This is a genomic window from Haematobacter sp. (genome assembly GCF_032102465.1).
GTDB lineage: Bacteria > Pseudomonadota > Alphaproteobacteria > Rhodobacterales > Rhodobacteraceae > Haematobacter.
The window spans coordinates 1-44187 of sequence record NZ_DAMDHB010000032.1; the positions used below are offsets into that span (position 1 = coordinate 1).

The following is a 44187-nucleotide window of genomic DNA, read 5'->3' on the forward strand; positions in this document are numbered from 1 at the left end:
GTAGAATCTCATCCAGATTGACGCGCGCGTCTCTTCCAGATTGTCGCGCTATACAGCGGTATTGCAGCCGTCCATGCGCCAAGGCGGCATCCCGGAACGCCTCTCGGGGCTCTCGGGCCATTGAGAACCGGACACGCTCAGAGCATCATTACGGGCGCGCTGCGTGGCTGTCTTATGACCTGAACAGGCTTGCTCCACACGCGCGGGAGCGAGCGCTGTTGGCGATCCTTGAGGCGGCATCTGGGGAGGATGGGAGGCTCCGCAACATCCTCCTTGATCCTGCCTTGCTAGGTGCCGCCCCGTCCTCATCGCTTGGGAAGCTCTATCCTGATAGCAGGTGCCCAGATGCCTTGAACGTCGCCAAGATGGCGAATGCTTTCTGCTGGGAGAGATACGGAGTGGGCATCCGTGATGCGATCCTTGACAGAAGGAAGCCAGCAGGGCGGTCCTTCATCGGGGATGTCACCACGGCCTCCGCTCCCACAGAGCAGCCCTCCCCACGCTCACAGGCCCCTTCACAGGTCGGTTCAAGCGCGTGTTGCGATTGGCGAAGGATCGCTAAGGCGCTGGGCGATAGGGGCTGGGGGCGCTTCTACGCGCCGGAGGAGCGTGACAGGCTTCTGTGATGTGATGCGGGGGGAGGAGGAGCCGATGAGGCGAAAGTCCCTCCGCACATATATGAGGACCTGTTTTGGAGGCTTTCATGCGAGTCGTGACGCGACCTCCTACCACGGACCTCTTCCCCAGCATCCTAGATCAGCGCTTCAGTTCAGGAGCCGATGAGGCGAAAGTCCCTCCGCACATATATGAGGACCTGATGGAGACCCTGAACGGGGGTTGTAACGCGACCTCCTACCACGGACTTCTTCCCCAGCATCCTAGATCAGCATTGCTGTGACAGAGACCACGGGAGGCTTCGCCTTGGGAGACCCCAGAGAGGCGGGACAGCCTTCCGCATTGTTGATGAGGCAGCTTTCTGGCGCTCCTTGGAGACCCGGAACGAGGCCCCTACAACCGGACCTGTCGAGACCACGGGCGGCGGAATGTGGCCCGAGGAGATGCGCTAGAGGCGCTCGAAGGCGGCGGAGGGCGCTCCTCACTCACTCGCCCAGCGCCCTCTTCATCGCTTCATACGCCATCTGAAGAACAGCCCGTTCGCTCCCGTAATGCGCCACCGCAACATCGGGGGCAGCGTGGCCTATGATGGCGTCCTCATCCGTCTTGGAGACCCCGGCAAGGCGGAGCGCGTCGGTGAGATTGTGGCGGAGGGAATGGACGACATGCCGCTTGTCGGTCGTCTCCTTCCTCAGGTGCTTCATGAGCGCCCCTGACACGGCATCACCGCCGCGAGCGTGGACATACTGCGGGAACAGGTAGGCGGCTCCCTGAGCAGCGGAAAGGGCCTCTTTTGCGGCTTCAAAGGCGTCCCCGATCAGCGGCACAGCGCGGATGGAGGATGCCGTCTTGACCCTCCGCCCCTCGTGCCACGCTACCTTGATATGCGGGAACTCATCCCCAAGGCGCACATCCTCCCCCCGCAGCCCTGCAATCTCCGACACCCGGCACCCCGTCCCAGCCAGCAACCGCCAGATGAGGCGGAGGTCTCCGTTGAGCCGCGCCCTCGTGGCCCGAATGACGCTCTCCGGCAGCGGTTCGCGCTTCGCTTTGGCTGACGCTCCGGGCGCTTCCCCCGTCTCGGTTATCAGCGGGAGACGGTCGAAGGGGTTCTTCACCTCGTGCAGGTCAAACTCCCTGATACCGAAGCTCACCACCGCCTTGATCCGGTTTATGTCCCGCTGAACGCTTCCTTTCGACAGTTTCTCACCGTTGCCGCCTTTGCGGTCCATGGAGAGAAGATGGTCGCGGACCTTCCGGGCATCCTCCCTCCGCAGAGAGGCCAAGGTTATCTCGTGCAGCGGCTTCCCCAGCGCCTGAGCGACCCGTGAGAGCGCCCTGTCAATGCCCTGTCGGGCGACCTTCTGCCCCTCATCCAGCTTCTTCTCAGCGACGTAGAGGCGGCGCGCATCTTCGACCGTGGGCGGAGGAGGAGGGGCATCTGCTCCCACCGACAGAGCCTTGATGCGGAATTGATCATCCCGGCTGACGCCAAGCGGCTGTCCGTCCTCCGGGTCAACCGGATAGCGGGAGAGGATGCTGTCAACGAGAATACCGGGTTCGTCCTCTCCAGCGTCCTCTCCGAGCACTTCACGCGCCCATAGGAGGGCGTCGGCATGAATCTCCCTGTCCGTGCGAATGGCTGAGATGCCCGCCCGCTGTGCAGCGAGAAGGCGGCGAGCCTCCTTGATGGCCCGCTCAATCCTCGCATGGTGTGCAGGATAGGCGCTGAGAGCTTCTTGCTGGGTGGAGCCGAGCACCTTCTTGAACCCGGTGAAACCTCGCTCCCGAAGAAGCTCCGCCACATCTTTCGGGACCCTCCGGCGATACTGCCAACGCCCCGACTCGGTTCTTTCAATGTGCGGCAAGATAAGCCCCATGTGTCCCTCTTGTGTCCCGAAATGTGTCCCTGTCGGGACACTATAACGAGGAAATCGTTGGGAAATCGGGGCTTACGCCGACGACTTGGTGCCCAGGAGAGGACTCGAACCTCCACGCCTTGCGGCACACGGACCTGAACCGTGCGCGTCTACCAATTCCGCCACCTGGGCCGGTGTCGTGGAGGGCGATGTATCGGGGCTGCGGGGGAGTGTCAACGGCCCTCGTGCGAATTTTTCGTTTCCCGTTCAGATTGCGCGGCGGTGCAGCATCCGGGGCGCGTTTGCGGCTTGTCCGGGGTGCGGTGCGGGAGTAATCAGGGGCAAGACGATGTCGGAGGCAGTCATGCAGAAGCTGGTCACGATCTATGGCGGATCCGGGTTTGTCGGGCGCTACATCGCGCGGCGGCTCGCGGCTGACGGCTGGCGCATCCGCGTGGCGGTGCGCCGCCCGAACGAGGCGCTGTTCCTGCGCTCCTATGGCTATGTGGGCCAGGTGGAGCCGGTGTTCTGCAATATCCGTGACGCCGCTTCCGTGAAGGCAGCGATGACCGGGGCGGAGGCCGTGGTCAACTGCGTCGGCATCCTGAACCGCGATGGCGCGAATACTTTCGACGCCGTGCAGGTCGAGGGCGCGGAGCGTATCGCGCGGCTTGCCGCCAAGGGCGGCGTGGCCCGTCTCGTGCACATCTCCGCGCTCGGCGCCGGGGAGGGGGGCAGCGACTATGCCCGTACGAAGGCGGAAGGCGAGGCGCGGGTGCTCGCGGCCTTCCCGGATGCGGTGATCCTGCGCCCGTCGATCATCTTCGGCAACGAGGACGCGTTCTTCAACCGCTTCGCCGCCATGTCCCGGCTTGGGCCGATCCTGCCGCTGGTGGGGGCGGAGACACGATTCCAGCCGGTCTATGTCGATGATGTGGCGCAGGCCGCCGTCATGGGTGTGACCGGGGCGGCGAAGCCGGGGGTCTATGAACTCGGCGGGCCGGAGACGGATACGCTCCGCAACATCATGAAGAAGATGCTCGGCGTGATCCACCGGCGCCGCGCCATCCTGAACATGCCTTTCTGGCTTGCGGGAGTCGTGGGGGGAGGGCTGGATCTGGGCCAGACCGTCACAGGCGGCCTGCTTGCCAATAATACCCTGACGCGGGATCAGGTCCGCAGCCTCCGCCACGACAACGTTGTGTCGGGCGAGACGATGACCTTTGAAGATCTCGGCATAACCCCCGCGCATTTCGAGGCGGTGCTTCCCGATTACCTGTGGCGCTACCGTCCGTCCGGCCAATACGACGCTATCAAGAGCAGCGCCCGTAACCTGCGTAAGACATCCTGACCGCGGGAGGGCCACAACAGGGCCGTGAAGGCCCGGAGGGACCGTGGAGCATAATACGATCGTCGCCCTGATTCTGGGCGTTCTCGAGGGGCTGACCGAGTTCATCCCCGTATCCTCGACCGGCCATCTCCTGCTTGCCGGGCATTTCCTGAATTTCCATTCCGCAGGGCGCAGTTTCGAGGTGGTGATCCAGCTCGGCGCGATCCTGGCGCTGCTGTCGGTCTATGCCGGGCGGCTGTGGCAGGTGTTCAGGGCGGCCCCGCATGACGCGGGCGCCCGGCGTACGATCCTTTCGGTGCTCATCGCCTTTCTTCCCGCCGCGGTCATCGGCGTCATGGCGCATGGCTTCATCAAGGATGTGCTGTTCGAGACGCCGATGCTGATCGCGATCATGCTGATCCTTGGCGGTTTCGTACTTCTCTGGGTGGATCGGATGAAAGTTCCGGTGCGCTATGACGACGCCGAGCGTCTGCCGGTTCACACGTCGCTGGCGATCGGTTTCTTCCAGTGTCTCGCGATGATCCCCGGAGTATCACGCTCCGGCGCGACGATCGTGGGGGCGATGCTGCTCGGCACGTCGAAGCGCGCGGCGGCGGAGTTCTCCTTCTTCCTGTCGATGCCGACGATGATCGGCGCGGTGGCCTACGATCTCTACAAGAACCGCGATGTGCTCGATTCCTCGGCATGGAGCGAAATTGCCATCGGTTTTGTGGCGGCTTTCGTGGCGGCGCTGGTCGTGGTGCGATGGTTGCTCGGCTATGTGAGCCGGCATGGCTATTCTCTGTTCGGGTGGTGGCGAATCATCGTCGGTAGCGTGGCCCTGATCGCACTTCTGATCTGGGGATAGCTGTTAGGTATGCTTTGCTGACCTATTTTGCTGCCCGAGAACCAAAATAGTTTGGCTCGCAGGGATGAAAAACGAAAATAGGTCAGTCATACTGACTTTTATATGATCGCGAGCGGTCATATAAGGCCCGAGCCAGGATTTCGTGAGGGCCCAGCTATGGCGAAGCAGCAGATGCTCCAGTTCGTGACCGTCGGCAAGGAAATGCCGTCGAAACGTCCGCCCGAACTCCGGGCCAAGGACTTCCACGAGATTTATGGGGAGTTCTCGGACCCGAAGGCGGCGGAGCAATCCGGCCGCTGCTCGCAATGCGGCGTGCCCTATTGCCAGGCGCATTGCCCGCTCTCCAACAACATTCCCGACTGGCTCCGCATGACCGCCGAAGGGCGTCTGCAGGAGGCCTACGATCTCAGCCAGGCGACCAACACCTTCCCGGAGATCTGTGGCCGCATCTGCCCGCAGGACCGTCTGTGCGAGGGCAACTGCGTCATCGAACAGTCGGGCCACGGCACCGTCACCATCGGCTCCGTGGAGAAATACATCACCGATACCGCCTGGGAGCAGGGCTGGGTGAAGCCGATCCGTCCCGCCGTCGAGCGGGAGGAAAGCGTGGGTGTCGTCGGTGCGGGCCCTGCCGGGCTTGCCGCGGCGGACCGCCTGCGGCGCATGGGCTTCAAGGTCACGGTCTATGACAAATACGACCGTGCGGGCGGGCTGATGACCTACGGCATCCCCGGCTTCAAGCTGGAGAAGCCGGTCGTCATGCGGCGCTACGAGCAGCTCGTCGATGGCGGGGTGGAATTCGTGATGAACTGCCGCATCGGCGACGCGATGGATTTCGCGGCGCTGCGCGGCAAGCATGACGCCCTGCTGATCGCCACCGGCGTTTACAAGGCGCGCGACATCAAGGCGCCAGGCGTGGGTCTCAAGGGGATCGTGCAGGCGCTCGACTATCTCACCGCGTCCAACCGCCAGTCCTTCGGCGACATCGTGCCGGAGATCGAGTCGGGCGAGCTGAACGCCGATGGCAAGCGCGTGGTGGTGATCGGCGGCGGCGACACCGCGATGGACTGCGTGCGCACGGCGATCCGTCAGGGCGCGACCAGCGTCAAATGCCTCTATCGCCGGGACCGCGCGAACATGCCCGGTTCCCAGCGGGAGACGCAAAACGCGGAGGAGGAGGGCGTCGAGTTCGTCTGGCTCACCGCTCCGAAGGGCTTCGTGGGCGACGGCACCGTCTCCGGCGTCATGGTGCAGCGCATGCGTCTCGGGCCGCCGGATGCGACCGGGCGGCAGATGCCGGAACTCATCGAGGGCGCGGATTACGTCGAGGATGCCGATATCGTCATCACCGCGCTCGGCTTCGAGCCGGAGGAGATCCCGACGCTCTGGAACGTGCCGGACCTGGAAGTCACGCGCTGGGGAACGGTGAAGGCCGATTTCCGCACCCATGCCACCAACCTTCCCGGTGTCTATGCCGCGGGGGATATCGTGCGGGGGGCGAGCCTTGTCGTCTGGGCGATCCGGGACGGGCGCGAGGCGGCGGATTCCATCGCCGATTACCTCGGCCAGTCGGCACGGGTGGCCGCCGAATGAGCGCCGCTGCCGGAGCCGCCGCGATGGGCGGCGTGCGCACCGGGCGCTGTCTCTGCGGCGGCGTGCAGATCTCCATCCGCAACGCGCCGGTCGCGATGGGCGCCTGCCATTGCGAGAACTGCCGCCGCTGGACGGGATCGGCGCTCATCGCGCTGACGGTGGCGCCCGCGGATATCGCCATCGTGGGGTCCGACAGGGTGACGGCCTACCGGTCCTCCGACTGGGCGACGCGGTCGTTCTGTTCGGTCTGCGGCTCCACCCTCTGGTACCGGCTCACCGTGCCCACGCCGGAGGAGGGGAGCTACGAGATCCCCGTCGGACTGCTCGACAACCCGCACGGCCTGCCGCTGACCAGCGAGATCTACATCGACCGGAAGCCCGACGGCTACGTGCTCGCGGGCGCCACCAGACAACAGACCGCCGCCGAGTTCGAGGCGTTCATCCAAGCCTCCATGAAGGAGTGAGCCATGACCAAGTATGATGCCGCCTGGGTCGCCGCCGAGGAAGCCAAGCGCAAGTGGATGGCGGAGAACTCGCTCTACCGCGAGGAGGATGAACATGCCTCCTGCGGCGTGGGGCTCGTCGTCTCGGTGGAGGGCAAACCCACCCGCCGCGTCGTGCAGGCGGGGATCGACGCCCTGAAGGCCGTCTGGCACCGGGGCGCGGTGGATGCGGACGGCAAGACCGGTGACGGCGCGGGCATCCATGTGCAGATCCCCGTGCCCTTCTTCTACGACCAGATCCGCCGCACCGGCCATGAGCCGGACATGTCGAAGCTGGTCGCTGTCGGGCAGGTGTTCCTGCCGCGGACCGATTTCGGCGCGCAGGAACGCTGCCGGACCATCGTGGAGACCGAAGTGCTCCGCATGGGGCACTATATCTATGGCTGGCGGCACGTGCCGGTGAACACCGCCGTTCTGGGCGAGAAGGCCAACGCCACCCGGCCCGAGATCGAGCAGATCCTGATCCGCTGCGAGAAGGACATCGACGAGGAAACCTTCGAGCGCGAGCTCTACGTGATCCGCCGCCGGATCGAGAAGGCCGCCATCGCCGCGCAGATCTACGGCGTCTATCTCTGCTCGCTGTCCTGCCGGTCGATCATCTACAAGGGCATGATGCTGGCCGAACAGGTCGCGGAATTCTATCCCGACCTGAAGGACGAGCGGTTCGAGAGCGCCTTCGCCATCTATCACCAGCGCTATTCCACCAACACCTTCCCGCAATGGTGGCTGGCCCAGCCGTTCCGCATGCTCGCCCATAACGGCGAGATCAACACCCTCAAGGGCAACGTCAACTGGATGCGGAGCCACGAGATCCGCATGGCCTCCTCCGCCTTTGGCGAGATGGCCGAGGATATCAAGCCGATCATTCCCGCCGGCACCTCCGATTCGGGGGCGCTGGATGCGGTGTTCGAGCTCATGGTGCGCGGCGGGCGCAATGCGCCGATGGTCAAGACCATGCTGGTGCCGGAGGCCTGGTCCAAGGCCACGACCGACATGCCGCAGGCCTGGGCCGACATGTATGCCTATTCCAACGCGGTGATGGAGCCGTGGGACGGCCCGGCGGCGCTCGCCATGACGGACGGCCGCTGGGTTTGCGGCGGGCTCGACCGCAACGGTCTGCGTCCCATGCGCTATGTGGTGACGGGCGACGGCCTGCTGATCGCGGGGTCCGAAGCCGGCATGGTGCCGGTGGACGAGGCCACCGTGGTGGAGAAAGGCGCGCTCGGCCCCGGCCAGATCATCGCGGTCGATATGGGCGAGGGCAGGCTCTACCACGACCGGGAGATCAAGGACAAACTCGCCGCTTCCGCCCCGTTCGGGGAATGGGTGGATAAGGTGACCGCGCTCAACGACATCATGCGCGATCTGCCGGAGCAGGCGCTTCATTCCGGCGCGGACTTGCGCCGCCGCCAGATCGCCGCCGGCTATACGCTTGAGGAGCTGGAGCAGATCCTCGCCCCCATGGCGGAGGACGGCAAGGAGGCGCTGGCCTCCATGGGCGATGACACGCCGCCCGCGGTGCTGTCGAAGATCTACCGCCCGCTCTCGCACTTCTTCCGGCAGAACTTCAGCCAGGTGACCAACCCGCCCATCGACTCGCTCCGCGAGGAGCGGGTGATGTCGCTGAAGACCCGGTTCGGCAACCTGAAGAACGTGCTGGATCAGGACAGCTCGCAGACCGAGATCATCGTGCTGGAAAGCCCGTTCATCGCGAACGGGGAGTTCGCGGAACTGCTGCGCCAGTTCGGCCAGAACGTCGGCGTCATCGACTGCACCTTCCCGCGCGACGGCGGCACGGAGGCCCTGAAGCTCGCGCTCGACCGTATCCGTTCGGAGGCGGAGGATGCGGTGCGGTCCGGCGCGTCGCATATCGTGCTGACGGATGAGCATCAGGGCGTGGACAGGATCGGCATGCCGATGATCCTCGCCACTTCGGCGGTCCATTCCTGGTTGACCCGCAAGGGCCTGCGGACCTTCTGCTCCATCAACGTCCGCGCGGCGGAATGCATCGACCCGCATTACTTCGCGGTGCTGATCGGCGCCGGTGCGACGACAGTGAACCCCTATCTGGCGGAGGATTCCATCGCCGACCGGATCGAGCGCGGGTTGCTCGACACCACGCTGATGGAGGCGATGCGCAACTACCGCCATGCCATCGACCTCGGCCTGCTGAAGATCATGGCGAAGATGGGGATCTCCGTCATTTCCTCCTATCGCGGCGGCCTGAACTTCGAGGCGGTGGGCCTGTCCCGCGCGATGGTGGCGGAATACTTCCCCGGCATGAACAGCCGCATCTCCGGCATCGGCCTGCACGGCATCCAGATGAAGGTGGAGGAAATCCACGCCAAGGGCTTCCTCGGCGGGGCCGACGTGCTGCCCATCGGCGGCTTCTACAAGGCGCGCCGCTCGGGCGAGAAGCACGCTTGGGAAGCGCAGACCATGCACCTGCTGCAAGCCGCCTGCGACCGGGCGTCCTATGAGCTGTGGAAGCAGTATTCCGCGGCCATGCGCTCCAACCCGCCGATCCATATCCGCGATCTGCTCGACATCAAGCCGCTGGGCAAGCCGGTGGCGATCGAGGAAGTGGAGAGCATCACCTCCATCCGCAAGCGGTTCGTCACACCGGGCATGTCGCTGGGCGCCCTGGGCCCGGAGGCGCACAAGACGCTGAACATCGCCATGAACCGGATCGGCGCGAAATCCGACTCGGGCGAGGGCGGCGAGGATCCGGCGCATTTCCTGCCCGACGCGAACGGGGACAACCCGTCGGCCAAGATCAAGCAGGTGGCCTCCGGCCGGTTCGGCGTGACCGCCGAATACCTCAACAACTGCGAAGAGCTTGAGATCAAGGTCGCGCAGGGGGCGAAGCCGGGGGAGGGCGGCCAGCTTCCCGGCATGAAGGTGACGGAACTGATCGCACGGCTCCGGCACTCGACCAAGGGCGTCACGCTCATCTCGCCGCCGCCGCACCACGACATCTATTCCATCGAGGATCTGGCGCAGCTCATCTACGACCTGAAGCAGATCAACCCGCGCGCCAAGGTCACGGTGAAGCTCGTCTCCGCCAGCGGCGTCGGCACCATCGCGGCGGGCGTGGCCAAGGCCAAGGCGGATGTCATCCTGATCTCCGGCCACAATGGCGGCACCGGGGCATCCCCGGCCACCTCCATCAAGTTCGCGGGGCTTCCCTGGGAGATGGGGCTGACCGAGGCGCATCAGGTGCTCGCCATGAACAACCTGCGGGAGCGGGTGACGCTGCGCACGGATGGCGGCCTGCGCACGGGGCGCGACATCGTCATCGCCGCGATGATGGGGGCCGAGGAATACGGCATCGGTACCGCCGCTCTGATCGCCATGGGCTGCATCATGGTGCGTCAGTGCCAGTCGAACACCTGCCCGGTCGGCGTCTGCACGCAGGACGAGCGGCTGCGGGCGAAGTTCACCGGCACGGCGGACAAGGTGGTGAACCTCATCACCTTCTATGCGCAGGAGGTGCGGGAGATCCTCGCCTCTCTCGGCGCGCGGTCGCTGGACGAGGTGATCGGGCGGGCCGACCTGCTGACGCAGGTGAGCCGTGGCTCCGCCTATCTGGACGATCTGGACCTCAATCCGCTGCTGATCTCCGTCGATGACACGCACAAGTTCGTCTATGACCGGACGAAGCCGCGCAACTACGTGCCCGACACGCTGGATGCAGAGATCGTCGCCGATGGCGCGCGGTTCTTCGAGGAGGGGGAGAAGATGCAGCTCTCCTATGCCGTTCGGAACACCCACCGCACCATCGGCACCCGCGCGTCGAGCCATATCGTGCGGAAGTTCGGGATGCGGAACAACCTGCAACCCGACCATCTGACGGTGAAGCTGACCGGCTCCGCGGGCCAGTCGCTCGGCGCCTTCGCCGCGCCGGGGCTGAAGATCGAAGTGTCGGGCGATGCCAACGATTATGTCGGCAAGGGCCTGTCGGGCGGCATCGTCGTGGTGAAGCCCGCCATGGGTTCTCCGCTGGAGGCCGCAAAGAACACGATCATCGGCAACACCGTGCTTTACGGGGCGACGGATGGCTATCTCTTTGCGGCAGGGCGGGCAGGCGAGCGCTTCGCCGTCCGCAACTCCGGCGCGAAGGTGGTGATCGAGGGTTGCGGCACCAACGGCTGCGAATACATGACCGGCGGGGTTGCGGTGATCCTCGGCTCCATCGGCGCGAACTTTGCCGCGGGGATGACGGGGGGCATGGCCTATCTCTATGATCCCGAAGGCGTGGCCGGTGCCTTCATCAACGCGGAAACCGTCGTCACCGCCCCGGTGGAGGTCGCTCACTGGGAGGAGGAGCTGCGCGCCCTCGTCCAGCGCCACGTGGATGAAACCGGAAGCCGCAAGGCCGCCGATATCCTTCAGCACTGGAAGCTGGAACTGGGCAACTTCGTTCAGGTCTGCCCGAAGGAGATGCTCGTGCACCTCCCCTATCCCATCCGCCTCGCCGAAGGCGCCGCGCGCGCCTGACCGGAGGCCTGTTTCGGAAGATCAAGGGGGGCGGCGACGCCCCCTTGTCCATTTGGCTTTCACCATCCCGCCCCTACAACCCCCGTGCGGATCGCCGGTCGGAAAAGTCAGTCGGTGAAAACCGGAGGCCTCCTGCCCAGACCCTGAAGGGTAGAAACGCACAACAACCGCCTCCGATCTTCTCGGAGCGGTGTCTCGTCTTCGCGATACGGAGAAAAAGTGGCAGCCCGTAGGGGAGTCGAACCCCTCTTTTCAGGTTGAAAACCTGACGTCCTAACCGATAGACGAACGGGCCACGTTTGGCGTGGGGCGGTATCTAGGGGAGGCGGCGGGGAGGCGCAAGAGGAAAAACGCAGGGAATGGAGAGATTTCTGCCGCGCAGTCGCGGAACGTCGTGCGGCATGAACAGAAGGAGAACGTATCTCTTGGCGCGCGCGGGCGCTTGCGCTATATCGGACCGATGAGCGAATGGGATGACGAAGCCGAGGCGTTTGAGAACGCCGCCGAAGGTCGGGGGGCCAAGGTGCCGCTCTCCCGCCGGGCGATGGCCATGCGCCCGGCGCATTACCTCAACGATCTCAACCCCGCCCAGCGGGAGGCGGTGGAGACGCTGGACGGGCCTGTGCTGATGCTCGCGGGGGCGGGCACCGGCAAGACGAAGGCGCTCACCGCCCGCATCGTGCACATCCTGAACACCGGCCGCGCCCGGCCCGATGAAATCCTCGCCGTCACCTTCACCAACAAGGCCGCGCGGGAAATGCGGGAGCGGGTGGGCCGGCTGCTGGGCGGTGTGGGGGAGGGGATGCCCTGGCTTGGCACCTTCCACGCGATCTCGGTGCGGCTGCTCAGACGCCATGCGGAGCTGGTGGGGCTGAAGTCGAACTTCACCATCCTCGACACGGACGATCAGGTGCGCCTGCTCAAGCAGCTCATCCTTGCGGCAGGGATCGACGAGAAACGCTGGCCGGCGCGGCAGCTTGCGGGAGTGGTGGAGGGCTGGAAGAACCGCGCCCTGACACCGGACCGGGTTCCGGCTGCGGATGCGGGGGCCTTCAACCGCCGGGGGGTGGAGCTTTATGCCGCCTATCAGGACCGGCTGAAGGTTCTGAACGCCGTGGATTTCGGCGACCTGCTCATGCATGTCGTGACGATCTTTCAAAGCTATCCCGATGTGCTGGAGGGCTATCAGCGCCGCTTCCGCTACATTCTGGTCGATGAGTATCAGGATACCAACGTCGCGCAGTATCTGTGGCTGCGGCTGCTTGCCCAGGCGCATCGCAACATCTGCTGCGTGGGGGATGACGACCAGTCGATCTATGGCTGGCGGGGCGCCGAAGTCGGCAACATCCTGCGGTTCGAAAAGGATTTTCCCGGTGCGCGGGTGATCCGGCTGGAGCAGAACTACCGCTCCACGCCGCATATCCTCGCCGCCGCTTCCGGGCTGATCGAGGCGAACGAGAGCCGGCTCGGCAAGACGCTGTGGACGGATGCGGCGGATGGCGAGAAGGTCCGCGTGATCGGCCATTGGGACGGCGAGGAGGAGGCCCGCTGGATCGGGGAGGAGATCGAAGCCCTCCTCGGCACACATCGCGCGGTGGGGCCGAAGACGCTGGACGATATGGCAATCCTTGTCCGCGCCTCGCACCAGATGCGCGCGTTCGAGGACCGGTTCCTGACCATCGGGCTGAACTACCGGGTGATCGGCGGTCCGCGCTTCTACGAGCGGTTGGAGATCCGCGATGCGATGGCCTATTTCCGCCTCGCCGTCAGCCCGGACGACGATCTGGCCTTCGAGCGGATCGTGAACACGCCGAAGCGGGGTCTGGGGGAGAAGGCGCAGGCGTTGATCCAGTCCACCGCACGGGCACGGGGGCTGACGCTCGTCCGCGCGGCGAAATATCTGGTCGATTCGGGGGAGATGCGCGGCAAGGGCGGGGCGGAGCTGCGCACCCTCGTCGCCGCCATCGGGCGCTGGCATGCGGAGGCGCTGGCCCCGGCGGAGCTGCCCGACGATGCGGTGGTGGAGCCGCTGCGCGAAGGCGCGGGGCGCTCGCGCTCACATGTAGAACTGGCGGAGATTATTCTGGACGAATCCGGCTATACGGCGATGTGGCAGAACGAAAAGACGCCCGAAGCCCCCGGACGGCTGGAGAACCTCAAGGAACTTGTGAAGGCGCTGGAGAGCTTCGACGGGCTTCAGGGCTTCCTCGAACACGTCGCGCTCATCATGGACAACGAGCAGGAGGAGGGGACGCCCAAGGTCTCCATCATGACGCTCCATGCCGCCAAGGGGCTGGAGTTTCCGGTGGTCTTTCTGCCGGGGTGGGAGGACGGGCTGTTCCCCTCGCAGCGCGCGATGGATGAGAGCGGCCTGAAGGGCCTGGAGGAGGAGCGGCGGCTGGCCTATGTCGGGATCACCCGCGCGCGGGAGCTGTGCACGATCTCCTTCGCCTCCAACCGGCGGGTCTATGGCCAGTGGCAGTCGCAGATGCCCTCCCGCTTCATCGACGATCTGCCGGAGGAGGATGTGGAGGTGCTGACCCCCCCCGGCCTTTACGGCGGCGGCTATGGTGCTGCGGGCTTTGCGGCGATGGAGGCGAAGGCGGCCTCCGCCGATGTCTACAACTCCCCCGGCTGGCGGCGCATGCAGGAACGTTCGACGCGACGCCCCATGGCGCAGCCCCGGGAATCACGGGGGCCGGTCATCGATCTGGATGCCGTGCCGCCTTTCGCCCTGGGCGACAGGGTGTTCCACCAGAAGTTCGGCTACGGCGCCGTGACCGCGGTGGAGGGCGACAAGGCCCATGTGGAGTTCGACAAGGCGGGGGAGAAGAACGTGATGTCGGCCTATCTCGTCCGGGCCGATCAGGCCGACGACGTGCCGTTCTGACGCGTTGCCGGGCATGGTTTCTGTGCCCATATTGGTCTGATGATCAAACTTCTGCCCCTTCTGCTGATGCTGGCCTATGGCTTCGTGACCTATCGCCTGTCGGTCTGGCGGTCGCGGCGGGAGCTGGACGCGCGGTCCAGCCCGCTCCGTGACCCCGATCTCGGCCGCTTCACCGACAGGATGGCGCGGGCGCTGGACCTGAAGTCGATCCCCGTGCATCTTTATGATGTGCCGGTGGTCAACGGGCTGGCAGCGCCCGACGGGCGGATCTTCATCACCCGCGGGTTTTATGACAAGTTCCGGGCCGGAGAGGTTTCGGCGGAGGAGATGGCCAGCGTCATTGCCCATGAACTCGGCCATGTCGCACTTGGCCACGCCCGGCGGCGAATGATCGACTTCACCGGCCAAAACGCGATCCGCCTCGCGCTTGCGCCCATTCTGGGGCGGTTTCTGCCGGGGTTGGGGGTGGTGCTGGCGAACGGGCTGGCCTCGCTGGTCGCCGCGCGGCTGTCGCGGCAGGACGAGTATGAGGCGGATGCCTGGGCGGCGGCGCTGCTGACCCGTTCGGGCATCGGCACGGCGCCGCAGAAGGCACTGTTCACCAAGCTGGACAAGCTGGCAGGCGGGCGCGCGCCGGTCGCCTGGCTGTCCAGCCACCCCGCCAGCCCGGACCGGGTCAGCGCCATCGAGGCGCTGGAGAAACGCTGGGTGCCGCAGGCCTGACAGGAGCGGGGGCGGCAGGGCAGGGCCGGTAGGCTGCGCAAAAGGTTTAGCTGACCCTTAACAGGCTGCTGAGAAAAGGTTTTTGGCCTGTGTTGGATCGGAAATCGTTCGCAATCTGACAAGATCCAGCCGGAAATCTATAGACTTCCGGGCGTTTCCGGGCCGATTTCCGGCACATAGGCATGACACTTCGGACTTTTTCAGCAACCTCTTAACAGGCTGCTGAAAAAATCCTCTACCTCTGCGCTGGAGCGAAAATCGTTCGCAATCTGAGGAAGTCCAGCCTGAAATCCATGCATTTCTGGTGATTACGGGGCTGATTTCCGATTTCCAGAGCATGGACATGACCCTTCAGAGCTTTTGTAGCAGCCTGTAACCGGCTGCTGAAAAGGGCTTTCAGGACTGCGTTGAAGCGGAGATCATTCGCAATCCGAGGAATACAGCCGGAAACCGACACGGTGCTGGCGATCCGGGAGCCGATTTCCCGGTTTCTAGAACATGACACTTCAGAGTTTTTTTTGAAGCCTGTGGGCAGGGTGCTGGAAAGCATTCAGAGGGTGCTCCGGGGCGGAAGTCTTCTCGACATGGTTGAAAATGTCCCCGGAAATCGCAGGTTTTGGCTCGTGACCGGACCGTTTTTCAGGCTCAATGCAAGGTCGGGTGGACCCACGACTTTTTCAGCGGACTGTTAAAGCGGTGCTCAAAACCGCCTGCGCCGCCGGAATTTGCCGGTGGGCATATCCCTTTCGGCACCCCGCTTTCAGGTCAGCGCCTTGCCCAGCCGGGGCAGCCGGGCCCGGCGGAGAAGGGCGCGCAGCGGCTGCTCTCGCCCGGAGATCTCCTCCGTCCGCCCCTGCACTACCCGGACGACCCTTTCGACGTCCGCAGGATGGCGGAGCCACAGATCCATCAGGAAATCATCCGGCGCTTCGGCGCGAAGCAGATGTATCTCCAGCTCGCGGCGCGGAAAGTCCTTCAGGTTCTGGGTGAGGATCACCTCCGCCCTGCCCGCCTTGGCAGCGGCAAGAACGTGGATGTCGTCGGGATCGGGCAGGTAAAGTCCCCCCGTATCCCCCATCGTATCGCCCGCCGCGACCTCCGCCTCCGGCCAGCGGGCGTGGAGGAGCGCGATTTCCCCCCGCGCCACCACCTCCTGTCCGGGGCCGAGGCGGCGCGCGGCCAGAGCCCATTCCTCCAGTATCCGCGTCGACCAGAGCGGGGTGAACATCCCTTCCGCCGCCACCCCGGTCACGATTTCCCGCAACACCGTGGGGTAGAGGACATTGGCGTCGATCAGCACCCGCATCGCCGGCTCCGTTGGTTCAGGTCCGGTCAGTCGAGCCGGAAGAACAGCGCCTTCAGATAGCCCGACTCCGCCAGTTGCGGCATCAGTGGATGGTCCGGCCCGGCAAAGCCCGTGTGCAGCAGTTGCGCCCGCCGTCCGCTCCGCCCGATGCCCCGCACATTGGCCCCCCGGAAGGCGGCGAGATCGGCGGCATGCGAGCAGGAGCACAGCCCCAGATAGCCGCCGGGCGCCACCAGCGGCGCGGCGAGACGGGCCACGCGTTCATAGGCCCGCAGACCTGCCTCCAGCGCCTGCTTGGAAGGCGCGAAAGCCGGCGGATCGCAGACGACGAGGTCGAATTGCGCCCCCTCGGCCGCCAGCGCTTCCAGCGTGGCGAAGGCATCGCCCTGACGGGTGGCGAAGCGTGCCTCCGCCCCCATGGCAACGGCGCCGTCCCGGGCCAGCTTCAACGCCGGGGCGGAACTGTCCACCGCAAGCGCCCGCTCCGCCCCGCCCGCAAGGGCTGCCAGCGAAAAGCCCCCGACATGGGAAAACACGTCCAGCACCCGCGCGCCCTTCGCCAGACGCTGGGCAAAGGCGTGGTTGGGACGCTGGTCGAAGAACAGCCCGGTCTTCTGCCCGCCGAGCAGGTCGGCCATATAGGTCGCGCCGTTCATGGGCACCGGAACGGGCGCCTCCATCGCGCCCCGCAGCACCGTCAGCTCCTCCGGCAGCCCCTCCAGCGTCCGGGCCCGGCCCATGCCGTTGCGGATGATGGTGGTCACGCCCGTGACCTTTGCCAGCGTGGCGGAAAGCGGCCCGATCAGCGTCTCCGACCAGGCGGCGTTCGGCTGGATCACGGCGGCATCGCCGAAACGGTCGATCACCACGCCCGGCAGGCCATCCGCCTCTGCATGGACGAGCCGGTAGTAGGGCGCGTCGAACAGCGTCTCGCGGAGCGCGAGCGCCCGCTGGAGACGGGCCGCGAACCATGCCTCGTCGATAACCGCCGCCGGATCCCGGTCGATCATCCGGCAGACGATGCGCGAATTGGAATTGACCGTGACAAGGCCCAGCACCCGCCGTTCCCCATCCTCCAGCACGGCGAGCGCACCGGGTTCCAGCCCCTTGGTGCGGCGGTCGGTGACCAGTTCGTCGGCATAGACCCAAGGGAAGCCGTGGCGGATGGCGCGGGCTTCGGCCTTCGGTTTGAGTCTGACGGTCGGGTAGGTCATGGGTTCTCCAGGTGAGTTCTCGGCGCGTCTGGGGACGGTTCGGCACAGGCCCCTCGGCATCAGGCCCCCCGGACATGCGAAAGCCCCGGAGTCTGCCGGGGCTTTTCCGTCCTCAGACGGGTTTCGTCAATGCGCGTGGTGCGCGGAACCTTGCCGGTGCAGCGGATGGGCGAGCCATGCAAACACTTTCGGCATCAGGCGGGCGATGGTCTGGGCGCGCAATTCGGACGCTTCGCGGACGATCTCGGGGACGGATTTCGGTTCGCCACGGATCTCGGTCTCAAGCAGTTTCATCGGCCTTCTCCTGTGGGGATGGTTGCGGATTGCCCTTATATAGGTCAGCAAGTCTGACTTAGCTACCGCAGAAAACGTGGGCCGGATATGCAATCCGCGCATGATCCGGGAACGACATGCCACCGCGGGAGGGAATTTCCGCGCAACGGGCGCTCCGGCATGGAATTGTTAGCGTATGACAGCCATGTTAGTGCTGCGAAGATGACGGAAGGAGCAGCGCCATGCCACTCGATGCGACACTTGCCGACGTTACCGAACGCATCCGCAAGCGGAGCAGGGAGGCGCGTTCATCCTATCTCGACCGTATCAGGCGGGCCCGTGAGGCGGGACCGGCGCGGGGGCATCTGGCCTGCGGCAATCAGGCCCATGCCTATGCTGCCGCGACCCCGGGCGACAAGGCGGAGCTTGCCGCAGACAAGGCGCCCAACATCGGCATCATCACCGCCTATAACGACATGCTGTCGTCCCATCAGCCCTACGAGCGCTTCCCCGATGTGATCCGTGCCGCAGCGCGGCGCATCGGAGCCACGGCGCAGGTCGCGGGCGGGGTGCCTGCCATGTGCGACGGGGTGACGCAGGGCCGCGCGGGGATGGAGCTGTCGCTGTTTTCCCGCGACGTGATCGCGCTGGCTGCCGCGGTCGGGCTGTCGCATGACACGTTCGACGCGGCGCTTTATCTCGGTGTCTGCGACAAGATCGTTCCCGGGCTGGTCATCGCGGCGGCAAGCTTCGGCCACATCCCCGCGGTGTTCCTGCCCTCCGGCCCGATGACGTCCGGCCTGCCCAATTCGGAAAAGGCCAAGGTGCGGGAGCTGTTCGCCGCCGGAAAGGTCGGGCGGGAGGAACTGATGCGGGCAGAGATGGAAAGCTATCACGGCCCCGGAACCTGCACCTTCTATGGCACGGCAAATTCCAACCAGATGCTGATGGAATTCATGGGCCTGCAACTGCCCGGCTCCAGTTTCGTCAACCCGAACACACCGCTGCGGGAGGCGCTGACCGTCGCGGGGGTGGAACGCGCGGCGGCGATCACCGCGCTCGGCAATGGTTATACGCCGGTCGCGGAAATTCTGGATGAGCGGACTTTCGTGAACGGCATCGTCGGCCTGATGGCGACGGGCGGGTCCACAAACCATGTCCTGCATCTTCCCGCGATGGCGCGGGCGGCGGGGGTCATTCTGGATCTGGAGGATTTCGACAGCCTCTCCGCCATTACGCCGCTGATGGCGCGCGTCTATCCGAACGGGCTGGCCGACGTGAACCATTTCCATGCGGCGGGCGGTCTGGGTTACATGATCGGGGAGCTGCTGGAGGCGGGGCTGCTGCATCCCGATACCCGGACGGTCGCGGGGGAGGGGCTCGGCCTCTACACGCAGGAACCTGTGCTGGAAGAGGGCGGCCTCAGCTGGCGGCAGGGATCGGGCGAATCGCTGAACCCGCAGATCCTGCGGGGCGCCGCCGATCCGTTCCAGCAGCAGGGTGGCCTCCGGCAGCTGCACGGCAATCTGGGGCGCGGGGTCATCAAGGTTTCCGCCGTGGCGGAGGAGCGTCGCTTCATCGAGGCGCCGGCCCGCGTCTTCGCCAATCAGGAGGATGTGAAGGCAGCCTTCAGGGCAGGCGAATTCACGGCTGACACGATCGTCGTCGTCCGGTTTCAGGGCCCGCGCGCGAATGGCATGCCGGAGCTTCACAGCCTGACGCCGATCCTCGCCGTGCTGCAGGACAAGGGTCTGCGCGTGGCACTGGTCACGGATGGTCGGATGTCGGGCGCATCGGGCAAGGTGCCCGCCGCAATCCATGTCAGCCCGGAGGCCGCCGAGGGTGGCCCGTTGGCGCGCGTCCGGGATGGCGATGTGCTGCGGCTCGATGCGGTGGGGGGGACGCTGGAAAACCTGCACCCCGATTTTCTTCTGCGCGACCCGGTGGTCGAGGATCTCTCCGCCCATCACTCCGGCATGGGACGGGAATTGTTCGATGCTTTCCGGCGGAACGTCGGTTCCTCCGTCCACGGCGCGGCGGTGGTGATCTGAAAGCAGAGAGCCGCGCGTTGCGGCTCAGGCGGCGGCGAGAATTTCCTCCAGCGCACGATCCAGCGCATCGAGACCCGCATCGGGGCGGGAGCCGGCTTCCGACAGGCTCCGCCGCCAGGACCGCGCGCCGGGGCGCCCCGCGAACAGGCCGAGCATGTGCCGCGTAATGGCGCCGAGCCTGCCGCCGATGGCAAGGTGGCGCGCGATATAGGGCCGCATCGCCGCGACCACGGCCTCCGGGCTCCGGTCCGCGGCAGCACTTGCGAACATCAGCCGGTCGGCGGGGAGCAGGATTTCCCCCGGATCGTGATAGGCCGCGCGCCCGATCATCACCCCGTCCAGCCCCTGATCCAGCAGCTCCCGCGCCGTGGTGAGGCTGCTGATTCCGCCGTTGATGACGATGATGAGGTCGGGGAAGGCCTGCTTCATCGACAGCACCAGCGGATAGTCGAGCGGCGGGATCTCCCGGTTCTCCTTGGGGCTCAGGCCCTTCAGCCATGCCTTCCGCGCGTGGACGATGACGCGGCGGATACCCGCGCCCCGCACCGTCTCCAGAAAGGCGGGAAGCACTTCCTGTGGCACCTGGTCATCGACGCCGATGCGGCACTTCACCGTCACCTCCGCGCCCGCCGCCGCCTCGCGCATCGCGGCCAGACAGTCGCCGACCAGGGCAGGATCCCGCATCAGCACGGCCCCGAAGCAGCCCGATTGAACGCGGTCCGAGGGGCAGCCGACGTTCAGGTTGATCTCGCGGTAGCCGTGACCGGCGCAGATCCGCGTGGCTGCGGCCAGCTCCTCCGGCTCGGACCCGCCCAGCTGCACGGCGAAAGGGTGTTCCGACGGATCGTGGTCCAGAAGCCGTAGCGCCCCGCCGCGCACCAGCGCCGCCGCCACGACCATTTCCGTGTAGAGCAGCGTATAGCGGCTCATCTGCCGGTGCAGGTAGCGGCAATGCCGGTCGGTCAGGTCGATCATCGGGGCCACCGACAGGCGGTAGGCGGGGGGCACGGCGTTCATGTGTCGTCCTTTCATCCCCGGCGATGTAGGATGCCGGTGTTCATGTCGAAAGACCGCGAAGCGCAGCGATATGCCATCATTCGGCGTTTTCCGCAACAGGGCGGAGTCCTGCCCGCGCTGCGCTCCGCCCCTTGAGCCTTTGCGAGGATCGGCCCACAAGAGACGCAGGAGCACTGGAGGGGAGTATCCCATGCATCGCCTGATCATCGCCTTTGCCGCCGCCTGTCTGCTCGGCTCGCCCGCCATGGCCCGCATGTCGGGTTTTTACGAAAGCGCGGCGGTCATCCACGCCATTCTCGGGAATGGACAGGTGGCGGACGGGCTGGGCCAGCAACCGATCGAGAGCATCACCCGCACCCGGGACGGCTATTCGGTGCAGAGCCAGAATTGCTCCGTCGGCGTGGTGGTGGTGACCCGCAGGGCCGACCGTCCCGGACCCGCCGACTTCTCCCTGCGCGTTCAGCGAGGGCGCTGCCGCAGGTAAGCGCCAAGGCGCCCGTCAACAGGGGCCGTTTCTCCGTCGCGAAGGTTTCGCCTTCCGCAGGAGCGACGGCCGGGCCGCGCTTCGCCGGTGGAGTATGCGGACGGGGCCATCGCAGGCAGGGGGCGCAGGGGCGAAAGCGCCACGGCTCCGAAACGGCGTCCGGCTCTTTCGCAAGGCCAGCGGGCAGCGGAATGGCGGGGTCGAATGGCGGGGCCGGTTGTCGAAGCGGCTCCGCCAGAAAGCGCTCTCCTCAGGCAAGCTCTCCTCGGAAAGTGCCCAGCGGCGAAGGCTCCCTGTGAGGGAAAGCGAAGCTGGACGTTTCGCGCAGGAGCGGCGGCTGGGCCGCGCGTCCCGGGCAACCTCAGCCGGTGAGTATGGGGACGGGGCCATCGCTGGCAGGAGCAGAGGCGAAAACGCCATGGCTCCGAAACTGCGCCCGGCTCTTTCGCAAGGCCAAGGTGTAGCGCAATAGCGGGGTCGAATGGCGGGGCCGGTTGTCGATGCGGCTCCACCGGAAAGCTCTCCTCAGAAAAGCTCTCATCGGAAAGTGCCCTGCGCCGAAAGGCTCCCTGCGGCCAAAGGCGAAGCTGGACGTTTCGCGCAGGCCCCGGTCGGTGGCTTCAAGAGCCAGGCCGTCCGGGGCTTTCACGCTGACCGGCGGGCCGCGGAGGCGGGAAGCGCTGCTCCTCCACCGCCAGTCTGCATCGCTTCTGTGCGGTGATGTCAGGCGTTGAACAGGAAGTGGAGCACGTCGCCGTCCTGCACCTCGTAGGTCTTGCCCTCCACGCGGAACTTGCCGTTCTCGCGTGCGCCTGCCTCGCCGTTGCCTGCGACATAATCATCGTAGCCCACCGTTTCCGCGCGGATGAAGCCCTTTTCGAAATCCCCATGGATGACGCCCGCCGCCTGCGGCGCGAGCATCCCCTGAGTGATCGTCCAGGCGCGGGCTTCCTTCGGGCCGACGGTGAAATAGGTGCGCAGACCCAGCAGATCGTAGGCCGCGCGGATCAGACGGTCCAGTCCCGGCTCCTCCAGCCCCAGTTCGGAGAGGAACATCTCCGCTTCCTCCGGGTCGAGCTGGCTGATCTCCTCCTCGATCCGGGCGGAGATGACGACGGTCGCGGCCCCTTCGGCCCGCGCCTTCTCCGCCACCTTCTCCGTCAGCGCGTTGCCTGTCGCGGCTTCGGATTCCGCCACGTTGCAAACGTAGAGCACGGGTTTCGCGGTCAGAAGCTGAAGCTGATCCCAGAGCCTGCGATCCTCCTCCGACACGGTGACGGTCCGCGCCGGCTGGCCCGCGTTCAGCACGTCGAGCGCCACGCGCAGCAGGCGGTCCTGATCCTTCGCCTCCTTGTCCCCGCCCTTCAACTTGCGCTGAAGGTTGGCGAGGCGGCGCTCGATCGATTCCATGTCGGCGATCATCAGTTCCGTCTCGATCGTCTCTGCATCGGCGACCGGATCGACGCGCCCCTCTACATGGGTGATGTCGCCATCCTCGAAACAGCGGAGCACATGGGCGATGGCGTCCACTTCGCGGATGTTGGCAAGAAACTGGTTGCCCAGGCCCTCGCCCTTGGACGCGCCGCGCACGAGGCCCGCGATATCGACGAAGGTGATCCGCGTCGGGATGATCTGTTTCGACCCCGCGATGGCGGCCAGCCGGTCGAGCCGCTTGTCCGGCACGGCCACCTCGCCCACGTTCGGCTCGATGGTGCAGAAGGGGAAGTTCGCCGCCTGCGCCGCTGCGGTGCGGGTCAGCGCGTTGAACAGGGTGGACTTGCCGACATTCGGCAGCCCGACGATACCCATCCTGAAGCCCATGGCTCTGCCCTCCTGGCCCGAAATTCCGCTGTGCTGTGTCCGCGTCTCTCTAGGGGGGCGGCGCACTCTCTGCAAGTATTGTCCGCCCGGCACGGGGCGCTAGATGCGGCGGGAGAAGGTCGAAGGGCAGCAGAAGGGCGCAGGCGGCATGGGTTTCGTTCCCTACCTCTACTTTCAGGGCAACTGCGCCGAGGCGCTCGACTGGTATGCCGGCATCTTCGGCGGCACCGTTTCGCTGCTGCGCTACAAGGATGCGCCGGAGCTGCCGCCAGAGATGGCCGGGTCCGAACTCGTGGTGAACGGGGTGCTGGACGTGGGCGGCGCGGTGCTCATGGCGTCCGATTTCCCGCCGGGCATGGACGGGCGGCCGCAGACGGCCGTCTCCGTCAGCTATGCCGCCGACAGCGATGCGGAGGGAGAAGCGCTTTTCGAGCGTCTGTCGGAGGGGGGGACGCTGGTTTTCCGCTGGAACACGGCCTATTGGGCAAGGGGTGCGGTCGGCATGGTGCGGGACAGGTTCGGCACCCATTGGGTGATCTCCGGCCCGCTGCGGCCCTTCTAGCCCAGTCCCGGCCCTGCCGCCTGCGGTCTCGGCGCTTCCGCTTGCGGCCCCGTGGTCCTGTCGATGTGGCGAAGCACGCTTGCCTTCGCGGCCTGCTTCCGGCACATCGGAACCGACCAGCCGGAGGAAACGATGAGCCGCATCGACGCGAAATTCGCCGCCCTGAAAGCAGAGGGTCGCAAGGCCTTCGTCTCCTACATCATGGCGGGCGACCCGGATGTGGACACCTCTCTTGCGGTCATGAAGGGCCTCCCCGCCGCGGGGGTGGATGTGATCGAACTGGGCCATCCCTTCACCGATCCGATGGCCGACGGGCCGACGATCCAGCGCGCCGGTCAAAGGGCGCTGGAGGGCGGGCAGACGCTTGACCGGACGCTCCACATGGTGCGCGAATTCCGCAAGGGCGACGACACCACCCCGATCGTGATGATGGGCTATTACAACCCGATCTATTCCCGCGGTGTCGCGCGTTTTCTGGCGGAGGCGAAGGAGGCGGGCATCGACGGGCTGATCGTCGTGGACCTGCCGCCGGAGGAGGATGCGGAGCTTTGCCTGCCCGCGCAGGCGCAGGGCATCAACTTCATCCGTCTCGCCACCCCGACCACGGATGAGGCGCGGCTGGGCACGGTGCTGCAGAACACCTCGGGCTTCGTCTATTATGTCTCCGTCACCGGGATCACCGGCGCGCAGGCCGCGCAGGCCGCCTCCGTCGCGCCGGAAGTCGCGCGGATCAAGGCGGCGACGGATCTGCCGGTGATCGTCGGTTTCGGCATCACCACGCCAGAAGCGGCGCGGGACATCGCCTCCGTGGCCGATGGCGCGGTCGTCGGCTCCGCCATCGTCAACCTGATCGGGCAGGGTAAGCCGGTGGAGGAAGTGCTGGCCCAGGTCTCAAAACTCTCCGCGGGCGCCCACGCTGCCTGAACGGTCGCGCTGCCTTGCGGGCGCGTGGGTCATCGCCCTGACGTCGGGGGATCACGGGCGGGTCCTCGGGCGCGCGGCGCTCGATCGAGGCGCGCCCGGCTTGAGGTAGCGACGGGCGCGTGAACCTGCTGTGAAGTGCCATCGCGCCATTGTGCTGCCCACCGGGAGCTGATGATCCGGGCGGCGCGGTCAGGACCGTCGCCGCGCCCTATGAGCTTCGCTCTGCCGCCACAGGCGGTTCGGTGCCTGCTGAAAGGAGGGGCAGGTCGCTATCCTCCCGCAGGCCCGGCTCCGAATTCCCCGACCTGCTCCACCGACGCCTCCAGAGCGGGACGGCGATTTCTGGCGGGCGTCGGCGGACAGGTCGGTCCTTGCTGGAGGCAGCTTTCGCGGCGGTGCGGCTTTGCTGATCCGTTGTTTTGGAGCGTGGGTTTTGGAGCGTTGGCGGGGCTGTTCAGGTGACCCGGCGCGAAGGGGACAGGCTCCCTGTAAGAGCCGCACCACGCCCGTGACGGCTGAGCAGCCAACCCTCTCGCCGTCGATGCGTGATCTTTCGGACGGCAGCGCGCTATGGGTGGCAGCGCATCCACCCGCCGACCGCCATGAAAAAGCCCCGCCGAGGCGGGGCTTTCCGGGTCATTGGAGCGAGCGGACCGTCAACTCCCCCTGCAGGCGGGATTTCATCGCGGACACGGCGGCGATGGCGCCGGCGGCGGTGGTGAAATAGGGGATCTTGTCGTAAAGCGCGACCCGCCGGATGTCGCGGCTGTCGGCGATGGACTGTGCCCCTTCCGTCGTGTTGAACACCAGCGCGATACGGCCGTTCTTCAGGTCGTCGGCGATGTTCGGGCGGCCCTCATAGACCTTGCGGGCCAGTTCCGACACGACGCCATGCGTCTCCAGAAACGCGCGCGTGCCGCCCGTCGCCACCAGCGTGAAGCCGAGTGCGGCAAGATCGCGCGCCGCCTCCGCCATCTCCGCCGTCTTGTCGGCATCCTTGATGGAGATGAACACGCGCCCCTCGGTCGGCAGCACCGTGCCCGCGCCGAGCTGCGCCTTCAGGAAGGCGCGGGGGAAGTCGCGGTCCCAGCCCATCACCTCGCCGGTGGAGCGCATCTCCGGGCCGAGCAGGGTGTCCACGCCGGGGAAGCGGGCGAATGGCAGCACCACCTCCTTGACGGAGAACCAAGGCGTCAGCGGATCGGCCAGCGTCATGGGGTCGGCGAGCGGCAGCGGATCGTCTGGCCCCACGCCTTCGGGGTAGGCCGCGCGCATCGGGAAGGCGGTGAGCTTCTCCCCCGCCATTATCCGCGCGGCGATGGAGGCGATGGCCGAATCGGTGGCCTTGGCCACGAAGGGCACGGTCCGCGAGGCGCGCGGGTTCACCTCCAGCACGTAGATTTCGCCGTCCTTGATGGCGAACTGCACGTTCATCAGCCCGACGACGTTCAGCCCCTTCGCCATCATCACGGTCTGCTGCTTCAGCTCAGCCACCGTCTCCGCATCCAGCGAATAGGGCGGGAGCGAGCAGGCGGAATCGCCCGAATGGACGCCCGCTTCCTCGATATGCTGCATGATCCCGCAGACATGGACATCCGTCCCGTCGCAGAGCGCATCGACATCCACCTCGATCGCGCCGGAGAGATAGCTGTCCAGCAGCACCGGGTTTTTGCCCGACACCTGCACCGCTTCACGGATGTAGCGGTCGAGATGGGCGTCGTCGCGCACGATCTCCATCGCACGGCCGCCCAGCACGTAGGAGGGGCGGATCACCAGCGGGTAGCCCACGCGATGCGCGATCTCGAACGCCTGTTCCCGGCTGGACGCAATGCCGTTGACCGGCTGCCGGAGGCCGAGCTCGTTCAGGAGCTTCTGGAACCGCTCCCGGTCTTCGGCAAGGTCGATAGCATCCGGCGTGGTGCCGAGGATCGGGATGCCTTCCTCATAAAGCGCGTTGGCCAGTTTGAGCGGCGTCTGCCCGCCGAACTGCACAATCACCCCGTGCAGCGTGCCGTTCTCCTGCTCCACCCGCAGGATTTCCAGCACATGCTCCAGGGTCAGCGGCTCGAAATACAGCCGGTCGGAAGTGTCGTAGTCGGTGGAGACCGTCTCCGGGTTGCAGTTGACCATGATGGTCTCGTACCCGGCCTTCGTCAGCGCGAAACAGGCATGGCAGCAGCAGTAGTCGAACTCGATGCCCTGACCGATCCGGTTCGGGCCGCCGCCGAGGATCACCACCTTTTTCCGGTCGGAGGGACGGGCCTCATCCTCCACCTCGCCCATCACGGGCATCTCGTAGGTGGAGTACATGTAGGGGGTCTGGGCCTCGAACTCGGCGCCGCAGGTGTCGATGCGCTTGAACACCGGCATGACGCCGAGGGCGCGGCGCGCCTTGCGGATCTCGCTCTCCATCTTGCCGGTCAGCCGGGCGAGGCGCGCGTCGGTGAAGCCGAGCATCTTCGCCCGCCGCATCGCCGCCTCCGTCGCAGGCAGGCCGGAGGCGAGGATCTCGGCCTCCGCCTCGACGATCTCCCGGATGCGGGCCAGGAACCACGGGTCGAAGGCGGTGGCGTCCTGGATCTCGCCGTCCGAAAGCCCGTGGCGCATGGCCTGCGCGATGAGGCGGAGCCGGTCGGGTGTGCGGGCGGAGATCGCCTTGATGATCGCGGCCTTCTCCGGCGCGTCGGGGATCGTGATCTCGTCGAAACCGGTGAGGCCGGTTTCCATGGAGGCCAGTGCCTTCTGCAGCGATTCGTGGATCGTCCGGCCGATGGCCATGACCTCACCCACCGATTTCATCGCGGTCGTCAGTTCGGGTTTTGAGCCGGGGAATTTCTCGAAGGCGAAGCGCGGGATCTTGGTGACGACATAGTCGATGGTCGGCTCGAAGGAGGCGGGCGTGACCTTGGTGATGTCGTTGTCCAGCTCGTCCAGCGTATAGCCGACCGCCAGCTTCGCCGCGATCTTGGCGATGGGGAAGCCCGTGGCCTTCGACGCCAGCGCCGAGGACCGCGACACCCGCGGGTTCATCTCGATCACCACCATGCGCCCGTCGGCGGGGTTGATCGCCCATTGCACGTTGGAGCCGCCGGTTTCCACCCCGATCTCGCGCAGAACGGCGATCGAGCCGTTGCGCATGATCTGGTATTCCTTGTCGGTCAGCGTGAGGGCCGGGGCGACGGTGACCGAATCGCCCGTGTGGACGCCCATCGGGTCGATGTTCTCGATGGAGCAGACGATGATCGCGTTGTCCGCCTTGTCGCGGACCACCTCCATCTCATACTCTTTCCAGCCAAGCAGGCTCTCGTCCACCAGCACCTGCGCGACCGGCGAGGCTTCCAGGCCGGAGCGCACGATGGCCTCGTAATCGTCACGGTTGTAGGCCACGCCGCCGCCCGTGCCGCCCAGGGTGAAGGCGGGCCGGATGATCGCGGGCAGGCCGATGTGTTCCAGATCGTCCAGCGCCTGCCGCACGCCGGTGTTGATGTCGTATCTGCCGTTCGGAAGCTTGGGCGCCGCAACGATTGTGGCCTTGGGATTCTCCAGCCCGATCCGGTCCATCGCCTCGCGGAACAGCTTGCGATCCTCCGCCATTTCAATGGCTTCACGGTTCGCGCCGATCAGCTCGACGTTGAATTTCTCCAGCACACCCATGTCGGCAAGCGCCAGCGCGGTGTTCAGGCCGGTCTGTCCGCCCATCGTGGGCAGGAGCGCGTCGGGGCGTTCCTTCTCGATGATGCGGGCGACAACCTCGGGTGTGATCGGCTCGATATAGGTGGCGTCGGCCATCTCCGGGTCGGTCATGATCGTGGCGGGGTTGGAGTTCACCAGGATGACCCGGTAACCTTCCTCGCGCAGCGCCTTGCACGCCTGAACGCCCGAGTAATCGAACTCGCAGGCCTGACCGATGATGATGGGGCCTGCCCCGATGATCATGATCGACTGGATGTCGGTTCTTTTCGGCATGATCGGGACCCCACGGCTGCGCAAATTGTCGGCGTTATAGTCGGCGCCGGACCGGGCGCAACCCCTTGCGCGACAGGGCCGGGCGCGAAGCGGGCCAAAGCGGTCATGGAACTGAAATGCTTCGCGGGTGATGGAGAGGGGAGCAAAACAGGTCCGCGCCATGTCCGATCCCCAGTTCCACACCGCCGGAGCAAGGCCGCTCCGGGCCCTCCGGGCGGAGTTCCTGTGCTTCTATCTGGCGGTTCCGCTGGTCTTCGCGCTGGCCGTGACACCGCGGCTGCTCTTTCCCATGCTGTTCGCCCTGATGATCGGCGGTGTCGCGCTCCTGCATGTCACGCCGGGGTTCCGCTGGCGGGAACTTCTGCGGGGCCGGGTGGACCTGCGGCTGGTCGCGGTCTTTCTCCTGCTGTCGGCGCTCGTGCTGACGGCATTCGTGTTCTGGCTGACGCCGGGCAGTTTCCTGCAGCTTCCCCTCCGCCAGCCCGGCCTGATGCTGGCAATCACGATCTTCTATCCGCTGCTCTCGGCGCTGCCGCAGGAGGTGCTGTTCCGCGCGCTCTACTTCCGCCGCTACCGGCCGCTTCTGCCGCGCGGCACATGGGGGATGCTTCTCAATGCGGCGGTCTTTGCCTGGGCGCACCTGCTTTACTGGAACTGGGTCGCGGTTGCGGTGACGTTCCTGGGCGGCATCGCCTTTGCCTACGGCTACAAGCGCGGCGGGGGATTCGGCACGGCGGTGCTCATGCACGCCGCCGCCGGGCTGTTGCTGTTCGCGCTGGGGCTCGGGCGGTATTTCTATTCGGGCGCGGTGATCCGCCCGTTCTGAGATCACGGCCCGTGCTGTTCCACCGGTGGATTGCGAACGGGCAGGGCAGGGGCATTCGCCCCGTAAAGATAATCCCGCGTCAAGGGGACGGCTTCCTGACGGCGGGCGAGCTGGAACTGGAAAACGCACTGGTGATTGTAGCGGAAGGTCAGCTCGGAGCCGATCAGGTAGAAGCGCCACATCCGGCAGAACCGCTCGTCATAGATTTCCCGCACCCGGTCCATGTTGACCAGAAAGCGTTCGTGCCAATGGCGCAGCGTTTCTGCGTAATGCAGCCGCCAGACTTCCACATCGGTGGGGTAGAGGTTCTCCTTCTCCACCGCCGCCATGGTTTCCGACATGGCCGGAATGGAACCGCCCGGGAAGATGTATTTCGTCACCCAGCGGCTGGTGGTGCCGGGCGGATCGGTGCGGCCGATCGTGTGGATCAGCGCCACCCCGTCATCGGTCAGGAAGTTGTTCACATGCCGGAAATACTCGCGGTAATGCGGCAGGCCGACATGCTCGAACATGCCGACGGAGACCACCCGGTCGAACTTCTCGGCCACGTTGCGGTAATCGGTCAGCCGGAACTCCACCTGCCCCTCTAGCCCCGCCGCGCGGGCCCGCTCCGTCGCGACCTTGTGCTGCTCCTGCGAGAGCGTGACACCCACGACGCGCGCGCCATAGTCCCGCGCCAGGGTCAGCGCCATCCCGCCCCAGCCGCAGCCGATATCCAGCACCCGCATGCCGGGCCGGAGCAGCAGCTTGCGGGCGATATGGGCCTTCTTCTGGATCTGCGCCTGTTCCAGCGTATCGTCCAGCGAGCGGAAATAGGCGCAGGAATACTGGCGGTCGGCATCGAGAAACAGCGAGTAAAGCTCCTCCGACAGATCGTAGTGATGCGCCACATTCGCCTGCGCCCGCCCTATGGGGTTGAATGTCTCCACCCGGCGCAGCAGGCGGCGGAAGCGATCCAGCAGGGAAAAATGCCTGTGCGCAATTGCCGCATTGCGAATCCCCAGCGTGAGGAAGCCATATAGGTCGTCGTCATCTATGGTGAGGCGACCGTCCACATAGGCCTCGCCGATGGCGAGATCGAAGGACGACAGGATCTTGCGCGGCAGCGCAGGGTCTGCAAGGCGGATTGTGACGGGCGTTCCTGTGCCGTCGCCATAGCGGTTTACGCTGCCATCCGGCATATGGATGATCGCGGTGCCCTCCTTCATGAGGGATCGGATCATCCGGTCGAGAAGCCTGTTCCACATCGTGTCACCCTCTTCACGTATAATCAGAACTACGTTACGCCCCGTTTTTCCGTTCTGTCCAGATAAGGTGGCGCGGCGTCACTTGACTTCGAGAGCCGCTCGGGGTGTATCGACGCCACTTTCCGAACGCCTCCGAAGGGGATCGTCATGCACGTCTATCGCAGCCATACCTGCGGCCAGCTGACCCGCGCCGATGCGGGAGCCGAGGTCCGTCTCTCCGGTTGGGTGCACCGGGTGCGCGATCACGGCGGAGTTCTGTTCATCGATCTGCGGGATCACTACGGCATCACCCAGGTGATCGCCGATGGCGACAGCCCCGCCTTTGCCGCGCTGGAAAAGGTCCGTGCGGAATACGTGATCCGCATCGACGGGCGCGTGAAGGAACGGGACGCGAGTCTCGTGAACCCCAAGATCCCGACGGGCGAGATCGAGGTCTATGCCATCGACATGGAAGTGCTCGGCCCGTCGGACGAACTGCCGCTGCCGGTCTTCGGCGAGCAGGACTACCCGGAGGAGACCCGCCTCACCTACCGGTTCCTCGACCTGCGGCGCGAGGGGCTCCACGCCAACATGATGCTCCGCTCCAACGTGGTGCGCTGGATCCGGCAGAAGATGTGGGCGCAGGGCTTCAACGAATTCCAGACGCCGATCATCACCGCGTCCAGCCCTGAGGGCGCGCGCGACTTTCTGGTGCCGTCGCGGCTGCATCCGGGCAAGTTCTATGCGCTGCCTCAGGCGCCGCAGCAGTTCAAGCAGCTCATCATGGTGGCGGGCTTCGACCGCTACTTCCAGATCGCGCCCTGCTTCCGCGACGAGGATCCGCGCGCCGACCGCAGCCCGACCGACTTCTATCAGCTCGACATGGAGATGTCCTTCGTGGAGCAGGAGGACGTGTTCGCCGCCGTGCAACCTGTCATCCAGGGGCTGTTCGAGGAATTCGGCAACGGTCGTCACGTGTCCGGCGACTGGCCGCGCATCGCCTATCGCGACGCGCTGCTGTGGTATGGTTCCGACAAGCCCGACCTGCGCAACCCGATCCGCATGGAAATCGTCTCCGAGCATTTCGCCGGCTCCGGCTTTGGCATCTTCGCCAAGCTGCTGGAGAACGAGGGGACGCAGATCCGTGCGATTCCCGCCCCCACGGGCGGCAGCCGCGCCTTCTGCGACCGGATGAACGCCTTCGTGCAGAAGGAAGGTCTGCCCGGCATGGGCTACATCTTCTGGCGTGAGGAAGGCGAGGCCATCGTGGGCGCCGGTCCCATCGCCAAGAACATCGGGCCGGAGCGGACGGAAGCCATCCGCCTGCAACTCGGCCTGAAGGCGGGCGATGCGGCCTTCTTCCTCGGCGGCAAGCCGGAAGCGTTCGAGGCCGTCGCCGGCAAGGCCCGCAACGAGATCGGGCGCGAACTGGGGCTGACCCGGACCGACCGGTTCGAATTCGCCTGGATCGTCGATTTCCCGATGTACGAGAAGACGGACGAGGGCGGGATCGACTTCTCCCACAACCCGTTCTCCATGCCGCAGGGCGGGATGGAGGCGCTTCAGGGCGATCCGCTGGCCGTCCACGCCTATCAGTATGACCTTGCCTGCAACGGCTATGAACTCATCTCCGGCGGTATCCGCAACCACGAGCCGGAGATCATGTTCAAGGCCTTCGAGATTGCGGGCTATGGCCGGGACGAGGTGGAGAAGCGCTTCGGCGGCATGGTCAAGGCGTTCCACTACGGCGCGCCGCCCCACGGTGGCTGTGCCGCGGGGATCGACCGGATCGTGATGCTTCTGGCGGATGAGCAGAACATCCGCGAGGTCATCATGTTCCCGATGAACCAGCGGGCCGAAGACCTGATGATGAATGCGCCCTCCGACCCGACACCGACCCAGCTCCGGGAGCTGCGTCTCAGGGTGGTGCCCAAGGAGTGAGTATCGCCGCCCTCCGCAAGGCGGGCTTCGATGTGATGGCCCGCAACCACGCCGAAGCGATCCTCGGCGTGGATTTCCCCCGAGAGACCTCCGAACTCATCGAAGCGCTGCTGAACGTCCGGCTCGACCCCGGCGAACTGATCGCCAGCGGCGGGGGGGAGGCGCCCTCCACCCAGCGGATGCGGCGGCATCTGGACGAATGCGGCTGGCGCAAGCACAACTTCCGCATCCAGACGACGCTGGACGGCAAGCCGCTGGGCGACGGGACCAGCCATGAGATAGACCACGTGCGGCTGGCCGGAGCAGGCACGCTGGCGCTGGAGATCGAGTGGAACAACAAGGATCCCTTCTTCGACCGTGATCTTGAGAACTTTCACCGGCTGCATGCCCAATCGGTCATCTCCGTCGGCATCATCGTGACGCGGGGCCGCAGCCTGCAGGCCGCGTTGCCGGGCATCGTGCGCAGCTATCTCTCCGCCAACCGGATCGAGGATCCGGCGGCGCTGGTCGAGCACGGGATGAAGCGGCGGACGGACCGGCAGAGCGCGCTCGTCGCGCGGGCCGTTCGGGCGGGAACGCCCTTTGGCGAGGCCTTCGCGCGGATCTTCGTGGCCGACAAATACGGGCCCGCGACGACGCATTGGTCCAAGCTCTCCGACCGCGTGGCGCGCGGCGTGGGCAATCCCTGTCCGCTGCTGCTGATCGGCCTGCCCGCAAGCGTGGTGCGCCCCGTTACCACCCAGAAAGCCGACAGCCGCGAGGCGCTGCTGCAACATGGGCTGGACCTCTAGCAGGCCCCTCAAAAAGTCCTGAAGATCATAACTATGTGCCGGAAATCGGAAAATCGGCCCGGAAACGCGCGAGAGTATATGGATTTCCGGCTGGATTCCGTCAGATTGCGAACGATTTCCGCTCCAACACAGGCCAAAAAGCTGCCCTGAGGCGGAGGTCTTCCCACGTGGCCGGAGGTTGTCCCGGCAACCGCGGGTTTTGCTCCTGACCGGACCGGTTTCCGGTTTTCGACGTAGATTGGGGCCGATGCCCGGCTTTCTTGGCAGGCCGCCAGACCCCTCGCGCGATCGCGTCTGAACGGGCGCGGTTCGGCGGGCCATCATGTCGGAGGCCGGTCGGCGGACCACAGACCCGGATCGCGTGACTGTATCCTTGCGGATGACCGCGATTTCGCGTCTCCGCACCGGATGCTCTAGTGGGATTATGGTGTTTGCGTGGCGAGGGATCGATTGCCCCGGATAGCCGGGAGAGAACATATCCGGCGGGGCCATGTTTCTCACCGCGATAGGGGCTGTGACGGGGTGGGCAGTAGGAGAAGTCCGAAGAACCATGAGGCGACGCTGTCCTGCCCGGAAAGCGCGCCGCCCAGCGGCACCAACAAGCTGATGAAAAAGTTCTGAAGCGTCATGCCGATGCTTTGGAAAATCGGGGTAATCGGTGTCGAAATGACCCTGAACGGGAGATTTCCGGCTGGATCTAGCTGGAGTGCGAACGATTCCGCTCCAACGCAGACCTGAATGCCCTTTTCCAGCAGCCTTTTAAGGGGGATGAGGGGCGCGGACGACAAGGGGTCTGACCGTCCAATTCCCGCTGCGTCTCCGGCGACGATTCCGCAGTTGATCCTCGCATCACGGGCCGCAGGTCCTCGAATGTCATCAACCGGCGGTCCTGGTCCTCAAGGTTTTGCCGTTCAGGACGCAGGGCCCCGTGTCACCGCAGAAGACATCGGGAAGCCGTGGGGACGAAAATCGGGGCGGAAGCTCCAGAGGCGCTGGACCGGCTTCGGTCTGATTGCAGGGGTGTTGAGGGGAATGTGCCGAAGCGGCCTTCCACTCCGCAGGCTCCCGGCCTGACGGCCGCTGACCGGATGCCGTCAAGGAGGATGCGGAATCGCAAGGTCCAATGCGCTAGGGACCCTGCGCGCTGCCGTCCCTGTCGCTATTTCTCAGCGACACATCCCTGCAGCGCGACGAGCAGATTGGGAACATTTCCCCTGCCGCCGATTGCCCCCTGAGGGCTGCATCAGGGAAGGCAATTGCGGGGTTAAGAGGGGCGCCGGTTACTCCGCCGCGAGGGAGGAGTTGTAGGCGTAGGTTGCCCAGTCCGGCTTGTAATCCTCCGTGGCCTGATTGCCCCAGACCGTCCAGCCAGGCCGCACACCCCGCCCGAAAAGCTCCAGATAAGGGCCCCAGGAGCAGTTCTCGATCAGCTCGTATTGCTCATCGGGCTTGCGCGAGTGCTCGCGCTTGCGCGTGGAAAGAAAATTGACCTGCCGCCGCCCTGCGGCAAGCGTCCGGGCATTCTTGCCGCGCGTCCCGAACAGGATCACTTCCGTGACGTTGCGGAAATAGAAGCCCACACCCCGTCCGTCGGAACCGCCGTCCTTGCGCTCCTTGTGCCAGATGAGGTTCGATTTGTATTCGAAACCCCAGGCCTGAAGCACCTGAAGCCCGTCGGGCAGCAGAGCGTTGGGCACCCAGAGGTAGCAATGCGCACGGTCTTCGAGGTGGTCGGCCACCGGAAGCGAGCAAATATCCTCAAGCGTCAGCGTGGGATAGCGGGAGAGGCGCCGATGCTCCGGCGCCACCTTTCCGGTGCGGTTGGCAAAACGCCAGGGCGGATCGGCCAGAACGCAGGAAAAGCGTTGCTCGCCAAGGAAGTTCCGAAGGTCTTGTGAGGGATCGCGCGACATGTCCAGCATATTGATGATCCGTCCCTGCTTCGGCAACCGGAATCCTTCCGGCGAGGCGTGAACATTATGCGAACCAGCGCAGGGGATCAACCGACGCGGAACGGTTTTCCCCACAGTTCGATCTTTCGGTAGAGCGTTGAGGGCGAGACATCGAGCGCGCGCGCCGCCTTGGGTATGGAGCCGCCGTGGCGGAAGATGGCGGCCTCGATCACCATCCGCTCGGCCTCCGCCAATGTGCAATCGGCAAGCGCTTCGAGCGCGTCGCGCCGCAGCGGCTCTGAAACGGTGTTCGGAGCATCGTTGAACCCCTGCGGCAGCATGCGGGCAGTGACGACGGGCCCGTCATGCAGCACGACGATATTGCGCATCACGTTGAGGAGTTGCCGCACATTCCCGGGCCAGGGCGAGGCACGGAATATCCGCAGCACATCCTCGTCGAGGGCCGTGAAGCTGCGTCCCTCCTCCCGCGACAGGCGTTGCAGCAGGGTGCCCGCGATTTCCGCGATATCCTGCTCCCGTTCACGCAGCGGCGGCATATGAAGGGGGATCACGTGCAGGCGGTAGTAGAGATCCTCTCGGAAACGACCCTGACGTACGGCTTCCAGCGGATCGCGGTTGGTGGCGCAGAGGATGCGGACATTGACCTTGCGCGGGCGGGATGCCCCGACCGGCTGAATGGTGGATGTCTGAAGAAACCGGAGCAGCTTGGTCTGCAGCGCGAGATCCATCTCGCAGATTTCGTCAAGAAACAGCGTGCCCCCGTCGGCCGCGGCCGCGGCTCCGGCCCGATCGGAAAGCGCCCCGGTAAAGGAGCCGCGAAGATGGCCGAACACCTCCGATTCAAGCAGGTCCGGCGGGATCGCGCCACAGTTCAGCGCGATGAACGGCCCCCCCGCGCGGCGCGAGCCTTCGTGAATCGCCATCGCCGCCAGTTCCTTGCCCGTCCCGCTTTCGCCGGTGATGAACACCGTCGCGGTCGAAGGGGCGACGGCACGGATCATCTGGTAAATCTGCCGCATCGCAGGGGAGGAGCCGATGAACTCGCCGGGCGGTGCATTGCTGTCGGATGTGGCGGGGAGCGGGATATGCAGGTTTTCGATGGCGGAGAGCAGCCGCTGCGCATCAAAGGGCTTCACGAGAAAATCTGTCGCCCCCGCCCGCATGGCCTCGACCGCCTTGTTGACGGAGCCGTTGGCGGTGATGACGATGACCGGCGTTTCTGCGCGGAGCACCCGCAACTCGGCCAGGAGATCTATCCCCTCCCGGTCGGGGAGCATGAGATCCAGCAGAACGGCACAGGGGCCGCTGCTGCGGAAGGCGCGCAGCCCCTCCGCCGCGGTGGCCACCGAAAGCACAGGGAGACCGGCATTTTTCAGCGCCGATTCATAGACCAGACGCAGGGAGGGCGTGTCTTCGATCAGCAGGACCGGCGCGCCAGTCTTCGGGGAACAGTCATTCACAGCGATACCCCGGACAACTGGGCTTCGTTGGCCAAAGCATGGATCAACACGTCGAGCTGGTCGAGAACTTCTTTTCCTTGCAGGGCGATAACTGCAGCATCGCTCAAATGTGCCGCACGATTGAGCTTCTCCGCCCGGCGTTGCAGGCCTTCGGCCCCGACAGCACCGGCAAGGGCGATGAGCACATGGCTATGGGTGCGGATTTCCATCGGATTGTCGTCGGCGAGCCCGGTGACCAGCCCCCGCTCCACGCCGCGCAGGTCCGCATTGAGACGCGTCAGAAGCTCCCGTCGCCCCTCCGGTCCGGCGATCTCCAGCAGCTGCTCAAACCTTTCGCGGTCAAAAGGCTCATCGCGGGGCTCGGCGGGAGGAGGCACGCCACCGGGGAGAAGCACCTCGCTGATGGCCTGAGCGAAGATGTCCAGCCCGCTGATCGGTTTCGCCAGGATACGGTCCGCCCCCGCGGCGTAGATCGCCCGCCGATTGCCCCGCAGGACATAGGCCGTGACGGCGAGAACCGGCGTCCGCCCCCGCGCATCGGGCATGGCACGCAGGGCGCGGATCACTTCTATGCCGGTGAGACGGGGCATTTCGATGTCTATGAGCGCGAGGTCGAAGGGGCGCTGATCGAGCAGGTCGAGCGCCTCAATCCCGTCGGAGGCGAGGGTGACCGTCGCCCCCATCGTCTCCAGCATCCGCGAGACGAGCATCTGGTTGGTGGCGCTGTCCTCCGCCAGCAGGACGTGACGCCCCGCAAGGTCCGGCAACTGCGCTGTCTGAACCGGTTCCGGCGTGAGCGTGGCCCAGCTGCCGCGCGGCAACAGCAGGGTCACGACACCGCCGCCGTCCTCCCGGTTGCGGACCTCCACCTCCGCGCCCAGCCGGTCGGCCATCTCACGCGTGATGTGCAGGCCGAGACCGGTGCCGGGTTTCCGGCGGTCCCCCCGACCCTGATAGCGGAAGAGACGCGCCAGCGCCTCGCTGGAAAAGCCGGGGCCGGTATCCTCCACCCGGAAGCGGATCGTATCGTCGGCAAGGCGGGAGACATCCATCGTCACGCCGCCCTGATCGGTATATTTGATCGCATTGCTGAGGATGTTGGAGAGGATCCGCTCCAGCGATATCCGCTCCAGCCCGATGGTTTCAGGCAGATCGTCCCCGACCCGAAGCTCGAACGTCAGCCCGTGTTCCTGCGCCCGCCCGGACCAGCGCATCTCCAGATCGTAGAGCAGGCGGGCGAAGCGGATGTTCGTCGGATGGACATCGGTCGAACCATCCTCCCCCGGCAGGAGGCTCAGTCCCTCCTCCAGCAGCAGCGCCATGCCTTCGCCGGCCGCGCGGATGCGCTCGAGTTGGAGGCGCGTCGCGGGATCGAGCCCTGACTGGTCGATAAGGCGGAGCGCACCGATGATGTCCGACATGGCCGCGCGGAGGTCATGCCCCAGCAGCGACAGGCGGGAGGCCCGCTCCCCCCGCGCATCAGACCCCGGCGCCAGTTCCGTCATCCTCAACCCTCTCGTAGAACGCCGTTCTGGCTGCCCGGAACCGAAGATACACCCTGTCGGTGAACAGTCGGTAAAGAGAAGCTGTGCGCCGCTTCAGGCGTTTGCATGTCCCACACCCTGGAGTGCGGACGCGATTTCGTCCAGCACCACGGGGTCGTCGATCGTCGCGGGGGCCTTCACCTGCTCTCCATCCGCGATCTTCACCATCGTGGCCCGGAGGATCTTGCCCGAGCGTGTCTTGGGCAGGCGGTTCACCACGACGGCGCGGCGAAAGGCGGCGACCGGGCCGATCCGCTCCCGCACGAGGGCGACGCACTCCTGCACGATCTGCTCCTCGGGGGTTCGGGTGCCCTTCTTCAGCACGAGAAAGCCCAGCGGTATCTGTCCCTTCATCTCGTCCGACGCGCCGATCACCGCGCATTCCGCCACGTCCGGGTGGCTGGCCAGCACTTCCTCCATCGCGCCGGTGGAGAGGCGGTGGCCCGCGACGTTGATCACATCGTCGGTGCGGGCCATGACGTAGAGATAGCCGTCCTCGTCCACCAATCCGGCATCGCCTGTCTCGTAATAGCCGGGGTAGCGGCTGAGATAGGCCTTCTGGAAACGCTCGGGCGCATTCCAGAGCGTCGGGAGCGCGCCCGGCGGCAGGGGCAGGCGGATGGCGACGGAGCCGAGCATCCCCTGCGGCACCCGCTCGCCATCCTCATCCAGAATGCACAGGTCGTAGCCGGGCATGGGCACGGAGGGCGAGCCGGGTTTCACCGGCAACTCCTCCAGCCCCAGCGGATTCGCCGCGATGGCCCAGCCGGTCTCCGTCTGCCACCAGTGGTCGATGACCGGCACATGCAGGTGATGCTGCGCCCAGCGGATCGTTTCCGGGTCGGCACGCTCCCCGGCGAGGAACAGGGCGCGGAAACGGCGGAGGTCGTAGTCCCCGATGAGCTGGCCTTCGGGATCCTCTCGCCGGATGGCGCGGATCGCGGTCGGCGCGGTGAACATGCATTTCACCCGGTTTTCCGCGATCGTCTTCCAGTAAACCCCGGCATCGGGCGTGCCGACGGGCTTGCCCTCGAACACGATGGTCGTCGCCCCGGCGAGCAGCGGGGCATAGCAGATGTAGCTGTGCCCCACGACCCAACCCACGTCGGAGGCCGCCCAGAACACATCGCCCGGCCCGATGTCATAGATGTTCCGCATGGACCACAGAAGCGCCACCATATGCCCGCCGGAATGGCGGACCACGCCCTTCGGCTGGCCGGTCGTCCCGGACGTATAGAGGATGTAGAGCGGGTGGTTGCCTTCCACCGGCAGGCAGGGCGCAGGCTCTGCCCCATACTGGAAACTATGCCAGGCGATGTCCCGCCCCTCCACCAGCCGGGCGATTTCCTGCTCCCGCTGGAGGATGACGCAGAACTCGGGCTTGTGGCGGGCAAGGTCGATGGCGCCGTCCAGGAGGGGTTTGTAGTGCACGATCCGCCCCGGCTCGATCCCGCAGGAGGCGGCGAGGATGGCCTTGGGCTGGCAGTCGTCGATCCGGGTGGCAAGCTCGGCGGCGGCGAAGCCCCCGAACACGACGGAATGGATCGCGCCGATCCGGGCGCAGGCCAGCATCGCCTCCACCGCCTCGGGCACCATGGGCATGTAGATGATGACGCGGTCGCCCTTGCCGACACCGCGCGCCGCCAGCGCACCGGCAAGCCGCGCGACCCTGTCCTGAAGCTCGGCAAAGGTGATGCCCTTGCGCAGATGGGTCACGGGGCTTTCGTGGATCAGCGCGATGTCATCGCCGCGGCCCGCCGCGACATGCCGGTCCACCGCATTCCAGCAGGTGTTGGACAGTCCGTCGGCGAACCATTCATGGAACGGCGCCTCGCCGGAGAGCGCGCGGGCGGGCGAGCGATCCCAGTCCACGGCGCGGGCAGCGTCGAGCCAGAATCCTTCCGGGTCGTCCCGCCAGCCCGCATAAACCTCCGCATATCCCATGTCCGTCTCCTCCCGTTCTCTCGGAAGGAGACTACCGCCGCGCCCGCATCTTCCGCAACGGGCGTCAGCCGTATTGCGCGACGGGCGTTCCGGCGAGGGCGGAGATGTTGAGCAGCCCCCGCGTGGTGATGGAGGGCGTCACCACATGCGCCCGGTTGGCAAGGCCCATCAGGATCGGCCCCACCTCCAGCCCGTTGGCCCGCATCTTCAGGATGTTGCGGATGCCGCTCGCCGCATCGGCATCGGCAAACACCAGCACATTGGCCGGCCCCCGGAAGCGGGCGTTGGGGAAGATCCGGTCGCGGGTCGATTGATCCAGCGCGGCATCGACATGCATCTCCCCCTCATAGGCGAAATCGGGTTTGCGCGCGTCGAGGATCTCCATCGCCTTGCGCATCCGTATGCCGCTCGACGTGTCGAGGTTGCCGAATTGCGAATGGGAGCAGAGGGCGATCTGCGGCACCATGCCGAAGCGGCGGACATGGCGGGCGGAGGCGATGACCGTCTCCGCGATCTGCTCGGGCGTGGGTTCCGGGTTCACCTGCGTGTCGGCGATGAACAGCGGCCCTTCCTCAAGGATCATCAGCGAGAGGGCGCCGATCGGCACCCGCCCGTCGCGGCTGAGCACCTGACGGATGTATTTCAGGTGCCACAGATACTGCCCGAAGGTGCCGCAGATCATGCTGTCGGCCTCCTCGCGGTAAACCATGATCGCGGCGATGGCGGTCGTATTGGTCCGCATGATCGCGCGGGCAAGGTCCGGCGTGACGCCGTCGCGCTGCATCAGTTCATGATAGGTGCCCCAGTAATCGCGGTAGCGGGGATCGTTCTCCGGGTTCACCACCTCGAAGTCGCGGCCCGGACGGATGGGCAGCCCGGCACGCTCAAGCCGCGTCTCCACCACCTCGGGCCGTCCGATGAGGATCGGCTTGTCGGTGGTTTCCTCCAGCAGCGCATTGGCGGTGCGGAGCACGCGCTCATCCTCGCCTTCCGCGAACACGATGCGGCGGGAGGCGCTGGAGGCGGCCTCGAACACCGGCCGCATGATGAGGGAGGAACGGAAGACGGAGCCGTCGAGCTTCTGCTTGTAGGTGCCGATATCGGCCACCGGGCGGGTGGCGACGCCGGTTTCCATCGCGGCGCGCGCAACGGCGGGGGCGATGACGCCCATCAGCCGCGGATCGAAGGGCTTCGGGATCAGGTAGTCCCGCCCGAAGCTCATCCGCTCCCCGGAATAGGCGGCGGCGGCCTCCGCGCTGGTGGTGGCGCGGGCGAGGGCGGCGATGCCCTCGATACAGGCGAGCTTCATCTCGTCGTTGATCTCGGTCGCGCCGACATCCAGCGCGCCCCGGAAGATGAACGGGAAGCAGAGAACGTTGTTGACCTGGTTCGGAAAGTCCGACCGGCCGGTGGCGATGATCGCGTCGGGGGCCACCGACCGGGCCAGATCGGGCGCGATCTCTGGTGTGGGGTTGGCGAGCGCGAACACGATGGGGGCGGGGGTCATCTTCGCCACCATCTCCGGGGTCAGCACGCCGGGGCCGGAAAGGCCGAGGAACATGTCCGCCCCTTCGATCACATCGGCAAGGCTGCGGGGCCCGCCGGGCTGGGCGAATTCCGCCTTCTGCGGCGTCATCTCCTCCTCCCGGCCCTCATAGACGAGACCGGCGAGATCGCAAAGCCAGATGTTCTCGCGCTTCACGCCCAGCTTCACCAGCATGTTCAGGCAGGCGATGCCCGCCGCCCCGCCGCCGGTGGAGACGAGCTTGATGTCTTCGAACTTCTTGCCGGCCACCAGCAGCGCATTGGTCGCGGCGGCGCCCACCACGATGGCGGTGCCGTGCTGATCGTCATGGAAGACGGGAATGTTCATCCGCTCCCGGCAGAGCTTTTCGACGATGAAGCAGTCGGGGGCCTTGATGTCCTCAAGGTTGATCGCGCCGAAGGTGGGTTCCAGCGCGCAGACGATCTCCGCCAGCTTCACCGGATCCTTCTCGTCCAGCTCGATGTCGAAACAGTCGATCCCGGCGAATTTCTTGAAGAGGACCGCCTTGCCCTCCATCACCGGCTTGGAGGCCAGCGCACCGATATTGCCCAGCCCCAGCACCGCCGTCCCGTTGGAGACCACTGCCACGAGGTTCCCGCGCGAGGTGTAGCGCCGCGCGGTGGAGGCATCCGCCTTGATCTCCAGGCATGCTTCGGCCACACCCGGCGAATAGGCGCGCGACAGGTCGCGGCCATTGGCGAGCGGCTTGGTGGCGCGAACCTCCAGCTTTCCCGGTTGCGGGAATTCGTGGTAGTCGAGCGCTGCCTGCCGGGCGTTCTCCTGCCGGGTTTCCTCCATCTGGATTCTCCTGCCCTCTGCCGCTTGCGGGGATCTAGTTTAATGCTGAACTATCTGCGACACGGGCCAAACTGCCCCCTTTGGCGGGCGGATTCAAGGGCGGGTTTCGTGGGCAGGTCGCTTGCATCGCGGGAATGATCGCCGCAAAGTCGCCTCAGACCCCGCGAGGCAGTACCACATCATCCAACGGCGGGGCCATGGCAAGGAGGCCGGTGTGTCCAAATCCGACGGATCGAAGGCGGAGGGGGCGAAAGCGGAGGGGGCGAAAGCCGCAGGCACCGGCCCTGAGGATGGCGCAGAGGATGCGGAAGCCGCCGCTGCGAAAGGCGACCCGGAGGGCCCGGCAGGAGGAACAGGTAAAAGCCGTGGAAAAAGGGCCGATGCCACCGCCGCACCGGAGGCAGGGCACGGCCCGCAGGGGCACGGCACCGATGATTCCCTGAAGGACGCCGCCCGGATGGTGCGGGAGAATGCCTATGTGCCCTATTCCGGCTTCAAGGTGGGCGCGGCGATCCGCAGTGCCTCGGGCGCGATCCATGTGGGCTGCAACGTAGAGAATGCCGCCTATCCCGAGGGCACCTGCGCGGAGGCCGGGGCCATCGCGGCCATGGTCGCGGCCGGCGATCTGCGCATTGCCGAGGTCGGGGTGATCGCCGACAGCCCCCATCCCGTTCCGCCCTGCGGCGGGTGTCGGCAGAAGCTGGCGGAGTTCGGCGATCCGGACGTGCCCGTGGTGATGTACAACACTCAGGGAGAGATGCTGCGGACCACCATCCGTGACCTGCTGCCGGGCGGGTTCAGCGTCGATTACATGCTGCGCTCCTGATGCCCGCGCCGCTTTCCCCGGCGGGGGTCATTGCCGCCGTCCGGGATGGCCGGGCCATGCCGGACGGGGCGCTGGCGGCCTTTGCCGCCGGGCTGGCCACGGGAGAGGTCGGCGATGCGCAGGCGGGGGCCTTTGCGATGGCCGTGCTGCTGCGGGGCCTTGGCCCGGCGGGCCGTGTGGCACTGACGGAGGGGATGCGGGATTCGGGCCGGTTGCTGCGCTGGGACCTGCCCGGCCCGGTGATCGACAAGCATTCGACCGGCGGGATCGGCGATTGCGTATCGCTGGTGCTGGCGCCGCTGCTGGCCGCGGCGGGGGCTTTCGTGCCGATGATCTCCGGGCGTGGCCTTGGCCATTCGGGCGGCACGCTCGACAAGCTGGAGGCCATTCCCGGCTGGCAAGCGGAGCTTGATCCCGCGGCCTTTGCCCGCATCGTGCGTGCGGAAGGCGCGGCGATTGTCGCGGCCTCGCCTGATATCGCCCCTGCGGACCGGCGGCTTTACGCGATCCGTGATGTGACCGGCACGGTGGAAAGCATCGACCTCATCACCGCTTCCATCCTGTCCAAGAAGCTCGCCGCCGGGCTGGGCGGGCTGGTTCTGGATGTGAAGGCGGGCTCGGGCGCGTTCATGAAGACCCGGGCGGAGGCGGAAGCGCTTGCCCGCGCCCTGATGGAGACGGCGGTGGGCGCGGGGTGCCCCACGGTCGCGCTCCTCACCGGGATGGAGGAGCCGCTGGCCCCGGCGCTCGGCAATGCGCTGGAGGTGGCGGAGGCAATGGCCGTGCTGGAGGGCGGCCCGGGTCCGCTCCGCGAGGTGACGCTGGCGCTCGGCGCGGAGGCGCTGGTGCTGGCGGGGCTGGCCGCCAGTCCGT

Annotated in this window: 29 protein-coding genes and 2 tRNA genes; 16 read left to right on the forward strand and 15 right to left on the reverse strand. The window is 66.0% G+C overall.

Annotated elements, in window-relative coordinates; translation table 11 throughout:
• Positions 1–1100: 1100 nt before the first annotated feature.
• The gene (locus tag RT513_RS16270; protein ID WP_313534153.1) at positions 1101–2420 is read right to left on the reverse strand and encodes a site-specific integrase; all 1320 of its coding nucleotides are present in this window, start codon (positions 2418–2420) and stop codon (positions 1101–1103) included.
• A gap of 161 nt (positions 2421–2581) precedes the next feature.
• Positions 2582–2666, reverse strand: a tRNA-Leu gene (locus tag RT513_RS16275).
• Positions 2667–2838: 172 nt separating this feature from the next.
• On the opposite strand from RT513_RS16275, the gene RT513_RS16280 reads away from it, so the two are divergent.
• The 5 genes from RT513_RS16280 to gltB all read left to right on the forward strand — a co-directional run bounded on the left by RT513_RS16280 (position 2839) and on the right by gltB (position 11268).
• The gene (locus RT513_RS16280) at positions 2839–3825 is read left to right on the forward strand and encodes a complex I NDUFA9 subunit family protein (protein WP_290688662.1); all 987 of its coding nucleotides are present in this window, start codon (positions 2839–2841) and stop codon (positions 3823–3825) included.
• A gap of 43 nt (positions 3826–3868) precedes the next feature.
• Positions 3869–4672 carry an undecaprenyl-diphosphate phosphatase gene (locus RT513_RS16285; RefSeq protein WP_290688664.1) on the forward strand — a complete coding sequence of 268 codons (804 nt, stop codon included), beginning with the start codon at positions 3869–3871 and terminating at the stop codon, positions 4670–4672.
• Positions 4673–4828: 156 nt separating this feature from the next.
• Positions 4829–6265 carry an NAD(P)-dependent oxidoreductase gene (locus RT513_RS16290; RefSeq protein WP_290688666.1) on the forward strand — a complete coding sequence of 479 codons (1437 nt, stop codon included), beginning with the start codon at positions 4829–4831 and terminating at the stop codon, positions 6263–6265.
• Complete coding sequence (locus tag RT513_RS16295; RefSeq protein ID WP_256947328.1) at positions 6262–6729, forward strand: GFA family protein; 468 nt, start codon at positions 6262–6264, stop codon at positions 6727–6729. The genes RT513_RS16290 and RT513_RS16295 overlap by 4 nt, the downstream gene beginning before the upstream one ends.
• 3 nt (positions 6730–6732) lie before the next feature.
• Positions 6733–11268, forward strand: a complete 4536-nt coding sequence (gene gltB / locus RT513_RS16300; RefSeq protein ID WP_088215769.1) for a glutamate synthase large subunit — start codon at positions 6733–6735, stop codon at positions 11266–11268.
• A gap of 220 nt (positions 11269–11488) precedes the next feature.
• On the opposite strand, the gene RT513_RS16305 is transcribed toward gltB, so the two are convergent.
• A tRNA-Glu gene (locus tag RT513_RS16305) sits at positions 11489–11563 on the reverse strand.
• Between the two features lie 165 nt (positions 11564–11728).
• Between RT513_RS16305 and RT513_RS16310 the strand changes: the two genes are divergently transcribed.
• On the forward strand, positions 11729–14158 hold the full coding sequence (locus RT513_RS16310) for an ATP-dependent helicase (RefSeq protein ID WP_313534155.1): 2430 nt from the start codon (positions 11729–11731) through the stop codon (positions 14156–14158).
• A gap of 39 nt (positions 14159–14197) precedes the next feature.
• Positions 14198–14881, forward strand: coding sequence for a M48 family metallopeptidase (locus tag RT513_RS16315; protein WP_290690670.1), 684 nt, complete (start codon positions 14198–14200; stop codon positions 14879–14881).
• 760 nt (positions 14882–15641) lie between these two features.
• On the opposite strand, the gene RT513_RS16320 is transcribed toward RT513_RS16315, so the two are convergent.
• From RT513_RS16320 to RT513_RS16330, 3 genes are all read right to left on the reverse strand, one after another.
• A complete protein-coding gene (locus RT513_RS16320; RefSeq protein WP_290690667.1) occupies positions 15642–16187 on the reverse strand; it encodes an RSP_2648 family PIN domain-containing protein in 546 nt (181 codons plus the stop codon).
• 26 nt (positions 16188–16213) lie between these two features.
• Positions 16214–17401, reverse strand: a complete 1188-nt coding sequence (locus RT513_RS16325; protein ID WP_290690665.1) for an RSP_2647 family RNA methyltransferase — start codon at positions 17399–17401, stop codon at positions 16214–16216.
• A gap of 126 nt (positions 17402–17527) precedes the next feature.
• Positions 17528–17695 (reverse strand): RSP_7527 family protein, encoded by a 168-nt coding sequence (locus RT513_RS16330; protein ID WP_179209195.1) that lies wholly within the window; start codon positions 17693–17695, stop codon positions 17528–17530.
• A 221-nt stretch (positions 17696–17916) separates the two neighbouring features.
• On the opposite strand from RT513_RS16330, the gene edd reads away from it, so the two are divergent.
• Positions 17917–19725 carry a phosphogluconate dehydratase gene (edd, locus tag RT513_RS16335; protein WP_290690662.1) on the forward strand — a complete coding sequence of 603 codons (1809 nt, stop codon included), beginning with the start codon at positions 17917–17919 and terminating at the stop codon, positions 19723–19725.
• A 24-nt stretch (positions 19726–19749) separates the two neighbouring features.
• On the opposite strand, the gene dusA is transcribed toward edd, so the two are convergent.
• A complete protein-coding gene (gene dusA, locus RT513_RS16340; protein WP_290690660.1) occupies positions 19750–20742 on the reverse strand; it encodes a tRNA dihydrouridine(20/20a) synthase DusA in 993 nt (330 codons plus the stop codon).
• A 190-nt stretch (positions 20743–20932) separates the two neighbouring features.
• Here dusA and RT513_RS16345 point away from each other — a divergent pair, with 190 nt between their 5' ends.
• On the forward strand, positions 20933–21226 hold the full coding sequence (locus RT513_RS16345; protein ID WP_088215788.1) for a hypothetical protein: 294 nt from the start codon (positions 20933–20935) through the stop codon (positions 21224–21226).
• Positions 21227–21949: 723 nt separating this feature from the next.
• On the opposite strand, the gene ychF is transcribed toward RT513_RS16345, so the two are convergent.
• Positions 21950–23047, reverse strand: coding sequence for a redox-regulated ATPase YchF (gene ychF / locus RT513_RS16350; protein WP_088215789.1), 1098 nt, complete (start codon positions 23045–23047; stop codon positions 21950–21952).
• Positions 23048–23150: 103 nt separating this feature from the next.
• Here ychF and RT513_RS16355 point away from each other — a divergent pair, with 103 nt between their 5' ends.
• Positions 23151–23609 carry a VOC family protein gene (locus RT513_RS16355; protein WP_290690655.1) on the forward strand — a complete coding sequence of 153 codons (459 nt, stop codon included), beginning with the start codon at positions 23151–23153 and terminating at the stop codon, positions 23607–23609.
• A gap of 132 nt (positions 23610–23741) precedes the next feature.
• Positions 23742–24533, forward strand: a complete 792-nt coding sequence (gene trpA, locus RT513_RS16360; protein ID WP_290690652.1) for a tryptophan synthase subunit alpha — start codon at positions 23742–23744, stop codon at positions 24531–24533.
• Positions 24534–25169: 636 nt separating this feature from the next.
• Here trpA and carB read toward each other — a convergent pair.
• Entirely contained in the window at positions 25170–28499 is a 3330-nt protein-coding gene (carB, locus tag RT513_RS16365; protein WP_290690650.1) for a carbamoyl-phosphate synthase large subunit, read from the reverse strand.
• Positions 28500–28659: 160 nt separating this feature from the next.
• On the opposite strand from carB, the gene RT513_RS16370 reads away from it, so the two are divergent.
• Complete coding sequence (locus RT513_RS16370; RefSeq protein ID WP_290690647.1) at positions 28660–29325, forward strand: type II CAAX prenyl endopeptidase Rce1 family protein; 666 nt, start codon at positions 28660–28662, stop codon at positions 29323–29325.
• Positions 29326–29327: 2 nt separating this feature from the next.
• Here RT513_RS16370 and RT513_RS16375 read toward each other — a convergent pair whose 3' ends face one another.
• Positions 29328–30572, reverse strand: a complete 1245-nt coding sequence (locus RT513_RS16375; RefSeq protein ID WP_290690644.1) for an SAM-dependent methyltransferase — start codon at positions 30570–30572, stop codon at positions 29328–29330.
• 147 nt (positions 30573–30719) lie between these two features.
• On the opposite strand from RT513_RS16375, the gene aspS reads away from it, so the two are divergent.
• Both aspS and RT513_RS16385 read left to right on the forward strand, forming a co-directional pair.
• A complete protein-coding gene (gene aspS / locus RT513_RS16380) occupies positions 30720–32492 on the forward strand; it encodes an aspartate--tRNA ligase (RefSeq protein WP_290690642.1) in 1773 nt (590 codons plus the stop codon).
• The gene (locus RT513_RS16385; protein WP_290690640.1) at positions 32489–33283 is read left to right on the forward strand and encodes a BglII/BstYI family type II restriction endonuclease; all 795 of its coding nucleotides are present in this window, start codon (positions 32489–32491) and stop codon (positions 33281–33283) included. The genes aspS and RT513_RS16385 overlap by 4 nt, the downstream gene beginning before the upstream one ends.
• Positions 33284–34563: 1280 nt before the next feature.
• Here the strand turns inward: RT513_RS16385 and RT513_RS16390 are convergent.
• The 5 genes from RT513_RS16390 to RT513_RS16410 all read right to left on the reverse strand — a co-directional run bounded on the left by RT513_RS16390 (position 34564) and on the right by RT513_RS16410 (position 42488).
• Entirely contained in the window at positions 34564–35196 is a 633-nt protein-coding gene (locus RT513_RS16390; RefSeq protein WP_290690675.1) for an MT-A70 family methyltransferase, read from the reverse strand.
• An 86-nt stretch (positions 35197–35282) separates the two neighbouring features.
• Complete coding sequence (locus RT513_RS16395) at positions 35283–36656, reverse strand: sigma-54 dependent transcriptional regulator (protein ID WP_290690637.1); 1374 nt, start codon at positions 36654–36656, stop codon at positions 35283–35285.
• Positions 36653–38161: an ATP-binding protein gene (locus RT513_RS16400; protein ID WP_290690634.1), complete on the reverse strand. Its 1509-nt coding sequence runs from the start codon at positions 38159–38161 to the stop codon at positions 36653–36655. The genes RT513_RS16395 and RT513_RS16400 overlap by 4 nt, the downstream gene beginning before the upstream one ends.
• Before the next feature lie 93 nt (positions 38162–38254).
• Positions 38255–40144 carry a propionyl-CoA synthetase gene (locus RT513_RS16405; protein ID WP_290690631.1) on the reverse strand — a complete coding sequence of 630 codons (1890 nt, stop codon included), beginning with the start codon at positions 40142–40144 and terminating at the stop codon, positions 38255–38257.
• Between the two features lie 64 nt (positions 40145–40208).
• Positions 40209–42488: an NADP-dependent malic enzyme gene (locus tag RT513_RS16410; protein ID WP_088215799.1), complete on the reverse strand. Its 2280-nt coding sequence runs from the start codon at positions 42486–42488 to the stop codon at positions 40209–40211.
• 439 nt (positions 42489–42927) lie between these two features.
• On the opposite strand from RT513_RS16410, the gene cdd reads away from it, so the two are divergent.
• Together cdd and RT513_RS16420 are read left to right on the forward strand one after the other, a co-directional pair.
• Positions 42928–43314 (forward strand): cytidine deaminase, encoded by a 387-nt coding sequence (gene cdd, locus RT513_RS20860; RefSeq protein ID WP_349677690.1) that lies wholly within the window; start codon positions 42928–42930, stop codon positions 43312–43314.
• Positions 43314–44187: thymidine phosphorylase (locus RT513_RS16420; RefSeq protein WP_313534154.1), on the forward strand; the 874-nt coding region annotated here is incomplete at its 3' end. The genes cdd and RT513_RS16420, both read left to right, overlap by 1 nt.

Excerpts from the sequence above, each read along its gene's own strand:
- trpA (WP_290690652.1), top strand. The coding sequence starts at position 23,742 with ATGAGCCGCATCGACGCGAAATTCGCCGCCCTGAAAGCAGAGGGTCGC.
- RT513_RS16320 (WP_290690667.1), bottom strand. The coding sequence starts at position 16,187 with ATGCGGGTGCTGATCGACGCCAATGTCCTCTACCCCACGGTGTTGCGG.
- ychF (WP_088215789.1), bottom strand. The coding sequence starts at position 23,047 with ATGGGCTTCAGGATGGGTATCGTCGGGCTGCCGAATGTCGGCAAGTCC.
- dusA (WP_290690660.1), bottom strand. The coding sequence starts at position 20,742 with ATGAACGCCGTGCCCCCCGCCTACCGCCTGTCGGTGGCCCCGATGATC.
- RT513_RS16405 (WP_290690631.1), bottom strand. The coding sequence starts at position 40,144 with ATGGGATATGCGGAGGTTTATGCGGGCTGGCGGGACGACCCGGAAGGA.
- RT513_RS16280 (WP_290688662.1), top strand. The coding sequence starts at position 2,839 with ATGCAGAAGCTGGTCACGATCTATGGCGGATCCGGGTTTGTCGGGCGC.
- RT513_RS16390 (WP_290690675.1), bottom strand. The coding sequence starts at position 35,196 with ATGTCGCGCGATCCCTCACAAGACCTTCGGAACTTCCTTGGCGAGCAA.
- carB (WP_290690650.1), bottom strand. The coding sequence starts at position 28,499 with ATGCCGAAAAGAACCGACATCCAGTCGATCATGATCATCGGGGCAGGC.
- RT513_RS16410 (WP_088215799.1), bottom strand. The coding sequence starts at position 42,488 with ATGGAGGAAACCCGGCAGGAGAACGCCCGGCAGGCAGCGCTCGACTAC.
- aspS (WP_290690642.1), top strand. The coding sequence starts at position 30,720 with ATGCACGTCTATCGCAGCCATACCTGCGGCCAGCTGACCCGCGCCGAT.
- RT513_RS16400 (WP_290690634.1), bottom strand. The coding sequence starts at position 38,161 with ATGACGGAACTGGCGCCGGGGTCTGATGCGCGGGGGGAGCGGGCCTCC.
- RT513_RS16295 (WP_256947328.1), top strand. The coding sequence starts at position 6,262 with ATGAGCGCCGCTGCCGGAGCCGCCGCGATGGGCGGCGTGCGCACCGGG.
- RT513_RS16290 (WP_290688666.1), top strand. The coding sequence starts at position 4,829 with ATGGCGAAGCAGCAGATGCTCCAGTTCGTGACCGTCGGCAAGGAAATG.
- RT513_RS16370 (WP_290690647.1), top strand. The coding sequence starts at position 28,660 with ATGTCCGATCCCCAGTTCCACACCGCCGGAGCAAGGCCGCTCCGGGCC.
- RT513_RS16355 (WP_290690655.1), top strand. The coding sequence starts at position 23,151 with ATGCGGCGGGAGAAGGTCGAAGGGCAGCAGAAGGGCGCAGGCGGCATG.
- RT513_RS16315 (WP_290690670.1), top strand. The coding sequence starts at position 14,198 with ATGATCAAACTTCTGCCCCTTCTGCTGATGCTGGCCTATGGCTTCGTG.
- RT513_RS16375 (WP_290690644.1), bottom strand. The coding sequence starts at position 30,572 with ATGTGGAACAGGCTTCTCGACCGGATGATCCGATCCCTCATGAAGGAG.
- gltB (WP_088215769.1), top strand. The coding sequence starts at position 6,733 with ATGACCAAGTATGATGCCGCCTGGGTCGCCGCCGAGGAAGCCAAGCGC.
- RT513_RS16325 (WP_290690665.1), bottom strand. The coding sequence starts at position 17,401 with ATGACCTACCCGACCGTCAGACTCAAACCGAAGGCCGAAGCCCGCGCC.
- RT513_RS16330 (WP_179209195.1), bottom strand. The coding sequence starts at position 17,695 with ATGAAACTGCTTGAGACCGAGATCCGTGGCGAACCGAAATCCGTCCCC.
- RT513_RS16310 (WP_313534155.1), top strand. The coding sequence starts at position 11,729 with ATGAGCGAATGGGATGACGAAGCCGAGGCGTTTGAGAACGCCGCCGAA.
- edd (WP_290690662.1), top strand. The coding sequence starts at position 17,917 with ATGCCACTCGATGCGACACTTGCCGACGTTACCGAACGCATCCGCAAG.
- RT513_RS16345 (WP_088215788.1), top strand. The coding sequence starts at position 20,933 with ATGCATCGCCTGATCATCGCCTTTGCCGCCGCCTGTCTGCTCGGCTCG.